The organism is Gordonia malaquae (genome assembly GCF_037148075.1).
Classification (GTDB): domain Bacteria; phylum Actinomycetota; class Actinomycetes; order Mycobacteriales; family Mycobacteriaceae; genus Gordonia; species Gordonia malaquae.
This window is the reverse complement of the sequence record NZ_JBBCUB010000001.1, coordinates 731612-788094: the sequence shown is the minus strand read 5'-3', so window position 1 is coordinate 788094 and position 56483 is coordinate 731612. Positions and strand designations below refer to the sequence as shown.

57 protein-coding genes and 1 riboswitch (2 of these 58 running past the window's edge) are annotated in these 56483 nt (G+C 66.8%); of the genes, 30 read left to right on the top strand and 27 right to left on the bottom strand.

The annotated features are described in order from the left end of the window. On the bottom strand, positions 1 to 1730 hold the 5' portion of the coding sequence (gene typA / locus WFK36_RS03905; RefSeq protein WP_008378256.1) for a translational GTPase TypA. 178 nt of this gene lie to the left of the window's left edge; only the first 1730 of its 1908 coding nucleotides appear in the window; it begins with the start codon at positions 1728 to 1730; its stop codon lies beyond the left edge, outside the window. Between the two features lie 150 nt (positions 1731 to 1880). Between typA and WFK36_RS03900 the strand changes: the two genes are divergently transcribed. Then, the gene (locus WFK36_RS03900; protein ID WP_008378259.1) at positions 1881 to 2057 is read left to right on the top strand and encodes a hypothetical protein; all 177 of its coding nucleotides are present in this window, start codon (positions 1881 to 1883) and stop codon (positions 2055 to 2057) included. Positions 2058 to 2062: 5 nt separating this feature from the next. On the opposite strand, the gene WFK36_RS03895 is transcribed toward WFK36_RS03900, so the two are convergent. From WFK36_RS03895 to WFK36_RS03880, 4 genes are read right to left on the bottom strand one after another with little or no spacing between them, the layout of a single operon-like run. Continuing rightward, a complete protein-coding gene (locus WFK36_RS03895; RefSeq protein ID WP_336789849.1) occupies positions 2063 to 2473 on the bottom strand; it encodes a (deoxy)nucleoside triphosphate pyrophosphohydrolase in 411 nt (136 codons plus the stop codon). Beyond that, positions 2470 to 3492: an ABC transporter ATP-binding protein gene (locus tag WFK36_RS03890; protein ID WP_336789847.1), complete on the bottom strand. Its 1023-nt coding sequence runs from the start codon at positions 3490 to 3492 to the stop codon at positions 2470 to 2472. Before WFK36_RS03890 ends, WFK36_RS03895 begins: the two co-directional genes overlap by 4 nt. After that, entirely contained in the window at positions 3476 to 5158 is a 1683-nt protein-coding gene (locus WFK36_RS03885; RefSeq protein ID WP_336789845.1) for an ABC transporter permease, read from the bottom strand. The genes WFK36_RS03890 and WFK36_RS03885 overlap by 17 nt, the downstream gene beginning before the upstream one ends. Further along, the gene (locus tag WFK36_RS03880; RefSeq protein WP_336789843.1) at positions 5134 to 6258 is read right to left on the bottom strand and encodes a thiamine ABC transporter substrate-binding protein; all 1125 of its coding nucleotides are present in this window, start codon (positions 6256 to 6258) and stop codon (positions 5134 to 5136) included. The genes WFK36_RS03885 and WFK36_RS03880 overlap by 25 nt, the downstream gene beginning before the upstream one ends. A 138-nt stretch (positions 6259 to 6396) precedes the next feature. Here WFK36_RS03880 and WFK36_RS03875 point away from each other — a divergent pair, with 138 nt between their 5' ends. The 5 genes from WFK36_RS03875 (at position 6397) to galK (ending at position 11958) form a co-directional block, all read left to right on the top strand. Next, positions 6397 to 7257: an Rv1157c family protein gene (locus tag WFK36_RS03875; RefSeq protein ID WP_008378267.1), complete on the top strand. Its 861-nt coding sequence runs from the start codon at positions 6397 to 6399 to the stop codon at positions 7255 to 7257. A gap of 246 nt (positions 7258 to 7503) precedes the next feature. Next, the gene (locus WFK36_RS03870) at positions 7504 to 8487 is read left to right on the top strand and encodes a hypothetical protein (RefSeq protein WP_336789840.1); all 984 of its coding nucleotides are present in this window, start codon (positions 7504 to 7506) and stop codon (positions 8485 to 8487) included. Between the two features lie 59 nt (positions 8488 to 8546). Then, positions 8547 to 9755, top strand: coding sequence for an alpha/beta hydrolase (locus tag WFK36_RS03865; protein ID WP_336789838.1), 1209 nt, complete (start codon positions 8547 to 8549; stop codon positions 9753 to 9755). A gap of 11 nt (positions 9756 to 9766) precedes the next feature. Beyond that, positions 9767 to 10861 (top strand): galactose-1-phosphate uridylyltransferase, encoded by a 1095-nt coding sequence (gene galT, locus WFK36_RS03860; protein WP_336789836.1) that lies wholly within the window; start codon positions 9767 to 9769, stop codon positions 10859 to 10861. Beyond that, entirely contained in the window at positions 10858 to 11958 is a 1101-nt protein-coding gene (gene galK / locus WFK36_RS03855) for a galactokinase (RefSeq protein WP_336789834.1), read from the top strand. Before galT ends, galK begins: the two co-directional genes overlap by 4 nt. Here galK and WFK36_RS03850 read toward each other — a convergent pair. Further along, entirely contained in the window at positions 11945 to 12469 is a 525-nt protein-coding gene (locus WFK36_RS03850) for a hypothetical protein (protein ID WP_336789832.1), read from the bottom strand. The genes galK and WFK36_RS03850 overlap by 14 nt on opposite strands. 31 nt (positions 12470 to 12500) lie before the next feature. Between WFK36_RS03850 and WFK36_RS03845 the strand changes: the two genes are divergently transcribed. The 3 genes from WFK36_RS03845 to WFK36_RS03835 all read left to right on the top strand — a co-directional run bounded on the left by WFK36_RS03845 (position 12501) and on the right by WFK36_RS03835 (position 15795). Continuing rightward, on the top strand, positions 12501 to 13064 hold the full coding sequence (locus tag WFK36_RS03845; RefSeq protein WP_336789830.1) for an HhH-GPD-type base excision DNA repair protein: 564 nt from the start codon (positions 12501 to 12503) through the stop codon (positions 13062 to 13064). A 36-nt stretch (positions 13065 to 13100) separates the two neighbouring features. Continuing rightward, the gene (locus tag WFK36_RS03840) at positions 13101 to 13979 is read left to right on the top strand and encodes a hypothetical protein (RefSeq protein WP_336789828.1); all 879 of its coding nucleotides are present in this window, start codon (positions 13101 to 13103) and stop codon (positions 13977 to 13979) included. A gap of 307 nt (positions 13980 to 14286) precedes the next feature. Beyond that, positions 14287 to 15795, top strand: a complete 1509-nt coding sequence (locus WFK36_RS03835; protein WP_336789826.1) for an HNH endonuclease signature motif containing protein — start codon at positions 14287 to 14289, stop codon at positions 15793 to 15795. 167 nt (positions 15796 to 15962) lie between these two features. Here WFK36_RS03835 and WFK36_RS03830 read toward each other — a convergent pair whose 3' ends face one another. Next, positions 15963 to 17336 carry an NAD-dependent succinate-semialdehyde dehydrogenase gene (locus WFK36_RS03830; protein WP_336789824.1) on the bottom strand — a complete coding sequence of 458 codons (1374 nt, stop codon included), beginning with the start codon at positions 17334 to 17336 and terminating at the stop codon, positions 15963 to 15965. Between the two features lie 20 nt (positions 17337 to 17356). Next, positions 17357 to 18643, bottom strand: coding sequence for a condensation domain-containing protein (locus WFK36_RS03825; protein WP_336789822.1), 1287 nt, complete (start codon positions 18641 to 18643; stop codon positions 17357 to 17359). Positions 18644 to 18714: 71 nt separating this feature from the next. Here WFK36_RS03825 and WFK36_RS03820 point away from each other — a divergent pair, with 71 nt between their 5' ends. Then, positions 18715 to 21090 carry an acetyl-CoA acetyltransferase gene (locus WFK36_RS03820; protein WP_336789820.1) on the top strand — a complete coding sequence of 792 codons (2376 nt, stop codon included), beginning with the start codon at positions 18715 to 18717 and terminating at the stop codon, positions 21088 to 21090. Between the two features lie 11 nt (positions 21091 to 21101). On the opposite strand, the gene WFK36_RS03815 is transcribed toward WFK36_RS03820, so the two are convergent. Further along, positions 21102 to 21830: a hypothetical protein gene (locus tag WFK36_RS03815; RefSeq protein WP_336789818.1), complete on the bottom strand. Its 729-nt coding sequence runs from the start codon at positions 21828 to 21830 to the stop codon at positions 21102 to 21104. A gap of 91 nt (positions 21831 to 21921) precedes the next feature. Between WFK36_RS03815 and WFK36_RS03810 the strand changes: the two genes are divergently transcribed. The 7 genes from WFK36_RS03810 (at position 21922) to WFK36_RS03780 (ending at position 27895) form a co-directional block, all read left to right on the top strand. Further along, positions 21922 to 22533 carry a TetR/AcrR family transcriptional regulator gene (locus tag WFK36_RS03810; protein ID WP_336789816.1) on the top strand — a complete coding sequence of 204 codons (612 nt, stop codon included), beginning with the start codon at positions 21922 to 21924 and terminating at the stop codon, positions 22531 to 22533. A gap of 23 nt (positions 22534 to 22556) precedes the next feature. After that, positions 22557 to 23321: a hypothetical protein gene (locus WFK36_RS03805; protein ID WP_336789814.1), complete on the top strand. Its 765-nt coding sequence runs from the start codon at positions 22557 to 22559 to the stop codon at positions 23319 to 23321. A gap of 84 nt (positions 23322 to 23405) precedes the next feature. Next, positions 23406 to 24929 carry a CoA-acylating methylmalonate-semialdehyde dehydrogenase gene (locus WFK36_RS03800; RefSeq protein ID WP_336789812.1) on the top strand — a complete coding sequence of 508 codons (1524 nt, stop codon included), beginning with the start codon at positions 23406 to 23408 and terminating at the stop codon, positions 24927 to 24929. A 9-nt stretch (positions 24930 to 24938) separates the two neighbouring features. Then, positions 24939 to 26111 carry an acyl-CoA dehydrogenase family protein gene (locus WFK36_RS03795; protein ID WP_336789810.1) on the top strand — a complete coding sequence of 391 codons (1173 nt, stop codon included), beginning with the start codon at positions 24939 to 24941 and terminating at the stop codon, positions 26109 to 26111. Between the two features lie 29 nt (positions 26112 to 26140). Next, positions 26141 to 27007, top strand: a complete 867-nt coding sequence (mmsB, locus tag WFK36_RS03790) for a 3-hydroxyisobutyrate dehydrogenase (protein WP_336789808.1) — start codon at positions 26141 to 26143, stop codon at positions 27005 to 27007. Positions 27008 to 27044: 37 nt separating this feature from the next. After that, positions 27045 to 27539, top strand: coding sequence for a MarR family winged helix-turn-helix transcriptional regulator (locus WFK36_RS03785; RefSeq protein ID WP_336789806.1), 495 nt, complete (start codon positions 27045 to 27047; stop codon positions 27537 to 27539). Positions 27540 to 27685: 146 nt separating this feature from the next. Further along, positions 27686 to 27895, top strand: coding sequence for a CsbD family protein (locus tag WFK36_RS03780; RefSeq protein ID WP_336789804.1), 210 nt, complete (start codon positions 27686 to 27688; stop codon positions 27893 to 27895). A 53-nt stretch (positions 27896 to 27948) separates the two neighbouring features. Here WFK36_RS03780 and WFK36_RS03775 read toward each other — a convergent pair whose 3' ends face one another. Beyond that, positions 27949 to 28263 (bottom strand): DMT family transporter, encoded by a 315-nt coding sequence (locus WFK36_RS03775; protein WP_008378289.1) that lies wholly within the window; start codon positions 28261 to 28263, stop codon positions 27949 to 27951. 17 nt (positions 28264 to 28280) lie between these two features. Beyond that, positions 28281 to 28345, bottom strand: a riboswitch (guanidine-III (ykkC-III) riboswitch). 105 nt (positions 28346 to 28450) lie between these two features. On the opposite strand from WFK36_RS03775, the gene WFK36_RS03770 reads away from it, so the two are divergent. Further along, a complete protein-coding gene (locus WFK36_RS03770) occupies positions 28451 to 28819 on the top strand; it encodes a DoxX family protein (protein ID WP_336789802.1) in 369 nt (122 codons plus the stop codon). Here the strand turns inward: WFK36_RS03770 and WFK36_RS03765 are convergent. Both WFK36_RS03765 and WFK36_RS03760 read right to left on the bottom strand, forming a co-directional pair. Next, on the bottom strand, positions 28816 to 29466 hold the full coding sequence (locus WFK36_RS03765; RefSeq protein WP_336789800.1) for a response regulator transcription factor: 651 nt from the start codon (positions 29464 to 29466) through the stop codon (positions 28816 to 28818). The two genes, WFK36_RS03770 and WFK36_RS03765, sit on opposite strands and share 4 nt — an antisense overlap. Continuing rightward, positions 29463 to 30578, bottom strand: coding sequence for a sensor histidine kinase (locus WFK36_RS03760; RefSeq protein ID WP_336789798.1), 1116 nt, complete (start codon positions 30576 to 30578; stop codon positions 29463 to 29465). Before WFK36_RS03760 ends, WFK36_RS03765 begins: the two co-directional genes overlap by 4 nt. A 110-nt stretch (positions 30579 to 30688) precedes the next feature. Between WFK36_RS03760 and WFK36_RS03755 the strand changes: the two genes are divergently transcribed. Beyond that, positions 30689 to 31228 (top strand): hypothetical protein, encoded by a 540-nt coding sequence (locus WFK36_RS03755; protein WP_223291398.1) that lies wholly within the window; start codon positions 30689 to 30691, stop codon positions 31226 to 31228. Here the strand turns inward: WFK36_RS03755 and WFK36_RS03750 are convergent. Then, positions 31216 to 32199, bottom strand: a complete 984-nt coding sequence (locus WFK36_RS03750) for a TauD/TfdA dioxygenase family protein (protein WP_336789796.1) — start codon at positions 32197 to 32199, stop codon at positions 31216 to 31218. The two genes, WFK36_RS03755 and WFK36_RS03750, sit on opposite strands and share 13 nt — an antisense overlap. A 136-nt stretch (positions 32200 to 32335) precedes the next feature. Continuing rightward, a complete protein-coding gene (locus WFK36_RS03745) occupies positions 32336 to 34687 on the bottom strand; it encodes an arylsulfatase (protein ID WP_336789794.1) in 2352 nt (783 codons plus the stop codon). 195 nt (positions 34688 to 34882) lie between these two features. Here WFK36_RS03745 and WFK36_RS03740 point away from each other — a divergent pair, with 195 nt between their 5' ends. Genes WFK36_RS03740 through WFK36_RS03725 form a run of 4 tightly spaced genes read left to right on the top strand, consistent with a single transcriptional unit; the run spans position 34883 to position 39980 of the window. Further along, positions 34883 to 36478 carry an ABC transporter substrate-binding protein gene (locus WFK36_RS03740; RefSeq protein WP_336789792.1) on the top strand — a complete coding sequence of 532 codons (1596 nt, stop codon included), beginning with the start codon at positions 34883 to 34885 and terminating at the stop codon, positions 36476 to 36478. Between the two features lies 1 nt (position 36479). Beyond that, complete coding sequence (locus WFK36_RS03735; protein ID WP_336789790.1) at positions 36480 to 37439, top strand: ABC transporter permease; 960 nt, start codon at positions 36480 to 36482, stop codon at positions 37437 to 37439. Continuing rightward, positions 37436 to 38347, top strand: coding sequence for an ABC transporter permease (locus tag WFK36_RS03730; protein ID WP_336789789.1), 912 nt, complete (start codon positions 37436 to 37438; stop codon positions 38345 to 38347). The genes WFK36_RS03735 and WFK36_RS03730 overlap by 4 nt, the downstream gene beginning before the upstream one ends. Before the next feature lie 4 nt (positions 38348 to 38351). Continuing rightward, on the top strand, positions 38352 to 39980 hold the full coding sequence (locus tag WFK36_RS03725; RefSeq protein WP_336789787.1) for an ABC transporter ATP-binding protein: 1629 nt from the start codon (positions 38352 to 38354) through the stop codon (positions 39978 to 39980). Here WFK36_RS03725 and WFK36_RS03720 read toward each other — a convergent pair. Both WFK36_RS03720 and WFK36_RS03715 read right to left on the bottom strand, forming a co-directional pair. Beyond that, positions 39977 to 40414 (bottom strand): acetyltransferase, encoded by a 438-nt coding sequence (locus WFK36_RS03720; protein WP_336789785.1) that lies wholly within the window; start codon positions 40412 to 40414, stop codon positions 39977 to 39979. The genes WFK36_RS03725 and WFK36_RS03720 overlap by 4 nt on opposite strands. Beyond that, the gene (locus WFK36_RS03715) at positions 40411 to 40866 is read right to left on the bottom strand and encodes a peroxiredoxin (protein ID WP_336789783.1); all 456 of its coding nucleotides are present in this window, start codon (positions 40864 to 40866) and stop codon (positions 40411 to 40413) included. The genes WFK36_RS03720 and WFK36_RS03715 overlap by 4 nt, the downstream gene beginning before the upstream one ends. Positions 40867 to 40941: 75 nt before the next feature. Between WFK36_RS03715 and WFK36_RS03710 the strand changes: the two genes are divergently transcribed. After that, on the top strand, positions 40942 to 41748 hold the full coding sequence (locus WFK36_RS03710) for a DUF559 domain-containing protein (protein WP_336789781.1): 807 nt from the start codon (positions 40942 to 40944) through the stop codon (positions 41746 to 41748). A 20-nt stretch (positions 41749 to 41768) separates the two neighbouring features. Here WFK36_RS03710 and WFK36_RS03705 read toward each other — a convergent pair whose 3' ends face one another. Continuing rightward, positions 41769 to 42404, bottom strand: coding sequence for a response regulator transcription factor (locus WFK36_RS03705; protein ID WP_336790947.1), 636 nt, complete (start codon positions 42402 to 42404; stop codon positions 41769 to 41771). A gap of 35 nt (positions 42405 to 42439) precedes the next feature. Then, the gene (locus WFK36_RS03700; protein ID WP_040519147.1) at positions 42440 to 43597 is read right to left on the bottom strand and encodes a sensor histidine kinase; all 1158 of its coding nucleotides are present in this window, start codon (positions 43595 to 43597) and stop codon (positions 42440 to 42442) included. A 133-nt stretch (positions 43598 to 43730) separates the two neighbouring features. Between WFK36_RS03700 and WFK36_RS03695 the strand changes: the two genes are divergently transcribed. After that, the gene (locus tag WFK36_RS03695; RefSeq protein WP_008375629.1) at positions 43731 to 44642 is read left to right on the top strand and encodes an ABC transporter ATP-binding protein; all 912 of its coding nucleotides are present in this window, start codon (positions 43731 to 43733) and stop codon (positions 44640 to 44642) included. Further along, positions 44642 to 45433, top strand: coding sequence for an ABC transporter permease (locus tag WFK36_RS03690; protein ID WP_008375631.1), 792 nt, complete (start codon positions 44642 to 44644; stop codon positions 45431 to 45433). Before WFK36_RS03695 ends, WFK36_RS03690 begins: the two co-directional genes overlap by 1 nt. Before the next feature lie 89 nt (positions 45434 to 45522). Here WFK36_RS03690 and WFK36_RS03685 read toward each other — a convergent pair whose 3' ends face one another. The 3 genes from WFK36_RS03685 to WFK36_RS03675 all read right to left on the bottom strand — a co-directional run bounded on the left by WFK36_RS03685 (position 45523) and on the right by WFK36_RS03675 (position 49512). Continuing rightward, complete coding sequence (locus WFK36_RS03685; protein ID WP_336789776.1) at positions 45523 to 46986, bottom strand: flavin-containing monooxygenase; 1464 nt, start codon at positions 46984 to 46986, stop codon at positions 45523 to 45525. 100 nt (positions 46987 to 47086) lie between these two features. Next, on the bottom strand, positions 47087 to 48091 hold the full coding sequence (locus WFK36_RS03680) for an AraC family transcriptional regulator (protein WP_336789774.1): 1005 nt from the start codon (positions 48089 to 48091) through the stop codon (positions 47087 to 47089). A 5-nt stretch (positions 48092 to 48096) separates the two neighbouring features. Next, positions 48097 to 49512, bottom strand: a complete 1416-nt coding sequence (locus WFK36_RS03675) for an amino acid permease (protein ID WP_336789772.1) — start codon at positions 49510 to 49512, stop codon at positions 48097 to 48099. 143 nt (positions 49513 to 49655) lie between these two features. Between WFK36_RS03675 and WFK36_RS03670 the strand changes: the two genes are divergently transcribed. Next, positions 49656 to 49856, top strand: coding sequence for a DUF7489 domain-containing protein (locus WFK36_RS03670; protein ID WP_336789770.1), 201 nt, complete (start codon positions 49656 to 49658; stop codon positions 49854 to 49856). A 22-nt stretch (positions 49857 to 49878) separates the two neighbouring features. Further along, on the top strand, positions 49879 to 50673 hold the full coding sequence (locus WFK36_RS03665) for a hypothetical protein (RefSeq protein WP_336789768.1): 795 nt from the start codon (positions 49879 to 49881) through the stop codon (positions 50671 to 50673). Between the two features lie 4 nt (positions 50674 to 50677). Here the strand turns inward: WFK36_RS03665 and WFK36_RS03660 are convergent, their stop codons facing one another. Together WFK36_RS03660 and WFK36_RS03655 are read right to left on the bottom strand one after the other, a co-directional pair. Further along, the gene (locus tag WFK36_RS03660; RefSeq protein ID WP_336789766.1) at positions 50678 to 51250 is read right to left on the bottom strand and encodes a P-loop NTPase family protein; all 573 of its coding nucleotides are present in this window, start codon (positions 51248 to 51250) and stop codon (positions 50678 to 50680) included. Between the two features lie 22 nt (positions 51251 to 51272). Beyond that, on the bottom strand, positions 51273 to 53018 hold the full coding sequence (locus WFK36_RS03655; RefSeq protein WP_336789764.1) for a GNAT family N-acetyltransferase: 1746 nt from the start codon (positions 53016 to 53018) through the stop codon (positions 51273 to 51275). Positions 53019 to 53067: 49 nt separating this feature from the next. Between WFK36_RS03655 and WFK36_RS03650 the strand changes: the two genes are divergently transcribed. Beyond that, positions 53068 to 53841 carry an alpha/beta fold hydrolase gene (locus WFK36_RS03650; RefSeq protein WP_336789762.1) on the top strand — a complete coding sequence of 258 codons (774 nt, stop codon included), beginning with the start codon at positions 53068 to 53070 and terminating at the stop codon, positions 53839 to 53841. Here WFK36_RS03650 and WFK36_RS03645 read toward each other — a convergent pair. Both WFK36_RS03645 and WFK36_RS03640 read right to left on the bottom strand, forming a co-directional pair. Next, positions 53838 to 54251 carry a hypothetical protein gene (locus WFK36_RS03645; RefSeq protein WP_336789760.1) on the bottom strand — a complete coding sequence of 138 codons (414 nt, stop codon included), beginning with the start codon at positions 54249 to 54251 and terminating at the stop codon, positions 53838 to 53840. The genes WFK36_RS03650 and WFK36_RS03645 overlap by 4 nt on opposite strands. Positions 54252 to 54326: 75 nt before the next feature. After that, complete coding sequence (locus WFK36_RS03640; protein WP_336789758.1) at positions 54327 to 54689, bottom strand: zinc ribbon domain-containing protein YjdM; 363 nt, start codon at positions 54687 to 54689, stop codon at positions 54327 to 54329. Between the two features lie 78 nt (positions 54690 to 54767). On the opposite strand from WFK36_RS03640, the gene WFK36_RS03635 reads away from it, so the two are divergent. Further along, positions 54768 to 55400, top strand: coding sequence for a DUF2461 domain-containing protein (locus WFK36_RS03635; RefSeq protein ID WP_336789756.1), 633 nt, complete (start codon positions 54768 to 54770; stop codon positions 55398 to 55400). 7 nt (positions 55401 to 55407) lie between these two features. On the opposite strand, the gene WFK36_RS03630 is transcribed toward WFK36_RS03635, so the two are convergent. Next, positions 55408 to 55944, bottom strand: coding sequence for a putative immunity protein (locus WFK36_RS03630; protein ID WP_336789754.1), 537 nt, complete (start codon positions 55942 to 55944; stop codon positions 55408 to 55410). A gap of 2 nt (positions 55945 to 55946) precedes the next feature. After that, positions 55947 to 56483: the 3' portion of a glycoside hydrolase family 43 protein gene (locus WFK36_RS03625; RefSeq protein ID WP_336789752.1), read on the bottom strand. The gene runs 423 nt beyond the window's last position; only the last 537 of its 960 coding nucleotides appear in the window; its start codon lies beyond the right edge, outside the window; its stop codon occupies positions 55947 to 55949.

Genomic DNA, 56483 nt, shown 5'->3' with positions numbered 1-56483 from the left:
ACATCGGCCGACGACTGACGCATGTTGGTGAGCTTCTTCTCACGCGTGACATTGATGTCGAGGTCTTCCTGGCGGGGGTTGATGCCCACCACGTGGCCCTCGTAGCTGTCGTCGCCCGGGTTCACGAAGAACGTGCCGCGGTCGGCGAGCTGGATCATGGCGAACGGGGTGACGCTGCCCGCACGGTCGGACACCAGAGAACCGGTGTGGCGTGCACGGATCTCACCCGCCCACGGGCCGTACTCGGCGAACACCGCGTTGGCGATGCCGGTGCCGCGCGTCTCGGTCATGAAGTCGGTGCGGAAACCGATGAGGCCACGCGAAGGCACCTCGAACTCCATGCGGACCCAGCCGCTGCCGTGGTTGTTCATCTGATCCATGCGGCCCTTGCGCGCGGCGAGGAGCTGCGTCACGGCGCCGAGGTACTCCTCGGGGACGTCGACGGTCAGGTTCTCGAACGGCTCGTAGGTCTTGCCGTCGACCTTGCGCGTGACGACCTGCGGCTTGCCGACGGTCAGCTCGAAGCCCTCGCGGCGCATCTGCTCGACGAGGATGGCGAGTGCGAGCTCACCACGACCCTGAACCTCCCACGCGTCGGGACGGCCGATGTCCTCGACCTTGAGGGACACGTTGCCGATGAGTTCGCTGTCGAGGCGGTCCTTCACCATGCGGGCGGTCAGCTTGTGGCCCTTGACGCGGCCGGCGAGCGGCGATGTGTTGGTGCCGATGATGACCGAGATGGCCGGCTGGTCGACGGTGATGCGCGGCAGTGCGACCGGGTTCTCCGGATCGGCGAGGGTGTCGCCGATCATGATCTCGGACATGCCCGCGACGGCCACGATGTCGCCTGCGACGGCGACGTCCGCGGGCGCGCGGTCGACGCCGAGGGTCACCAGCAGCTCGGTGATCTTGGCCTTCTCGATGACCTGTTCGCCGTCGACCTCACGGCACCACGACACCTGCTGTCCCTTGCGGAGGGTGCCGTTGTGGATGCGGACCAGACCGAGGCGGCCGAGGAACGGCGATGCGTCGAGGTTGGTGACGTGCGCCTGCAGCGGAGCGTCGACGTTGCCCTTGGGCGCGGGAATGCTGTTGATGAGGACGTCGAACAGCGGGTCGAGGTTCTCGCCGTCGGGCACGGAGCCGTCGGCTGGCTGCTCGGTGCTTGCGACGCCTGCACGGCCGGACGCGAACAGGACCGGCAGTTCGAGTGCGAGCTCGGCTGCTTCGGCGGCCTCGTCGTCGAGGTCCGACGCGAGGTCCAGGAGCAGATCCTGCGCCTCGGTGACGATCTCGCCGATGCGAGCGTCGGGACGGTCGGTCTTGTTGACCACGAGGATCACCGGCAGCGACGCCGCGAGCGCCTTGCGGAGCACGAAGCGGGTCTGCGGCAGCGGGCCTTCGGACGAGTCGACGAGCAGGACCACACCGTCGACCATCGACAGTGCACGCTCCACCTCGCCACCGAAGTCGGCGTGGCCGGGTGTGTCGATGACGTTGATGACGTACTCGGTGCCGTCGGGCTGGCGGCGGTGCACGGCGGTGTTCTTCGCGAGAATGGTGATGCCCTTCTCACGTTCGAGGTCGCCGGAGTCCATGACGCGGTCGACGAGTTCGGCGCGCTCGCCGAACACACCTGACTGACGCAGCATCGCGTCGACCAGAGTGGTCTTACCGTGGTCGACGTGCGCCACGATCGCGACGTTGCGGAAGTTGGGGACTGCGCTCACTAAGGTCTCTTTCATCACGTTGACGCCCACGCGCCGTCAGGCGCGCGTGCGCCGGGGCGTGGTTTGAACTTTGTAAGGGTAGCGGCAGTGCCCGGGTCTGCGCGATTTCCACGATGCAGTTTTATGGTTAGCCTGCGCTAAACTGAGGTCATGGGTAAGAAGGATCCCACCCGGATCGCAGACATGAAACCGAAGAAGAAGTGCTGTCGGAAATCGACGCGCTGCCTTCGGTGCCCGGTGGTGATCCACCGCATGGGCAAGCTCGACTGCCACAAGATGTCGAAGAAGCAGGCCACCAAAGCGCTGAAGAAGGCCCGCGCGGCCTGACGCGCTCAGCGCGGTTCAACCCGCAGGTCAGCGACTAGTTCCGGAATCCACGCACGATCGTTCGGCACCACCGAGCCTGCATCGTCGAGCGCGATCAGGTCATCGGCGTCCACCCACCGAAGCGCTCGATGCTCCACTGGCCGAGGCTCTCCGGAGACGATCCGGGCACGGATCGCGACGAGTTCGAGTCCTTCACGCGGCCGGACCACTTCGCTCAGCGGCTCCCCCACGGAGACGTCGACGTTTAATTCCTCACACAACTCTCGGACGAGTGCGTCGGAATGCGTTTCGCCCGACTCGACCTTTCCGCCGGGCAGCTCCCACAAGCCGGCGAGCTCCGGCGGATACGCTCGCTGGGCGATCAGCAGCCTGCCGTTCGCGAACAGCGCGCCCGCCACCACGAGGACCGTGCTCACAGTCCGATCACGCCGATCCGCTCGGCCATCGGCGTCATCGCCACCCGCTGCCCGACGTCGACCCGGTGGTGCGCAACGGCTTCGACGCTCGACCCGTCGGGAAGGCGGACCCACACGTGCCACGAACCGACCATCGGACGCACCCGGACCACCTCTGCTTTCGACACGGCATCGGGTGCGACGACGACGGAGTCGGGCCGCAGAGTCACCCGACAGGGGCCTTGCGCCAGATCCGCGAGATCACCGTCGAGAGCCACGTCCCCCACCGGGGTCTGCAGCCTCGCATCGCTCACCGTTCCGTCGACGACTGCGGCGGCGCCGAGGAAACGTGCGACCCACTCGTCTGCGGGCCGACGCCAGAGTCGTTGCGGCGGCGCGGTGTCGACGATCACGCCGTCGTTCATCACCGAGACCTCATCGGCCATGAGCGCGGCCTCACCGTGATCGTGTGTGACGACGACTGTCGGCGTGCCGGACGTCTTGACGATCTCGGAGATCGCGACGGCGAGATCGTCTCGTAGGCGTCGGTCGAGAGCCGCGAGCGGTTCGTCGAGCAACATGAGCCGCGGACGCGGCGCGAGCGCCCTGGCGAGCGCGACGCGCTGTGCCTGCCCACCGGACAGTTCGGTCACCCGGCGGTTCGCCGTGCCCGGCAGTTGGACGAGATCAAGCAGTTCACCGACTCTCGCGGCGGCCTCGTCGCGCCCGATGCCGCGGCGAGAGAGTCCGTAGGCGATGTTCTGCCCCACTGTCCGCCCCGGGAACAATTGACCGTCCTGGAACACCACGCCGAAGTCCCTGCGGTGCACAGGAGTCCGGGCGAGGTCCACTCCGTCGAACGCGACGATGCCGCCTGCCACCGGCTCGAGTCCGGCTATCGCCCGCAGGAGGGTCGACTTCCCACATCCCGACGGCCCGAGCAGTGCTGTGACCAGGGCATTGCCGCCGACCACCCAGTCGACGCCGTGGACCACCTCTCGGTCGCCGTACTGGACAGACACATCATGCAGTGTCAGCACGTGCACTCCCCTTCTTCTTCGGCGCGTTTCTTCCGGGAACTCGTGTCTCGGGCGCGGACGACACCGTTTCGACGACGGCGACCACCGCTGCACTGACAGCGACGAGCACCACCGAAGCGGCCATCGCCGCCGCGAAGTTGTCGGCGCCCGGCCTGCCCATCAGTGAGCCGATCAGCACCGGCAGTGTTGTCGTGTCGGCGCGTGCGAGGAACGTCGTCGCACCGAACTCGCCTACCGCCATCACGAAGGCGAATCCGGCGGCCGCGGCGAGCGACCGCGCGGTGAGTCGCAGGTCGACGGTGACGAACACACGAAGTGGCCCGGCGCCGAGAACTGCCGCCGCGTCCCGCAAACGGTCAGGCACCTGTTCCAGCGCGGGAACCATCACCCCGACCACGACCGGGATCGCGATGAGGGCCTGCACACACGGCACCACCAGCGGCGATGCGGCGATCTCGTACGGCACCGTCGCGAGCGCGAGGACATAGCCGAACCCGAGGGTCACCGCGCTGACACCGAGCGGCAGCACCGAGAGCCCTCCCGCGAGTTTGGCGACGACGCCGCCGGTCCGGGTCAGCGCCGTCGCCGTCAGCAGTCCGACGACCACCGCGATCGCCGCTGCGAGCAGTCCGCTGCTGACCGAATAGCCGAGCGACGAATACGCGGACGGCCCGTAGGTGGTGTCGGCGAGCGCCCGGTAACCAGCGAGACCCCAGTGGCCGCCCGGGCGGAGGGATCGGATCACGAGGGTCACGATCGGCAGGATCAGCCAGAGTCCGATCCACGCGAGCACCGCCGCGACCGCGATCCTCTTCGCACCACGCGGCGGACGCAGGTGAGCGCCCGCGCCGGTCGGCGGAACCCGGGTGGAGCCGACGACCCGCGCGACGCCGAGTGCGGCGAGCACCAGGACGATCTGCAGCATCGACAGAGCGACGGCGTCCGGCAGCTTCGCGTACCCGATCCCCTGCAGGTAGATCTCGGTCTCCAGGGTGGACGCGTCACCGCCTCCCAGGATCTGGATCACACCGAAGCTCGTCGAACAGAACAGGAGCACAAGCGCGAACGCCGACGCGATCGCAGGCAGCAGCCTCGGAATCACGACGTCGAGAAATGCCCGAGCCGCGGACGCCCCGAGTGTCCTCGCCGCGGCGACCTCGCGCGGATCGATTCGCCGCCACGCGGCCGAGACCACGCGGACCACGACAGCGACGTTGAGGAAGGTGTGGGCGACGATGATCGCCGTCCATCCCTGACCGATGTCGAGGAAGGCGAGCGGGCCGTCGAACAGCGCTCGGAACGCCACCCCGACGACCACCGTCGGCAGCACGAACGGGACGGTCACCACTGCGCGCAGCAGACCTGATCCCGCGAGCCGCACGGTCGACAGGAGCCAGACGATCGGCGCGGCGACGATCAACGCCGCCAACGCCGAGCCCGCAGCTTGGCCGACGGTGACCGCCAACAGACGCCAGGCATGTGTGCGATCCCAGAGTTCGGGGAGCGTGGCGCCGTCACTGTCGTCGAACGCCCTGGCCACCAGGACGCCGAGCGGCCACAGGAAGACCGCGGTCGCGAAGACCAGCGGAACGAGCGAGATCAGTCCAAGCGCGATCCCGTTGCGGGTGGAGCGGACTGGGGTCAGGGCTTCACGGTGGCGCGCCACTGGGTGAGCCACTCCTCGCGGTTCTTGTTGATCCAATCCGGGTCCATGCGGACCGTCCAACCGGGAGCAGGCGCGCGCTGACGCCAGTCGGCGGGCATCGGAGTGTTCTTCTGGACCGGGTAGACGTACATCGCCGTGGGGAGCGCAGCCTGCACGCCGGGGCTCAGCATGAAGTCGACGAGCTTGCGTGCGCCCGCCGAGTTCCGAGCGCCCTTGAGGATGCCGACGTACTCGATCTGCGCGAAACAACTGTCGAGGATCGCGCTGGTACCGGGCGTGGCCGCCGGGCTCGACGCGTACGACACGACGATCGGCTTGGGGCCGTGCCCTTCACCCGCGCTGAACAGTTGGTTGTAGGCCTGCTCCCAACCGGACACCACCTGGACGCCGTTGCCGGACAGTCCACGCCAGTAGTCGAACGCCTTCGACTTGAATCGGCCGATCGTCGACAACAGGAAGCCCATGCCGGGCGACGACGTTGCCGGGTCCATCACGACGGTCAGGTCGCGATAGGCGGGCTGGGTCAGATCGTCGATGCTCGTCGGCGCTTCCACGCCCTTGTTCTCGAACCACGCATCGTCGACGTTGAGGCACACGTCGCCGCGGTCGACGGCGGTGAGTTGATCTTCGTGGCCCGCCACCGCGAACTCCGCGGCGCCCTTCGCTGCCAGCGGGGAGGTGTACGGCTCGAGGGCGCCGGCCTCGATCGGCCGCGCGGCGAACGTGTTGTCGATGCCGAACACCGCGTCGGCCTTGGGCGAACCCGGCGTCAACGACACGACCGACGACAGCTGACCGGCGTCGCCGGACTTCTGGATGTTCAATTTCAGGCCGGTCTCGCGCTGGAAGTCGTCGACGAGGTTCTGCGGAAGCGCAAACGAGTCATGGGTGAGAAGATTGACCTCGGAAGCGCTGTCGGACGACGTCGCACATGCCGCGGTTCCGGCGGCGGTGGCGGCGACGAGACCGACGGCGATCACTCGACGCAGTGAGGTGGCACGAATCTTCACGACAGTCTCCTGAAATAGGTCGACGCGGTCGGCGGGCTCGCGCCCGTCGTTCTGCGTGAATCTAACCAGGTGGCCGAGTCGCGCGCGCATGGAGGAACGCCTGTCGTTGTGAACGCACCACTCCCTGATTTCACACTGGTAACAATTGTCACACCAGTCTCAGTAGTTTCACGAAGATCGGGTTAGACTCTCGTCACTGTCCGAGCCGTCTATCGATAGGACCCCGTCGTGCGATTTGCGCGCACCAGCCGCACCGCCACCGTCGTCGCAGCTCTCGCTGTGACCGGCGCGCTCGTCTCCCCCGCACTCGCTCAAGCCGAACCCGCCGCCCCGGCGCCGTCGACCGAGCAGACAATTCCCGTACCCGAGACCGCACCGGACGTCGATCCCGCCGTTCTGAGTTCGCTCGGCGCGTTCGCTCCCGCCCTGATCGGCTCGATCGCGACTCGCGACGACGACGGCCAGGTGAACAACGACCTCCTCGAGCAGGCCCGCGCACTCGCCGACAACCCCGCGTTGCCCGCACAGGCGACGGCCACGTGGCGTCAGCTGATCGACTTCCTCGGCGAGCCCGGCAAGGCGAAGGCCGTCGCAGCGGGCGCGGTCCCGGCCGCCGAGCACGACGTCGCGAAGAAGAAGAGCGACTCGCCGAACATCCCGACCGGCCCGAAGAAGCCCCGCATCCAGCAGTTCCTCTACCCGACCATCGGCCTCGGCTGCATGGCAGGCGGCGGCAACTCGGTCGGCATGGCGCTTGTCACCGCAGGACCGCAGCAGGCCCCGGCACCGGGACCGAAACGCGGCCAGGCCGGCTTCGTCTACACGAGCCTCGGCACCGGCCCGGCGAAGTCCTCGCCCCGCCGCCTCTATGTGACGTGGCTGAACCTCGAGAACGGCCGGAGCGGACGTACCGCACTCAAGCCGAACCCGAAGATCAACGCCACGAAGGGTCCGGGCACGTTCACCGGGATCGCCAACACCGGCCGCGGCCGCATCGTCTCGACGATCTACGGCGACGTGACGACCACCCAGAAGGGTCGCACCATCTCCTGCACCATCGCGCCAACGATCGGCACCGCGATCATCTGACGCGAGCAGCGCGACGAAACACCCTCCGGCAGCGCCGGAGGGTGTTTTTTCATCCTCGGTCGGTGATTCGCGCCACTCGGCCCGGCCCGAATGTCGCGCTGACGTCACAACTCGGACTCGCTCCTTGAAATTCGACCCCTCGACACACCACCATTAACTTCAACACCATTCGCCACACCTGTCACACGAGCCTCGTGGGCGGGGCGACAGACCGTGGTGAATTCGTCAGTTCGTGGAGGAGACGACGTGAGTGCAGTCGTGAAGAGTTCGATCCGAGTCGGCATCGTCGGCGCCGCAGCAGCCGTGGCCGTCTCGATGGCCGGCATCGCAGCCGCCGAACCGGCAGCCCCTCCGGCAACCACCCCTCCTGCAACCACATCGCCCGCAGCCCCGGCGGGCGAGGCGCCCAGCCTGTCCGGCATTCCCGGCGACGCCGAACTCGCAGACCTGCTGCGCACTCTAAAGTCCTCGGGCGGCAGCGAGCAGGCGATCGCCGCGCTCTCGTCGATCCTCGGCTCGTCCGGGCAGCTCGACCCGAGCACACTGCTGTCGACCTTCGGCATCAACCCGGGTGCACTCGACTCGATCCTCCCGTCGGCGACCACGCCGCCCACGGCGCCCGCAGCACCGACCGCGCCCGCGGAGCCGAATCAGGTGGACGCACCGGTCCGCCCGACCGACGTCGACGCCCTCGCGACTCTGCAGAAGCTGACCGGCACACAGATGTTGACTCCGGCGATCGCACCGTTCTGCGCGGCCCCGACAGACGACAACCCGCTCGGCCTCGTCACCGCTCCGACCGTCGCCATTCCCGGCCCGTGGCCGCTCGGCGACTCGACTGTCATCGGAAGCCTGGTCAAGGGGATCGGCGGCGACCAACTCCTCAAGCTCCTCGATCCGGCCGCGACCGCACCTCTGCAGGAGATCAAGGACGGCCAGACCGCGTACGCGCTCGTCCCGCCGACTGCGCCCGGATCGACGAACCTGAACGTCGCGTGGTTCAACACGTCCACCATGAAGGGCGGCCTCGAACCCCTCAAGCCGCTCGCCGATGACAAGACCGCGGGTCCGCTGCTCAAGGCGCTCGCGGCGACACCCGGATTCAACGGCGTCCGCCTGGCTCGAGCCTCCACCGGCGAGGGCTCCGTCCTGTCCGCGGTGTTCGGCACCACGACCACAGCAGGCCGCACCTGTTACTTCCTGCCCGCGCTGGGCGTCGTCAAGAACTGACACCCGCGTTCACCGCACCGCCACAATCGAATTCACGCTTGAAGACTGAGGTACCTCCCATGAATGCGCAGCCCCGCCGCATCGACCCCGTGCTCGCCGCTCCAGCCGAACGGACGGGCCGACGCTCCCGGACCGCTGTCCGAGTCGGCGCAGCGGTCGTCGCTGTCGGCGTCGTGGTCGGCGGCGTGACGGCCACCCGAGCCATCGCCACCCCGGAGGACACCACGCCTGCCGCACCGGGCGGACAGACCGCAGGCAGCGTGTTCGCCAACCGAGCCGTGCCGGACGCCGACCTGCCTGCCGCCGCGGCCGTCGGCCAGCAGTTCAGCTACTGGACCCTCGGGGCCGACGAGCGAACTCACCTCACCACGGCGACCGTCCTCCAGCCCAAGGGCGCCGCGCCCGCGGGCGGCTGGCCGGTCGTCGTCTACGCGCATCGCCCAGATGGCCTGTCGCTCGGATGCGCCCCGTCCAAGCGCCGCGCGGCGCGGGACACCGCTGCCGTCTCCGGGCTGCTGCGGAGCGACTACGCCGTGGTGATCCCCGACTACACGACCGTCGGCGTCACCGGATCCCCGCAGTACGTCGACTTCGGTGCGTCCGCGCACACTGTCGTCGACGCGGTCAAGGCGCTCACCGACATCGAACCGAGTGTGTCGCCTCGCTGGGCAGCAGTAGGCGACGCACTCGGTGCGGGCACCGCCGTTGAACTCGCCCGCAGTGCCACCACCTGGCAGAAGGGGTCGATGGACTTCCGCGGCGCGGCAGCCACCGCCCTGCCCGTCGGCTACGACGACGTGCTCGCGGGCCTGAGCCCGGCGTCGAGCCCCGTGTCGCCGGACACCGTCGCCGACGTCGTGTACGCACTCGCCTCGCTCGACGCCGACGACGTGACCGATCTGCTGACTCCCCGCGGTAAGGAGCTCGTCACCAAAGCGCGCACGATGTGCGCGCCGGCCCTCACCAAGGCGATCGGATCGACCAACCTGTCCGCGCTGGTGACCGCCCCGTTGGCGGCCAATTCAGCGCTCGACACCGCGCTGCGCGAAGGTCTGCAGCTCCGCACGCGCGGGTTCAGCAGGCCGATCCTCCTCAGCCAGAAGCTGGTCGACGACGAGACCGCGGTTCCCGCCAATCTGCGGTACTTGACGACGGCACAGTTGTCGAGCAACAAGGTGGTCGCCAAGACGTACCTCACCGGAAGCTCGACCGATGCGTCACGTCAAGAACAGGCCACGGTTGCTGCATTCCTCAAGAACCTGTTCTAACGTTCCTCAGCGTGCCGACGCTTCGAGACCTTCCTGAACCTGTTCGTGGCCGACTGGCAGACGGACGCGAGATCCTGTTGTTCGGCGACAGTCACGAGTGTGTTCTCGGGACCGATCGGCGTGATCTGCCGCAGCGGCCGGACGGGCCGGTCAGTGTCGTCCGATACGATCCCGCCACCGGCGACCAGGTGATCATCGCTCCCTCGCGGCAGGAGCGGACGTATCATCCGCCGCGGCAGATGTGCCCGCTGTGCCCCGATCCGGAAGGGCTGTCGTCGGAGATCCCCGGCGACGGCTACCGGGTCGCCGTGTTCGAGAACCGTTTCCCCTCGTTGACTGGCCAGACGAGCGCGCTGGTCAACGACGACCCGCTTCGTTCCGAAGTCGCAGGTGCGGGCCGCTGCGAAGTCGTCTGTTTCACAAGCGATCACGACGGGTCGTTCGCCGCACTCTCCGACGACGACGCCCGGCTCGTCCTCGACGTGTGGGCGCACCGAACCACCGAGTTGTTCGCGCGCGACGACGTCGCCGAAGTCCACTGCTTCGAGAACCGCGGGGCCGAGATCGGCGTGACGTTGCCGCACCCGCACGGCCAGATCTATGCGTATCCGTTCCGTACTCGTCGCACCGACACGATGCTGCGCAGGGCGACCGAGCACCGGGAGATCCACGGCGTCGAGTTGAGCCGCGCGATACTCGATCGTGAGGTCCACGACGACGAGAGGGTGCTCGTACGCACCGAGCACACCACCGCTTTTGTGCCGTTCGCCGCTCGCTGGCCTGCAGAAGTCCACGTCTACCCGAACCGACACGTCTGCCACCTCGGCGAACTGACGGACGCCGAGACCGACGACCTCGCCGCCGTCTATCTCTCGGTGCTGCGCGCGTATGACGCGCTCTACGGTTCGCCGCTCCCGTATGTCGCGTCATGGCATCAGTATCGGTCGGAGGCCCCCGAGGGGCGACTGCACGCCGAGATGTTCTCGATCCGCCGGACCGCCGACAAGTTGAAGTACCTCGCCGGATCGGAATCGGCCCGCGACGCGTTCATCACCGACAGGACTCCGGAGTCCGTGGCCGCCGACCTCCGGGCGGCGATGAGATGAGCGGCGTTCGCGCCTACGCTCCCGGGCGCGTGAATCTGATCGGCGAACACACCGACTACAACGGCGGTTTCGCGCTGCCGATAGCCCTCGACCGGGGCACCCACGTCGACTTCGATCCGGACCCGACCGCCTCGTCATTGAAGGTCAAGACGATGTCCGACGCGGTCGACGCCGGCTCGGAGGTCACGATCAGCCTCGACACGGTCCCGGGCGACGTCGGCGGCTGGGGTGCGTACGTCGCCGGATGTGTGTGGGCACTGCGATGCAGAGGGGTCGATGTGCCCGGTGGCGCGATGGTGGTGACGTCGGCCGTCCCGGTCGGGGCGGGCCTGTCGTCGTCTGCGGCGCTGGAGTGTGCGGTGGTCCTCGCCTTGTCCGCGGCGGCCGGCGGACCTGATCTGGACCGGAGGACGGTGGCCGCCGTCGCGCACGACGCGGAGAACCGCTACGTCGGAGCCGACACCGGACTGCTGGACCAGCTGAGCATCCTGCACGGTGCCGTCGACACCGCGATGCTCATCGACTTCCGGTCGATGCAGGTGACGCCGGTGCCGATCGAACTCGGTGACGCAACGGTGATGGTCGTCGACTCGCACAGTCCGCACAGCCACGCAGCGGGCGAGTACGGCGCCAGACGACGATCATGTGAGGCCGCAGCCGCCGCACTCGGTGTCCCCGAGCTGCGCAGTGCGGCCGGTGACGACTGGCGTCGTGTGGACGATCCGGTGGACCGTCGACGAGCGCGACATGTCTTGACCGAGAACAGCCGAGTCCTGGACACGGCGGCGGCGCTCACTGCAGGCGATCTGCATTGCGTCGGGCGTCTGATGGTCGAATCCCACGCGTCGATGCGGGACGACTTCGAGATCACCACCTCCGCCATCGACGAGATCGTGCGCACGGCCCTTGGTGCGGGTGCGCATGGAGCGCGAATGACGGGTGGCGGTTTCGGCGGCTCAGTTGTTGTGCTCGCATCGGCCGAGGCCGCCGCGCAGATCGAGGCCGATCTGCCGGAACAGGTGGAACGCTCGGGTCACCCTCGCCCGACGGTCGCTCGGGTCCGCGCGGGCGCGGGCGCGAACATCACCACGCGTTGATCGTCGTTCCGCACCTGCTGTACTGCGGGTTCACCATCGGGTTCCACGCCATCGCACCGATCTTCTGACGAATCGTCAGCTTCACCGGGCCCGTGCCGGGATGGACGACGGCCTGCCACGTCACCCGGTGGGCCCGAGTGGGCGTGACGACAACGCCGCGGCGACCTGTGCGGAGGTTGTGCCAGCTGACGCGCGTGGAGATCGTGTACTCGGTGATGTTGAGCCAGGGGTCGCCCGTGATCGGTTGATTGGCCCGCAGTTCGATGGCCGGTCCGGGCAGCCCGTCAGACGGGAACCTGATGCCGGTGTAGATGTCGACGGGCAGTCGGATCCGCGGCTTCGGCCACGGATTCGCGCTGTCGCAGCGGATGGTCTTCACATAGTGAGGCTCTGCCGACGGCGCCGCGTTCGCCTGCGACGGTCCGACGATCGACGCCGACGTTCCCGCCGCAACGAGCAGCGATGCCGCAATTCCTACAATCCGTGACCGAGTCCCCACCAGTGTCCGCATGGCGACAGTGTGCCAGCACTACCATGGCCGTATGGCGAGAATTCAGATTGCTCAGGACCCGGTCGCCGACGAGCTGCTCTCGACGGACCCGTTTGCACTGCTCGCGGGGATGTTGCTCGACCAGCAGTTTCCGATGGAGCGTGCCTTCGCCGGACCCGCCAAGATCAAGGACCGGTTCGGAACGCTCGACCCGGCGGCGATCGCTGTCGCCGAACCCGAGTCGTTCGCCGATCTGTGCGCCACTCCCCCGGCGATTCACCGCTACGGCCGATCGATGGCCGGAAGAATTCAGGAGCTGGCACGCGTCGTCGTCGACGAGTACAACGGCGACACCGAGTCGATCTGGACGACGGCGCGCAGCGGTGAGGAGTTGTTCGGACGGATCCGGGCTCTTCCCGGATTCGGCGAGCAGAAGGCCAAGATCTTCACCGCATTGCTCGCGAAGCAACTCGATGTGAAACCCGCCGGCTGGACCAAGGTGACCGGCGACTACGGCCGCAAAGGTTTCCGTTCGGTGGCCGACGTGGTCGACGCCGACTCCTTGATCAAGGTCCGCGAGTTCAAGAAAGCCGCCAAGGCGGCCGCAAAGAAGTAGTAGGGCGTACGTGGTACCGCCGGGTACACTTCGCGCATGAGCAAGGCACCCATCGATGCGCGCGAGGTCATCAGCCTGCCGTTCCGCGTCGGATTCGCCACCGCAAGCATCGTGCTCGGCACGGCCGAGTCGATCATCAACGTCGCCCGTATCACGGCCGGCAGCATCGAGACAGAGGTCAACGACGTCCTGGGCGTCCACACATCCGCCGACATCGCTTCCGTCCGAGCACCGCTGACGATCCTCGCGCAGGTCGCCGACCTGCTGAGCCCCGACCGACCATTCGGCCGCATCCTCGCGACGGGTGGCCCACTCGACCGGCTGATCCAGCCGAACGGCGTCATCGATCGACTGACCGCACCTAACGGACTGCTTGAGAAGCTGACCGAGAAGGGCGGCATCCTCGACCAGATGACCGATGAGAAGGGCATCCTGATGCGGCTCGCCGCGAAGGACGGTCCCCTCGATCGGCTGACCCGTGACGGCGGCGTCGTCGATCAGTTCACCGAGAACGAGGGCATCCTCGAACGCCTCACATCCGAGGGCGGGATCGTCGACAAGCTCACTGCACCTGACGGCATCCTCGAGAAGCTGTCTCGCCAGGACGGCCTGCTCGACCGCGCCGCCAGCGACGAAGGACTGCTCGACCAGCTCCTCGGCGAGGGCGGTGCCATCGACCGGCTCATCGAGCCCGGCGGACCGCTCGACAAGTTCACCGAACTGGCGGAGACTCTCGCGTCACTGCCCCCGAACCTCGCGGCGATGCAGGAGACCGTCGATCATCTCAACGAGGTCGTCGAGCTGCTCAACGCCTCGGTCGCGCCGATCGGCGGCATGGTCGAAAGACTCCCCAAGCGGCTCACCCGGGGCCCCGCAGGCAACGGCCGCAACGGTTACGAGCCTCCCGCACTCTGATCAGACCCGCATAGATTCACCCCCTCGGCCGCACCGGTTCTCCGGTGCGGTCGCCGCATTTCCCCGCCCACTGCTCGTTGCAGCCTGGGCAACACCCACCGTTCAACGAAGCCCTGCGAACCCCCTGCCCGTTGAGCGCCTTTCGTCTCGCAGGCTCGCTCAAGACCCGCGAAGCGAGTCGAAGCGTCCGCGCAGACCGCACTGATGATCGAACTCACGAACTAATCTATTGTGCTATACAACACACCGGGCTATAGTGGAGATAACAAACAACACAGACATCACCACCGCAAAGGAGGCGAACACCATGACCAGCACCTTTGATCTCCCTGATTCGCCTCTAGAGCTCGCCCGCCTGCAGGACGCGGTGGCGGTGAAGCTGTCATCGGTGTCGCTGACCCCGATGACCGACGACGACGTGCTGCACATGTCCGAAGTGTTCGAGCGTTCCAATCGCCGGTCCGACGGCATCGGCGCCCGCCTGTACGCGGAGGTCTCCACCCGCGGGGCCTACCGCAAAGCTGGCGTCCAGACTCCGGGCAAGTACCTCACCGCCGCCCTGCGCCTGGGCCTCGGTGCCAGCAAGCGCCGCGTCGCCGCAGCGTTGGCGATCAGCCCGATGTACAACTACTCGGGCGACCAACTCGACCCGGCACTGCCGGCCACCGCGGCAGCGGTCGCCGATGGTGATTTGTCGGTCGATCATCTCACCGAGATCGCCGCCGTCATCGAGGAGATTCCCGCCGCGATTCCTGCCGAAGACAAGGCGAGTGCCGAAGCCGAGCTCGCCGAGTTGTCTCGGCAGTTGACGCCGGAGGGCACCCGCGAAGTCGGTCGCCGGATACTGGCCCACCTCGATCCCGACGGGTCGTTGACCGATGACGCTGACCGCGCCCGGACCCGCGGATTTGCGATCCAGCCGCAGGACAAGCGGCTGATGTCCAAGATCCGGGCGCAACTGTCGCCGTCGCTTCGAGCAAAACTCGAAGCAATTCTCACCCTCTGGGCAGAGCCGGGGATGAACAATCCGGACGACCCGGAGTCCCCGCGCGGCGCGGCCTACGGTGCCGACGCCGAGGCCCTTTCCGCGGCTCGTGAGCGCGATACGCGGTCGCAGTCCCAGCGCAACCACGATGCGCTCGAGGCGATGCTCGACCACCTGCTCGCCAACGGCGCGCTCGGTGACTCCGTCGCCCTGCCCGCCCACCTTGTGGTCACCGCTTCGCTGGAGGATCTCGAGAACCAGGCAGGTGTCGCGGTCACCGCCACCGGCACCCGCCTGCCGGTCACCGATCTGGTCGACATCGCCGCCGACGCCACCCCGTGGCTCGAAGTGTTCGAAGGCCAGTCCTCACAGATCCTGCACTTCGGGCGCGGCCGCCGCCTCGCCTCGCTGGCCCAGAGGCTGGCACTGTTCGGTCGGGACCGCGGATGCACCGCGCCCGGCTGCACCACCCCGTGGTCACGGACCCAAGCGCACCACATGCCTGACTGGCAAGACGGTGGACCCACCGATATCGATCATTTGGGTGGGGCCTGCGGGGGACATAACCGCAGTGTTTCCACCAAGCCCGGCGGGTGGGAGACCACCATTCTCACTTCCGGCCCGTTCAAGGGCCGGGTCGGATGGCGACCCTCCGGCTCGACCGAGCCGTGGAAGGTCAACCACTCGCTCCAGCCGGAAAAGCTGCTCCCGGCCATCCGGGCCACCAAGTCCGGGTCGGCGGTCGAGAAATGGTTGTCGTGCCGGATCCCGGCACCACCACCGGGACCGCCGGCCCCACCCGGGGTCGACGTGGTGCGCAACCCCGCCTGAGCTGCTCAGGCGGGGACACCGCCATGCCTTGGTGCACGTTAGATCGTCACTTGCCTTTCGACTCGCAAGCTCGCTCAAGGAGCAGGGGTCGGCTCGCTCAAGGAGCAGGGACAATTCCACTCAAGGAGCAGGGAAGTTCTGCGAGAGTCGAAAGGCAGAGACAAGACCTATTTGGCGACGCGACGGAGCTTCACATTGGCGAACTCGCCGAGACCCCACTGGCCGAGCTCGCGACCGTAACCGGACTGCTTCACGCCACCGAACGGGAGGCCCGGCAGCGACGTTCCGTGCTCGTTGACCATCGCGTTGCCGACATCCAGGCGCTCGGCGATGTCCTTGCCACGCTCGACATCCGACGTCCAGACCGAGCCGGTGAGGCCGTACTCGACGTCGTTGGCCAGCGCCACCGCCTCGTCGTCGTCCGACACCGAGTACACGACAGCGACCGGACCGAAGATCTCCTCGCTGTACAGATTCATGTCGGAGGTGACACCGGTGATCACGCCGGGCGACATGAAAGCACCCGGACGATCGAGCGCCGCACCGCCGGTGTGCAGAGTCGCACCCTGGCTCACCGCTTCCTCCACCTGACGGACGACCTCGTCGCGGGCGGCGACGGACGACAGCGGCCCGATGAATGTCGACGCTTCCGAGGGATCACCCACCGCCAGCGCATTCACACCATCGACGAGACCGGCGACAAAATCGTCGTACAGGTCGTCCTTGACGATGAAGCGCTTCGGCGAGTTGCACGCCTGGCCCGCGTTCATCATCCGCATGCCCGCTGCCTTCGCACCCGCAGCACGTGCATCGTCACTGTCGAGGACGATGAACGCGTCCGACCCGCCGAGTTCGAGCACCGACTTCTTCAGGTTGCTCGCCGCGATCTGGGCGACGGCGGCGCCTGCACGACTGCTGCCCGTCAGCGAGACGCCCTGGATACGGCGGTCGGCGATCATCGTCGCCGCCTGCTCGTTGGTGGCGTAAACGTTGATGTACGCGTCAACCGGCGTGCCCGCAGCATGCGCGATCTCCTCCATCAGCGCAGACGACTCTGCACAGATCGGCGCGTGCTTGAGCACGATGACGTTGCCCAGCAACAGGTTCGGGGCGACAAAACGCGCCACCTGGTAATACGGGAAGTTCCACGGCATGATGCCGAGGATCGATCCGACGGGGACACTCGTCACCGACGACTCCGCGGCGCCCTGCGGGTCGAGTTGCTTCGTCTCGAGGAGCGCAGGGCCGTTCTCGGCGTACCAGTCGTAGATCATGGCGGTCAGGGCGAGTTCGCCACCAGCCTGAGGCAGCGGCTTGCCCATCTCCTTCGAGATCACGGCGCCGAGTTCGGCCGCACGGTCTCGGTATGTCTGGGCAGTAGCTCGCAGGACTGCCACACGCTCGTCGATCGATGTGGTGCGCCACGACTGGTAGGCGGCAGCGGAGCGTTCGAGGATCGGATCGATCTGGTCGTCCGAGAGCGTCTCGAACTCCTTCTCGACGATGCCGGTGGACGGGTTCGCGGTCACATAAGACGTCATGTGCCCGACCATACGCCGACTTATGGCCCATCGGTCGGGATCTGGGTGAGCTCTGCGAAGACGCTGGCCAACGACGCGATGTAGTCGTCAACTCCATCAGCGATCCGGCCGCCGGCATTGACCGACAGCGTGACCGTGTCACCGATCCGGTGCACGCCGTGAGTAAGACTGTGAGCGCTCGACAAGTAGGGGAATCCCGCGGTGAATCGGACAGCGCCGCCGCCAAGCGTCAAGTCGGCAGCGCCCCTGTGCACCGGCGAGACCACTGTCCATCCGGCGACCGAGGCAGGTGGCGGAGCGCCCGAACCGAGTCGCGCCGCAGTCGCAACAAGGACTGCCGGCGAGGATTCTGCAGCCCGGCGAGATGCCGCGCGTTGGGCAGACGACACCCGAGCGCGAGCAGCCGCGATTTCGTCGGCGATCAGCGACGCCCGAAGCCCCCGGTCACGGACATCTGCATGGAGACCGACGCCGACCGTCTGGAAGCAGTTCCGCGCCGCCGAATCCCGATCGTCGTCGAATGCGACCGTCAGCTCCACCGACGCGTCGCGGACGGGCGCGTTGAGGAAGCTCGGAAGCACCTCCGCCAATCCAACGAGCACGCCGACCGTCGACGATCGTCCGGCCACCCGCAGAGACGCGGCATCGACAGTGAGGGTACGAAGCTCGCGCGGTCCTTCCGGACTGACATTCGCCCGTGTCGGCGCGACGTTCGCGCGACCGCCGTCGGGTTCTTCGGCGGCCCACGCCGCGAGGCCGAGGGCTGTCGCACGCAACAGATTCGGCCCGATCAGCAGGCCAGACCTCAGTGCCGCCAAACGAGTGTCGTCGATCGCCACACGTTTGTCCCGCAGGAACGGTGCGGGCTCGCGGCTGAACAGTGCGCGGGCGATCGCCGAGACACGTCGGCCGTCGCCCACCGCATGCGATATCTGGAGCACGGCAACACGTCCCAGTCCATCGACCCGTGGAACCCCGGCGACTGCGTCGAACACGTGCACCCGCCACAGCGCAGACGATTCGCGCAGTGGACGGAGCGCGGTGACGGCGGCCAGGCACGCAGGCCAATCGTCACCGGGTCTTACGACGATCGCGTCGTCTCGGATCGGTGCGGGCGCCCAGCGCGGGAAGTCGAGGTCACCGGGCACCGTGCGGACGGCCAGGTGCAGGTCGGCTATGGCCGCAGCACGGCGACGCAGCTCCTGCACGACGTCCGGCACTCCACCGCGGTCGAAGGCGAAGAGCAGGAACTGGTCGTTCACTGTGCCTCGTCCCAACCAGTACATCGCGGCGTCTGTGGGCGCCATGGAGAACATCGATATCCCTTCCACCACTACCTGAATGCCATCAGCCAATGGCAACGTGGGAACGTAGCGTCATGGCAATCACGACCGCCGGCGACATCGATCCGGCCACTCCCGTCATCGTAGGCGTCGGTCAGGCGTCCGAACGCCTCGGCGACGCCGACTACCGTGGGCTCGGCGAAGCGGATCTCGCGGCCGACGCCGCCCGCGCCGCGTTCGCCGACACCGGTGTCGACCCGGCGCAGGTCGCGGCACTGATCGACGTCGCGGCCGCTGTGCGGTCGTTCGAGAAGTCGAGTCCGGCGTCGTCGTCTCCACTGGGCCGGCCGAACAACATGCCGCGTGCTGTCGCGGCGCGCATCGGAATGGCCCCTCGCCGGGCCGTCGAAGAGGTCACCGGCGGCCAGAGCCCGCAGCACCTGGTCACCGAGTTCGCCACGGAGATCAGCGCCGGCCGCACCGATGCCGTCCTGCTGTTCGGGGCCGAGGTGATGTCGACGGTCCGTGCCGCCCTCAAGCAGGATGAGCGTCCCGACTTCACGGAGGATCTCGAGGGGCAACTGGAGGACCGCGGATACCAGATCGCAGGCCTCACCTCGATCGACGAGGTGAAGCACGGCGTGGTGATCCCGATCGCGCAGTACTCACTGCTGGAGAACGCGCGCCGCCACCGGCTTGGTCTGTCGCAGTCGGAGTACGCCTCCGACATGGGCGCGTTGTTCGCGCCGATGACTCACGTCGCCGAGTCGAATCCCCATTCGGCGAGCACACACGTGCATTCGGCCGACGATCTCGCCGTCCCGACAGAGGAGAATCGGCGCGTCTCCGTCCCGTACACGCGCCGACTCGTCTCACGCGACCAGGTCAATCAGGCTGCCGCCGTGGTTCTCATGTCGGCGGGAGCGGCGACGAAAGCAGGCATCGATCCGTCACGGTGGGTGTTCCTGCACGGGTACTCCGACCTGCGCGAACCGCCGCTGCTCGAACGCCCCGACCTGTCCCGGTCCCCCGCTGCGGCGGCCGCGCTCGATGCAGCGTTGAAGATGGCGGGCATCGGCATCAACGACGTCAGCTCGCTGGACTTGTACAGCTGCTTCCCCATCGCCGTCTCGAACGCCGCCGACGCACTCGGCCTGGCAGCCGACGATCCTCGCGGCCTGACGGTCACCGGCGGTCTCCCCTACTTCGGCGGTCCGGGCAACAACTACTCGATGCACGCGATCGTCGAGATAGTCGACCGATCCCGACGCGCACCCGGTTCGTTCGGACTCGTCGCCGCGAACGGTGGTGTGATGAGCAAGTACTCGGTCGGCGTGTACTCGACGACGCCGCGCGCTCTCGCGCCGTCCACCTCTGACGCCGTGCAGGCGGAGCTCGACGTGGCGCCGCGAGTGGAGATCAGTCGATACGCCGACGGGCGCGCGACGATCGAGACGTTCACCGTCCTCAATCCCGACCGTGACGACCGTGCGGGGACCGTGATCGGACGCCTGTACGACGGAACGCGGTTCATCGCCACCGCCGACGGCGACGCGCTGCTCGACCTGTTGACCGGACCGGGCGATCCGATCGGGCAGACCGTGTACGCGCGGTCGTCGGCCTCCCGGAACGTCGTGACGGCCACCCGCTCTGAATTGGACGAACGCCATCCCCGGCCCGCGGTCGGCTTCGCCGACGAGTACCAGGACCTGATCGTCCGGCGGGACGGGCACGTCCTCGAAGTGGTGATCAATCGTCCGAACTCCCGCAACGCGATCAGTCCGGCGACCAACGCCGAACTCGACGCCGTCTTCGACGCCTACTTCGCCGACCCCGACCTCTGGGTCGCGATCCTCACCGGCGCAGGTGACAAGGCGTTCTCCTCGGGCAACGACCTCGCTGCGAGTGCGGGCGGAAGCGGCTTGTCGATGCCGGAGAACGGGTTCGCGGGCCTCACGGCGCGCACTCGCCTGCCCAAGCCGATCATCGCGGCGGTCAACGGTTTCGCCCTCGGTGGAGGCCTGGAGATCGCCCTGGCCTGTCACGTTATCGTCGCCGACGAGAAGGCGACTTTTGGACTTCCCGAGGTGAAGGTCGGGCTGGTCGCGGCTGCCGGCGGGCTCGTTCGCCTCCCGCGCGTCGTCCCGCCCGCGCTTGCGCGCGACATGATCCTGACCGGTCGTCGAATCGACGCGCCGGAAGCGCTCGCTCACGGCCTGGTCTCCCGTGTCGCTCCCCACGGCGAGGTGCTCGACCTCGCACGGACCGTCGCACAGGAGATCCTCGCAGCGTCGCCGGTCGCGGTCCGCTCGTCGATCAGCACGATGGCGCGGGCCGACGCCGAACCCGAGACCGTGACCGCAGTCCGACAGAGCCTCGACGTCTTGAACACCGTCCTGGTCAGCGAGGACACCCGTGAGGGCATCATGGCGTTTGTGCAGAAGCGTCCGCCGAACTGGTCCGGCAGGTAGCGGGGAGGCTTTCAGCCGGCGAAAGCGGCCTCGAACCAGTTGGAGAACTCGCAGGCGAGATGCCATCGATGTCCGGAGATCACAGTCTGCAGCATCGGGAGCGGGAACTCGACCAGCAGTCGCGCGTGGACGCCGTCGGCGGTGTCGCGGAACTGGTGCCGGACGCCGCCGATCGGGCGGCCCGTTGAACTGATCGCGACGCCGTCGAGCCGCACCGGGAACTGCGGGTCGATCGGCGTGACCAGACTGGACACGTCGTCGTAGTCGATGTCGAAGAGAGCCGCGAACGGGCTGCCCCCGTTCGTCTCGAGAACCTGCTGTCGGCCTCCTGCCATGCGAAGCACGAAATGGTCCGGGCAGGAGCGTTCCATCGCGTCCTGGTTCGAGGAGAACGTGATCTCGGTGAACCAGTCGGCGAACTCTTGCGCGGTCCCTCCAGGCACGTGGAGTTCGGTGACGCAGATGCGTCGACGCCGGCTGAGTGATGCCTGCGCACGTCCCACAATGTCGGCGATCCGCGCATCACGCTCGAGTCGACGGAGCATCTCATCGTCACCGAGGGCCCGCTTGATCTGCAGCCACTCCTCGCGACGTTCGCTGACCGGCATCGGGTCCGGCGCCGGAACCCCGAGCTTCTTCGCCGCGGCGTCGATTCGCTTGTCCTCCCAGGCGAGGACATCGGCGCGAGACACCTGCCGACCATTGATCGTCGCCGTGATGTCGAGTTCAGGCAGGGCCATCTCGTTCCTAACGCTAGGTGAACTATCGTTAAGTGACGCTAGGCGCGTCATTTCACGGCGTCAACCCCCCGATCCGGCAAGAATGGAAGTCGTGCCCGACACCAAACCGCCCCTCCGACGCACCGGCGGGCGTTCCGCGCGTGTGCAGGAGGCCGTCGAAACCGCCGCACTGAAACTCTTGCTGAGCGGTGGACGCATCGGGTTGACGATGCGCGCCGTCGCACAGGAGGCCGGAGTCGCCGAGACCACCGTGTACCGACGGTGGCCGTCAACCGACCACCTGGTCGCTGCCGCGCTGCTGAGGCTGGCCGATGCCGACAACCCGATACCCGACACCGGCTCACTCGAAGGCGATCTGAGCGAGTTGCTCACACAGATCGTTGATCTCTTGAGTCGGCCGGAGGTGATTCGAGTGGTGCGGAGCGCGGCCGCACTCGACGGCGCCACCACTGTCGACGAGGCCCGCTCGACATTCTTCAGCAACCGATTCGCGGCGTCGTCGGTGATCGTGGAACGGGCCGTCGACCGCCGAGAACTGCCGTCGACCGCCGACCCGTATCGAGTCATCGAAGCCCTCGTCGCCCCCGCCTACATGCGCGCACTTCTCGGCAACAGGACGTTCGACGACCGGTTCATCGCCGACTCGGTGGCGTACACGCTCGCCGGAGCGGGAGCATTCGACACGGAACAGCCCCGGCCGTAGGTTCGTCCGACAAGGATGGGTCCATGCACTGGTTCAACTGGTGGTGGAGTCACGAAGTGGTCCACGGCGGTAAGGGGCCGCTGCTGCTCGCCCTGATCGCGTTCGTGGTGACGTTCCTGGTCACCCGGATCATCACTCGGCTCATCCGGGCCGGCATCGGCCCGTTCGGGAACATCAACATCGACGGCGTCCATCTGCACCACTCCACACCCGGAGTAGTCATGGTGATCGGCGGCGGTCTCACCGCGGTGGGCGCCCCGACGCTGTCCGTCTGGGCATACCTCGCCGCGTTCGCCGTCGGGAGCGGCTCGGCCCTCGTCCTCGACGAGTTCGCGATGATCTTCCGCCTGCGAGATGTGTATTGGAGCGAAGAAGGCCAGATGTCGATCGGCGCGGCGACGCTGGCCGCCGCGTGTCTGTGCCTCGCAGTCGTCGGCCTGTCTCCCGCCAGCGTGCCGGGGCTGTCCGGGGCGGTTCTGTGGATCCGGTACGCGCTGATGGTGTTTCTCGCGCTCAACCTGACAGCAGTCGCGGTTGTCGCATTGAAGGGCAAGTACCCGACGGCCGTGGTCGGCGTGTTCGTGGCGCCGGTCGCATGGATCGCCGCGATTCGGCTCGCCCGGCCCACGTCACTCTGGGCCCGCGTCCGCTACGACGAGCACCGGAGAGGCTTGGCCCGCCGCCGCCTGGACCGATTCGACCGCAGGTGGGGGCCGATTCAGCGGTGGTGGGCCGACCTGATCGGCGGCAGGCCGACACGACTCGACCATCCCCCGGAAGAAAACTAGGACGTCCAACCTATTGCATTACTTGGACATCCAAGTTTATGGTGATCGTGACCACCTGGAGAGTTGTACGAGAGGCTGTTTCACATGGGCGATCTGCGCACCATCGACCACTACATCGACGGCGCACGCGTCGCAGGCACCGGCGCGACCGCCGACGTCTACGACCCCAGCACCGGCGCCGTGCAGGCGCAGGTCCCACTCGCGTCGACCGCCGACGTCGACGCCGCCGTCGCGTCGGCCGCAGTCGCGCAGCGCGAATGGGCGTCGTGGAACCCGCAGCGTCGAGCCCGCGTCATGATGCGTTTCGTCGATCTGGTCAACCAGAACATCGACGAGCTGGCCGAGCTCCTGTCGTCCGAGCACGGCAAGACGATCGCCGATGCCAAGGGCGACGTGCAGCGCGGCATCGAGGTGATCGAGTTCTCGATCGGCATCCCCCATTTGCTCAAGGGCGAGTACACCGAGGGTGCGGGCACGGGGATCGACGTCTACTCGATGCGTCAGCCGCTCGGCGTCGTCGCAGGCATCACTCCGTTCAACTTCCCCGCGATGATCCCGCTCTGGAAGGCCGGCCCCGCGTTGGCGTGCGGCAATGCGTTTGTCCTGAAGCCGTCCGAACGCGACCCGTCGGTTCCGGTGCGGCTCGCCGAACTGTTCTCCGAGGCCGGACTCCCCGACGGGGTGTTCCAGGTGGTGCACGGCGACAAGACCGCCGTCGACGCGCTGCTGAACAATCCGACGGTCAAGGCCGTCGGCTTCGTCGGCAGCTCCGACATCGCGCAGTACATCTACTCGACGTGCGCCGCGAACGGCAAGCGCAGCCAGGCGTTCGGCGGCGCCAAGAACCACATGATCATCCTTCCGGACGCCGACCTCGACCAGGCCGTCGACGCCCTCATCGGCGCGGGCTACGGCTCGGCGGGCGAGCGGTGCATGGCGATCTCGGTGGCGGTTCCGGTCGGCGAGGAGACGGCGGAGGCGTTGCGCGCCAAGCTCGTCGAGCGCATCGCGGCCCTGCGCGTGGGCCACAGCCACGACCCGGCCGCCGATTACGGTCCGCTTGTCAGTGCTGCCGCACTTGAGCGCGTGAAGAACTACATCGGCAAGGGCGTCGAGGAAGGCGCGGAGCTCGTCGTCGACGGTCGGACCCGCGGCAGTGACGACGCCCAGTTCAACGGCGTCGACATCTCCGGCGGCTACTACCTCGGTCCCACCCTCTTCGACCGCGTCACCAAGGACATGTCGATCTGGACGGATGAGATCTTCGGTCCCGTCCTCACGATCGTCCGGGCTGCGGACTACGAAGAGGCGCTCGCCCTGCCGACCGAGCACGAGTACGGCAACGGCGTCGCGATCTTCACCCGTGACGGCGACGCCGCCCGTGACTTCACCTCGCGTGTGGAGGTCGGCATGGTCGGCGTCAACGTGCCGATCCCGGTTCCCGTCGCGTATCACACTTTCGGCGGCTGGAAGCGTTCCGGTTTCGGCGACCTGAATCAGCACGGACCTGCGTCGATCATGTTCTACACGAAGACCAAGACGGTCACGTCACGGTGGCCGTCGGGCATCAAGGACGGCGCCGAGTTCTCCATCCCGACGATGAACTGAGGCTCGGGCATGCCCTACCCGGTTCTGAACGACGACGACCGGATCGTCGTCGAGACGGCGCGCGACTTCGCGCGCAAGCGCCTCGCACCGCACTCCCTGGAGTGGGACGCGACCAAGCACTTCCCCGTCGAGGAGATGGTGGAGGCCGCGTCGCTCGGCATGGCCGCGATCTACACCCGAGAAGATGTGGGTGGATCCGGACTGCGTCGTATCGACGGTGTTCGGATCTTCGAGGAGCTCGCCAAGGCCGATCCGGTGACGGCGGCGTTCCTGTCGATCCACAACATGTGCACGTGGATGGTCGACACCTACGGCACCGACGAACAGCGCAAACGCTTCGTCCCGAAGATGGCGTCGATGGAGTTCATGGCGAGCTACTGCCTCACCGAGCCGGGCGCGGGCTCGGACGCCGCCGCCTTGTCGACGTCGGCCAGACGGGACGGTGACGAGTGGGTGCTGCGCGGGTCCAAGCAGTTCATCTCCGGTGGCGGAGTGTCGGACGTGTACGTGGTCATGGCCCGCACCGGCGATGCGGGAGCCCGCGGCATCTCGACGTTTGTCGTCGAGCGCGATACGCCCGGGCTGTCGTTCGGACCTGCGGAGGCCAAGATGGGCTGGCACAACCAGCCGACCGCGCAGGTGGTCTTCGACGACGTCCGAGTCCAGGCGGACGCCATGCTCGGCGGCGCCGACGGAGAGGGAACCGGCTTCTCTATCGCCATGAACGGGCTCAACGGCGGACGGTTGAACATCGCCGCCTGCTCGCTCGGCGGCGCACAGGCTGCGTACGACGCCGCCCTGAAGTACGTAGCCGATCGGCACGCATTCGGAGCGCCTCTGATCGACGAACCGACGATTCGCGCGACTATCGCGGAGATGGCGATGAACCTCGAGGCATCACGGCTGATGCTGTGGCGTGCGGCAGAGGCCGTCGACTCGGGAGACCCCGACAAGGTGGAACTGTGTGCGATGGCCAAGCGGTTCGTCACCGAGCACTGCTTCACGATCGCCGACCAGGCCCTGCAATTGCACGGCGGGTACGGCTACCTGCATGAGACGGGTGTGGAGAAGATCGTCCGCGATCTGCGAGTGAACCGCATCCTGGAAGGCACCAACGAGATCATGCGGATGGTCATCGGCCGCGCCGAAGCCGCCCGCGTCACGAAGGAGAAGACCCGATGAACGGGACGAGTGAAACGAGAGGGCAATCGATGCGCGTCGCATTCCTTGGACTCGGCAACATGGGCGGACCGATGGCCGCGAACCTCATCGCCGCAGGTCACACTGTCGTCGGGTTCGACCTGTCGGATGTTGCGCTCGCCCACGCGGCCGAGCACGGCGTCCAACCCGTCGACTCGGCACGGGCGGCCGTCGACGGCGCGGACGCTGTCATCACGATGCTGCCGAGCGGCGCGATCGTGAAAGCCGTGTACAGAGACGTCCTCCCCGTCGCCGCCGAGGGCAGTGTCTTCATCGACTCGTCGACGATCTCCGTCGAGGATGCGCGCCACGTGAATGAGCAGGCACTGGCCGCGGGCATGCGCCAGGTGGACGCACCCGTGTCGGGCGGCGTGAAGGGCGCCACCGCGGGCACCCTGGCGTTCATGGTCGGCGGAGACGACCCGTCCGTGGCCGCAGCAGACCCCGTGCTCGAGCCGATGGCCGGAAAGGTCGTGCCGTGCGGCGGCTCCGGAAACGGCCAGGCTGCCAAGTTGTGCAACAACATGATCCTGGCGGTCCAGCAGATCGCCGTCGGTGAGGCGTTTGTGCTGGCAGAGAAGTTGGGCCTGGCCGATCAGGCGTTGTACGACGTCGTGACGGGTGCGACGGGCAACTGCTGGGCGTTGCACACGAACTGTCCCGTCCCGGGTCCGGTGCCCACGGCGCCGTCGGAGAACGAGTACAAGCCGGGGTTCGCAACTGCGCTCATGAACAAGGATCTCGGCCTTGCGATGGACGCCGTCGCAGCGACGGGATCAACGGCGCCGCTCGGCTCGCATGCGGCAGGACTGTACGCGGCGTATGCCGCCGAGCACGGACATCTCGACTTCAGTGCGATAATCGACACCTTGCGTTGACCGAGACTCGGTGAGCGCCCAGACCCGAGGAGGGCCCGTGCGAGACGACCGTGATCCGATCGCGCGGGCTCGCCGCAATTGGGAGGACGCCGGCTGGGGTGGTGAGATCGCCGATGGCATGGAGGCGGTCACGTCCGTCATGCGTGCGCATCAGATCATGCTGGCGCGCGTCGAGCAGGAGTTGAAGCCGTTCGGTCTGACGTTCGCACGGTTCGAACTGCTGCGTCTCCTCGCGTTCACTCGCCTCGGCGAACTCCCCATCTCCAAGGCGTCAGACCGTCTCCAAGTGCACGTCTCGTCGACGACGAGTGCGATCGCGCGCCTCGTCGACGCCGGGCTCGTCGAACGCCGACCGCACCCGACAGACGGCCGGACGACCCTCGTCGCGATCACCGAGGCGGGCCGCGACCGTGTGGAACTCGCCACTACAGCCCTGAACACTGTGTTCGCCGACATAGGCATGCCCTCCGACGAATCACGTGCTCTGGTGAGCGCCATTCGGTCCCTTCGTGCAGCTCACGGCGATTTCTGACGCGGTCCGCACTGCGGCGTGCCCGATGAACTCACAACGAGTCTGACCACTGCGAGACCCGGCGCTCTTCGGTAGCGTCGGTGGTGTCGTCCAATCGGACGGCCACCCGGAAGGGTTGAGCGCTCGATCGAAGGGAGATTCACACCATGGGACTCGCAGACGACGCACAGAACAAGGCCGACGATCTGAAGGGCCGCGCCAAGGAGGCGACCGGCGCCGCGATCGGCGACGACGACCTGAAGGCCGAAGGTCAGGCAGACCAGGGGCTCGCCGCGGTTCGTGAGAAGGCCACCGAAGTGGCCGACAAGGTGAAGGACGGCATCGACTCGGTGAAGGACAAGCTCACCGGACGCTGAGCAGACGCGAACAGCGGGCGGCCGAATTCGATTCGGCCGCCCGCTGTTCTATGTCAGGACGCGAGCTTGAGGCCCACGACTCCGCCGACGATCGCAATGATGCACATGATCCGGACCATGCTGACGGCTTCGTCCCCGGAGACCATCGCGTAGACGACGGTGACGGTGGCCCCGATGCCGACCCAGACCGCATAGGCCGTGCCGATCGGCAGATCGCGCATCGCGATCGCCAGCCCGGCCATGCTCGCGACCAGTGCCACACCGAAGACGACTGATGGATAGAGGCGGCTGAAACCCTCCGACTTTCCGAGGGCGGTCGCCCATACGGCTTCGAGCAGCCCGGACACGACAAGAATGATCCACGACATGAGATGCACCTTTCGAACAAACACCGTCTTGTCGCAGGCCGGGTACGGTGAGCTCGTCCGGGGGCCGAGTTCCGGCCACTCCCCTGACCATACCTAGCCTCGACGTGCAGGCCAATGCCGTTTGTGGTGCGATCAGTCACCACCGGAGACCATTGCCGCGTGACACCGTTCGTCCTACGGTCAGAACATGAACGCACCGACTGACCTGCTCCGCGATCCGCGCCTGTACCAACTCGCCGCCGTCGGCCAGGCCGCCGACGCAGTAGCGTGCATCGGCCCCATCCCCTACATCACCCGATGCCTGGACAGCGTCGAGTATCCACAGACGAATCGTTGGATCTTTCCCGTTGTGAAGGGCGCGTCGGCGGTCGGACTGGCGTCCGTGACACGTTCGCCCGCCCTCGCTCGTCTGACGGCGATCATGCTGACGATCTACTTCACCCTCGCCGTCGGCTCCCACGTGCGCGTCCGCGACTTCGGACTCAACGCCACCGCCGCGACATCGTTCCTGCTGTTCTACGGTGCACTCGCCGCGACGGGACCGGTGGACCGCTAGACGAGCCCGGCCGCAGCGGCGATCACCGCGGCCTGTACGCGTGACGGCGCGTCCAGCTTCATCAGGACCCGCGAGACGTGCGTCTTCACCGTCGACTCCCCGATGCCCAGTCGACGTGCGATCTGCGCGTTCGACAATCCTGCACCCACCCCGCCGAGCACATCGCGCTCACGGTCAGTCAGCGCCGAGAGGTCGGGAACCGCGGGTGCGGGCCGAGTGCGCATGGCGTCGACGACAGCCCTGGTGACTCCCGCGTCGAGGACGGCGTCGCCCTCGGCCACCCGCAGCGTCCCATCGACGAGTTCGGCCCCGGACGCGGTCTTCAACAGGAACCCCGAAGCGCCTGCAGACAACGCGCCGACGACGTACTCGTCGAGACCGAACGTCGTCAGCACCAATACGCGCGCATCGGTCGCGGAGGTGACCGCGGCCGTTGCCGCCAGACCATCGACACCGGGCATCCGCACGTCCATCAGCACGACGTCGGGGCGCAGTTCTACCGCAAGGCGGATTGCGGCGGTGCCGTCGGCCGCCTCCCCGACCACAGTGATCCGCCCGGAGGCTTCGAGCACCATCCGCAGTCCTTCACGCACGGCGGCGTGATCGTCGGCCAGCACCACCCGGACCCTGCTCGTCACACTGCTCATCGGGGAAGCTCCGCCGTCACGATCCACTCCTGTCCGACAGGTCCGGCGTCGAGGTGTCCCCCGATGCTCTCTGCCCTGATCTGCATGTTCGCCAACCCCCGGCCCCTCGTCGAAGGCGCTTCGGCGGCCCAGTCGTTCCGGACGATCACACGAACAGCGCGGGCGCCGCTGGACAGTTCGACGGTGACCGGGCGCCCGGGTGCGTGCTTGGTCGCGTTCGCGAGGGCCTCCCCCACGATCCGGGTGACGACGGCTTCCAAACGACGAGGCATTCCGGTCACGTCACCGTTCACGGAGACCGTCGAGCCGACAGCGTCCGCGGCGTCGATCAGCGGATCGAGCGATGACCAGCGGACCGTTGTGATCTCGTCACCATCGGTGGCGAGCAGATCGATCATCGCCCTCAGCTCGCCGAGTGCCGCGAGCGAGTTCCCGCGGATCGATTCGACGACGGGCCCCGGTTCGGCGGCGTCACGCGCCGCTTCGGACAGGATCGCGATCGCGGACACGTGCCCGGCGACGGTGTCGTGGAGTTCACGAGAGAGCCGCCGACGTTCGTCGGCGAGTGCTGCGGCCCGTTCTGCCTGCGCCTGTGCGACCGCCGCCGACTTCTCCGCGTCGGCCGCCCGCCGGGTCGCGACAACCGACAGCCCGTAGCCGATCGGCGACAGCAGAAGTGCAACACCGATCAGGCCGGTCAGCACGCCTGCACGAGCACCTCCGGCGATCGCCCCGGCGACTGCACCGGCGACGGTTGCGACCACTCCGAGCACGATCACCACGCGTCGAAGGCGATCCGACCCGCGGACCACACCGATGTACATCACGTCCGATAGCGCGATCCACAACGGAAGCGACGGGCCCGCATACGCGTCGAATGCCAGCAGAAGCCCCATCGCGCCGAGAGCGAGTGCAGGCCTGCGCTGGGCGGACAGCTGGACGAGAAACGCCGCCGACAGGATGCCGAGCTTTCCGTACCAGGGATACCGATCGACATCGGTGAAGAACACGAACGATCCGGACGCCCACATCAGCAGGCCGACAGCAAGGGTGCCGGCGGCCATCACGTTCGCCCCGTTCAGCATGCTGTCTCGGTGGAATCGGATCGTCATCGTCTCCAACTACAGCACACCGGACGCCTGCGCGGGTCCCCCTAAAGTACGACCCCGCCGACGTCGATCGGCGGATGCGCCGCATGGTGGACGCGGGGCACGGTGAATCCATGAACCCCGTATTGATCACCATCGCCGCCTGCGAGATCGGCTTCTGGGCGTTTGTCGTCGGAGGACTCGCCCTCCGCTATCTGGCTCGACTCACGCGTGCATCGACGATCGTCCTCGCCTGTGTTCCGCTGATCGACCTGGTTCTGCTGATCGCGGTGACTGTCGATCTGGCCAGGGGCGGCGACGTCGAGTTCGCCCATCGACTCGCACCGATCTACCTCGGCGGCACGCTGATGTTCGGGCATCGGATGATCGCGTGGGCCGATGTGCGTTTTGCGCACCGATTCGCCGACGGGCCCGCACCGGTGCCGATCCCGTCGACCGGTCCGGTGCGAGCCCGTCATGAGTGGTCCGACTTCGGGCGATGGCTGGGCGCCGTCGCCATCGCCGCGGTGATCACCGCAGCCCTCGGTTACACCGTCGCGGATTCCACTCAGCGTGAGGCCATGTTCGGGAGTTTCGGGATGCTCGGCACGATCACCGTCATCTGGTTGCTCACCGGCCCTGTCTGGTATTCGTTCAAAGATCAGGCGGCGTAGACGTCCAGCCGCCGAGGCTCGTCGATGCTCGAGTAGTGCGACGCGTCGCCGGAGATGATTCGGCTCGACTCCCCGTCGACGCTCACCGGCACATCACCGGCAAGTGTGATGCGGTGCAGCCTGCGCTCCTGCCCACCGAAGTCGGCGATTCCATAGTGCTGCGTCGCCCGGTTGTCCCAGATGGCGACATCGCCGAGGCTCCAGTTCCATCGGAAGGTGTTCTCCAGGCGGGTGATCCGGTTCTGGAACACCTGGTAGAGCGCCGCGAACTCACCGGGCTTCAGCTGGTGGAACTCTTTGACGAAGTGTCCGAGCAGCAGACTCCGCTCACCCGTCTCCGGGTGGACCCGGACCACGGGGTGCAGCGTCTGGTACTCCGAGCTCGTGAACTCCTTGTAGTGCTCGGTCCGGCGCGCGGTCTCCTGGTCGCCGCCACCGTGCTCGGACGTGACGTAGTCGTAGAGGTTGGAGTGCTTCGCCCACAGAGTGTCTGCGAACGCGCGCAACGACGCCGGCAACTGGTCGTAGGCGGCGACGGTGGACGCCCAGGTGGTGGCCCCTCCCCACGCTGGGAGTGTGACGGCCCGCAGGATCGACGCCTTCGGGATCCGGTCGACGAACGACACGTCGGTGTGCCAGCTGTTGGCAGCGCCTTCGATCGTCAGCAGCTGGCTGCCCCGCGAGGTGACGGTCGGGTGCGGGAGTGTCGGCTCTCCAAGACGCTGTGCGAATGCGTACTGCCCGTCGTCGTCGAGGTGCTCTTGTCCGCTGAACACGACCACCTTGTTGACGGCGAGCGCGAGTCGAATCGCCTCTGCCTGATCGTCACTGATCTCGCCGCCCAGACGCACCCCGCTGATTCGGGCGCCGATGTACTCTCCGAGCTTGTCCACCCTGATTCCGGCATCGGCGTAAATGCTTTCCGCCGCAGCAGCACGGTCGGCGTGATTCTCAATGGAAGTGATTGTCATGGCTGAATTCCTTTCACCCTTGAAGGCGAGTGTGAAATGTGGGGGGAATTGATGATCGACGCGAATGCGTGACACTCATGAAATCGAATCGGCGCGATGAGCACCACACATCGAATCATCGTGATTGCAAGTCGGTTCAATCGGCGACATCGGCCGCCTGCTGATCGATGGTGCGCCGAATCGGCTCCGGGACGCGGACCCGCCCGGGCCGGTATGTGACGGAGACGAGCGACTCCGGAGCTCGGAACACACCGCGTCTGGCCCGCAGATCGCTGTCGACCGCGCCTCGCGCGTCGAGGCCCACTGAGATGCCTGTCCATGGCGCCATCCCCACCAACTGCACCGCCCGCGGGAGATCGGCGACCCGCGATTCGGCGCCGTCGACTGTCACGTCGACAGTGAAATCCCACCGGACGTCGTCGGACGCCCGAGCTCTGAGGGTCACGGCCTCCGGCCGCTCCGGCAACGGTCCGGACACCCGGTGCACCCGCCCGTAGGCGTTGTAGACGAAGCTCAGCACTCCGTTCTCGACGACGACCAGGTAGCCGCCCTGGACGTCTCCGTGCGCGACGAGGACACCCTCGTCCGACGGCTCCCAGTCGCGGAGTTCCACGACGACCTCGAAGTCGCGGTACGCGATCAGCCTGCTCGACCGGTACCGTTCCAGCGTCGGCGTGCCCCGGAGGAGCCGGACGTCGGATGCAAAACGCTCAGCTTCGGCGGGGCGGCGTCTCACCTGGTCACCGACGGTGTCGAACAGGGGGAACACCGTGTTGCGCCATGCGGCCTCGTCCCATGCGGCGGCCAGCTCTGCGACGACATCCGGATGATCGGCGGCGACGTCGACGGTCTCGGCGGGATCGGTCCGCACGTCGTACAGCTCCCATTGAGGACGGTCGACGTCGGCCGGATCGCCGTCGTGCAACGACAGCAGCTTCCAGCCGTCGCGGTAGAAGCCCCGGTGTCCGCCGAACTCCGCGTACTGCTCGGTCCGCGGCGACGCCGCGTCGGGTTCGCGCAGGAACTCGGCGACGCTCACACCGTCACGTTCGATCGCGTCGACGCCGTGTCTGGTCCGCGGCGTGTCGACACCGGCGAGCTCGAGCAGGGTCGGCGCGAGGTCGGTGACGTAGGCGAACTGGCGTCGTACCCCGTTGTCGTCGGCCACTCTCGTCAGACCGCCCGGCCAGGACAGGACGAACGGAACCCGGACGCCGCCGGCGAACGTCTGGCCCTTGTAGAACCGGAACGGAGTGTTGGACGCCTGTCCCCAGCCGCGCGGGTAATGCACTCCGAGTTCGGGTGAACCGATGAGCGACTCGTCGTGTGGCACGTCGCGCTCCCAGTCCGGCGGAACCGGACCGTGGACGAACTGGCTGAAGTAGGAGCGGGTCCCCTCCGCCCCGCCTTCGGCCGTGCCGCCGTTGTCGGAGGTGAAGACGATGATCGTGTCGTCGAGTTCGCCGAGGTCGTCGAGGAGGTCGACGATCCGCCCGACACTCTGATCAACACTGTCGACGAGAGCTGCGTACACCTCCTGGTAGCGCTGGTAGCGGTTCTTCTCCTCGTCCGACAGGTCGTCCCACGGCGGTGCGTCGTACCCGGGTTCGGTGTTCCGCTCCCGGATCGGAGTCCCCGGGTCGAAGAGCCCGTCGGCCACCTGCTTCGCGAATCGCCTGCGCCGGACCTCGTCCCAGCCGTCGGCATACCGGCCTCGATGCCGGTCGAGGTCTGCGGGCTTCACCTGATGAGGACCGTGCATCGCGATGTGCGCGAAATACAGGAAGAACGGCTTGTCCGCGTCGTGCGCACGCAGAGCTTTGACCTGCCCGATCGCTCGATCAGTCAGATCATCGGTGACGTAGTAGCCCTCCGGGTACTCGTCGACGTCCACCACCGAGTTGTCGGCGATCAGCTGGTTCGGGTGGAAGAACGAGTTCAGTCCTTCCAGCGATCCGTAGTAACTGTCGAAACCTCGCTGCAGAGGCCACGACTTCCGGGATCGCCCCGGACTCATGTCGGCATCGCGGACGAGGTGCCATTTGCCGACGGCGAACGTCGCGTACCCCGACTCGCGGAGAATCTCCGGCAGCGTCAAGACGTCGTCGGCCAACTCGAGGCGCAGTCCCGGAAACCCCGGGTCGGAGTTGGCAACGCTGCCGTACCCCGCGCGGTGTGGATTGACGCCGGTCAACAAGGCTGCTCTGGCAGGCGAGCAGACCGGAGTCGTGTGGTAATTGCTCAGCCGGTAACCGGTCGCGGCGATCCGGTCGATGTTGGGTGTCGGGATCTCGGCGCCGAACGGACCGATGTCGGAGTAGCCGAGATCGTCGATGAGCACCACGACGATGTTGGGCCGTCGGCGGCCGTCCGTGTCGGCGGGCCACCACGGCGTCGACGCGGACGTGGTCCGCCCCACCGTTCCACCGAAATCGTCGTATCCGCGGGCGTAGTCGGGAATTCCACTCGTCACTTCGTGGCCTTTCATGCAGTGTCCGAACGTGTCGTCGGCGCCGCAGGCACCGATTCGAGCACCATTCCCGACATCCCGGCGCACCGTCAAAACTTTGAATCGTCGTGATTGGAAGTGATCCTTTCGACGACGCTCTGCTGAATCATTCATTGCCAACCGCACCCACCGGCAGCGGTGCGAGAAGAATTCGACGAGAAAGCAGAAATTGACATGTTCCGACATCGGTTCGCCCGCATATTGTGGGCACTGCTCCTAGCCCTGATCGCAGTGGTCGGGCTCAGCAGTTGCCGTAGTGCAGTCGATGCGCAGCAAGGTCCGGCAACAGGCTCCGGACCAGTGGTGCGCGGCGGTGAACTCCGTGTCGGGGTGCTCGGCGACCTGTCCCCCGCCAAGTTCCTTCAGATCGGCACCGGCGGCCTCAACGGGCACATCGTCGCCAACGTGTACGACACCCTCGTCACCCTTGACCACGCCTCGCCCACCCCGCGGCCCTCCCTGGCGACCGGATGGGCCCTGGCACCTGACGGACTGTCCCTCTCATTGGACCTCCGCCGAGGCGTCACGTTCCACGACGGCCGCGAGTTCACCTCGTCCGATGTGCAGCAGTCGCTCCTCGCCTACCTCGCCGGTCCGTGGAAGCCGCAGTTCAAGCGGACCGCGGCCGCGATCACCCGGTACGACGTCACCGATCCCCACCGAGTGGTCCTGTCGTTCGCACATCCGGTCGGCAACATCTTCGACCTCCTCGATTCGGCGCCGATCATCGACGCCAAGACACTCGACGGGTTGAAAGCCGGCCGGACGTTCAACGGGACCGGCCCCTTCGAGTTCGCGTCCTGGACCCCCAACGCCCGAGTGACCCTGGTCCGGAACAACAACTACTGGGGCGGATCGCCCGCTCTCGACAAGATCACCTTCGTGGAAGGCAACGACCCGAAGTCGCTGTACACGCGGCTTCGGACCGGGCAGCTCGACGTCGTCGACCCCGTCGGCCTCACGTCACACGATCAGAAACTCGCCACCAGCAGGTACGGGTTCCGCGACATCGAATTCACCGGCGCGGAGAGCCAGGTGTACGTCGGCGTCAACGTCGCGAATCCTGCGCTGGCCGACCGCCGCGTCCGCCAGGCGATCGCGTCCGCGGTCGACCGGGAACGGATCATGACCGACGTGTATCAGGGCGCCGGCTATCCGGTGAACCTGCCGTGGCCCAAGACGTCGCCCGCGTACGACGCGTCCGCGAATCACACGTTCACCCGCGACGTCTCGAAGGCGAAGGCGATCCTCGCCGACCTGCCGCCGGTGCCACCCATCGACTTGGACTATTCGTCCCAGGGCGGCACCTCTCGCATCGTCGCAGAGATCGTGCAGAGCAACCTCAAGGACATCGGGATCACGGTCGATCTCGTGCCGAACGACCCGACAGTGCACTCGTCGAAGCTCATCGGTGGAGAGTTCTCCGGGCTGTGGATCCTCGAGCACGCGTTCGCCCAGTTCACACCGTCGACGCTCGCCGTGTCGGCGTACCCGTTCAATGCGGCGAAGAACGCCTCGAACTTCGTCGACGCCGACTATGCGGCGGCGGCCGACGCCGCGTGGAAGACTGCCGACCCGTCGTCGCCCGAGGCGATCGCCGCGTATCGCCGACTCGACGCGGTGTGGCTCAGGGAGCTGTTCCTCGTTGAGATCGGCGTGGTCATTCAGCACGCGACCGCATCACCGAACGTCAGAGATGTGGGCTGGGACCGTCGAGTCCAGTTCCATTTCGCAGGCACGAGTCTCACCAATCCCGATCGGAGGTCATGACATGACCGGCTACCTTCTCCGGCGGATCCCGACAGCTGTTGTGGTTCTGTTCGCTGCGTCGCTGCTCATCTTCGCCGTGCTTCGGCTCATCCCGGGCGGCCCCGAAGCGGCGCTCGCGGGCTCGGACGCGACCCCGGACGACCTCGCGGCGATCCGTCACGACCTCGGCCTCGATCGGGGCTTCTTCGTCCAGTATGCAGCGTGGATCGGATCCGTCCTCACCCTCGACTTCGGAACGAGTTACCAAGTGGGCGGCAGCATCGGCGACCTGGTCTCGTTCGGTCTGACCAACACGCTGGTACTGACGTCTGCGGCGGCGGTGTTCGCGGTCGCCCTCGGGATCGCCCTCAGTCTGGCTGCGACGATACGACCGTCCGCCTGGTTGAACACGCTGCTGACCGGTGTCAACGCAGTCGCCATCGCACTCCCCACTTTTGTCGTCGGAATCGTGCTGATCTTCCTGTTCGGTGTCCGTTGGCGACTGCTTCCGGCCGGCGGCACGCCGCCGAACGGCCTCACCGATGATCTGTGGATCACCGCGCAGTACTTGGCACTGCCCGCGTTCACTCTCGGGCTTCCCGCCGGAGCGATGCTCGCCAGATTCCTCACCGAGGCATTGCAGACCGAGCTCACGCAGCCGTATGCGGTCACCGCGATCGCGACCGGCGCGTCACGCCGCGACGTGGTGCTCAAACACGCGCTGCGCAATGCACTCCCGTCGACGATCACCGCGTTCGGTCTCATCGTCGGTGCGCTCCTGGGCGGTGCCGTGCTCGTCGAATCCATCTTCGGCTGGCCCGGACTGGGCCTGCTGACCGAGGAGGGCATCTCAGCCCGCGACTATCCGCTCGTCCAAGTCCTGGTGCTGCTGTCGGTGACGGTTTTTGTCCTGATTCAGCTCGCCGCCGACATCGTCCACGCATGGCTCGACCCCCGTATCCGATTGGCAGGTACCGCATGACCACCACCGTTCCGATTGTCGACGGCTCCGCCGTCGACCTCGACCCCGGTCTCATCCCGGAGACTCCGACCGACCGCGACTCGCGGCCGACACGACTGCCGCTGTGGCGCAGCCTCGTCCACGGGTCTGGCCTCGTCGGCACGGTCCTCGTGCTCGCTGTGGTTCTCGCGGGCCTTCTCGGACCGCTGTTCGTCTCCTACGCTCCCGACCAGCAGATCGACGGCGCCTATCTCCTGTCACCGAGTGCAGAGCACTGGTTCGGCACTGACGACGTCAACCGCGACGTCGCCTCGCGGATCCTGTCCGGAATCCGCGTCGACCTTCTGATCATCGTGATCGCCGTCCCGATCGGCGCCGCGATCGGCACTCTCATCGGGCTGCTCGGGGTGTCGTTCCGGCGGGCCGACGGTGTGGTTCAGCGGGTGTTCGACGTCATCCTCGCATTCCCCGCACTGATCCTCGGAATCGCGCTCGTCGCGATCCTCGAGCCCGGCGCAGTGACTGTGGGCATCGTCATCGCCATCGCCGAGATCCCCGTCTTCGGCCGACTGGTCCGCACATCTGTCCTGCGTATCCGAGAGCAGCCGTACGTCGAAGCGGCGCGGGTCAGTGGTGCAGGCACGGGCCGGATCCTGTTCCGTCACGTGCTGCCGAACTCCGTCGAAGCGCTCGGAGTGCAGTTCGCGCTGTCACTGTCGCTCGGTGTGTTCATCGGCGGCGCACTCAGTTACCTCGGCATCGGCGTCGTCCCGCCGACACCGTCGCTCGGCGGCCTGCTCGCCTCGGGCAACGGCTACCTGGAGACCAACCCCTGGATCTCGATCGGTCCGCTGATCGTCGTGTCCGCCCTGGTCCTGGGCCTCTACTTGATCGCGCAGTCGATCTCTTCCGACCGAAGGAGTCTGTAAGACCATGACACGCGTACTCGACGTCACCAACCTCCACGTGAGGTTCGACTATCCACGTCCCGCAGTCGCGGGCATCAGCCTCCATGTCGATGCGGGCGAGATCGTCGCCCTCGTCGGTGAGTCCGGCTCCGGCAAGACGATGACAGCACGAGCAGCCATCGGACTGCTCCCCGAGAACGCCGTCTCCACCGGTTCGGTGAAGGTCGACGGAATCGAAGTCCTCGACCTGGACGAACGTGGATGGACCGCTGTCCGCGGCAGCCGCGTCGCCATGGTGTTTCAAGAACCGCAGACCGCGCTCAATCCGGTCCAGACGGTCGGTTGGCAGCTCCGACAGGCGTTGACCCGGCATGGGTCGCTCTCCCGCTCGGAAGCCAGGAGACGAGCGGTCGAACTGCTGGAACTCGTCGAGATCCCGGACCCGCAGACACGAGTCGGCTACTACCCGCATCAGCTGTCCGGAGGTCAGAAGCAGCGCGTGGTCATCGCCCTCGCGCTGGCGGGCGACCCGGCTCTGCTCCTCGCCGACGAACCGACCACCGCCCTCGACGTGTCCGTGCAACGGGACATCCTCGACCTGCTCGTCAGACTGAGGGACCGCACGGGTGCGGGCATCCTGCTGATCACGCACAATCTCGGGGTGGTCGCCGAGATCGCCGACCGCGTGGTCGTGGTCCAGCTCGGCGAGACCATCGAGACCGCCGACGTCCACTCCCTGTTCGCGGCGCCCCGCGAGCCGTACACCCGGCAGTTGCTGGCATCGGTGCCCCGCCTGCACCCGGGATCGGTGGAGGAGGTCGACCCGCAGCCGACGGAGGTCGACGCCCCGGTGCTCGAGATCAACGCCGTCACCGTCCGTCATCCGGGCCGCTTCGGGACGGCGCCGCACACCGCACTGTCCGAGGTGACACTCGACGTCGCGCCCGGCGAGGTGCTCGGTGTGGTCGGCGAATCCGGTTCAGGCAAAACGACACTCGGACGCGCGATCGGTGGGCTGCTGCCCATCGCCGAGGGGCGGATCTTCATCGACGGCGAGGATGTCTCGACACTCTCCGGCGCGGCGCTGCGTGCGGTTCGTCGTCGGATCGCGTTCGTCCCGCAGGACCCGACAGCATCGTTGAACCCGCGGTTCACCGTGGCCGAATCGATCCGCGAGCCGCTGGACATCGGGCGGATCGGTGACCGTTCGTCACGTGCTCGACGCGTCGCCGAACTGTTGGACGCGGTGCAACTGCCGACATCGTTCGCCACCCGACTGCCCCATGAGCTGTCCGGAGGCCAGCGGCAACGCGTGGCGTTGGCCCGTGCGCTGTCGGCGAATCCCGAACTCTTGATCGCCGACGAACCGACGAGCGCGCTCGACGTGTCCGTGCAGGCTCGGGTGTTGGAGTTGTTCGCCCACCTTCAGTCCGAGTTCGGTTTCGCCGCGCTGTTCATCAGCCACGACCTCGCCGTGGTCCGGCAGGTGGCCGACCGGGTGGCCGTCCTCAAGGCTGGACGGCTCGTGGAGACTGGATGGGCCGACGAGCTGTTCAACGCGCCGGTCACCGACTACACCCGGTTGTTGGTCGACGCGGTGCCGGTTCCCGATCCCGACCGCGTACGTGCCGGGCGTCCGGTTGTTCCCGCTTAGGGGGTGAGTTCGAGCGTGAGCAGTGGGTACGGGCGTCCGTCCCCGTCGAGGTCCGAGCGACCCGTCTGGGTGAAACCGCGGGCGAGGTAGAACCCGACGGCCTGCGGGTTCTGTTCGTTGACGTCGACTTCGGTGGCGCCGAGCCTGACGACCGCGTCGTTGAGCAGCACTGTCCCCACTCCCGTCCCACGGACGTCGTCGTGCACGAACAGCATTTCGAGTCGCCCTTCGGCGACACCCGAGAAACCGACGATCCGATCTGCGTCGTCGGCGACGGTCAGCGTCACGTTCGGGAGATAGTCGCCGGGCAGCGCGCGTTCGATCTCGGCGAAATGCTCCGCGGCGAGGAAGTCGTGCGTTGCGGCGACGGCGCTGCGCCAGACGTCGACGATCGCCGGGTACTCCTCTGGTCCGGCTGGCTCGCGGAGGATCACCCGAGTGCTTTGAGGGCGCGGTCGGCGTGGACGCTCATGTTGACCTCGGACGCGATGACGTCGGCGATCACTCCGTCTCGCCCAATGGCGAACGTGGTGCGCTTGGTCGGCATGCCGACCGCACTGAACAGGCCGCTCCGGCGGACTCCGTAGGCGTCGGCGACCGAGCCGCCGACGTCGGCGAGGAGTGGATAGTCGAGCCCGTGCTTGGCCGTCCAGTCGCTCTGCTTGGCGACGTCGTCGCGGCTGATCCCGATGCGCTGCACCCCGGCTGCTGAGAACTCGGCTGCGAGATCGCGGAAGTGACAGGCCTCCTTGGTGCAGCCCGGCGTGAACGCAGCAGGGTAGAAGAAGAGGGCAACGGGTCCCTCGGCCAGGAGTTCCGACAGCCGCCGGACGTCGCCGTTCTGGTCGGGCAGAGCGAAGTCGGGTGCGATGTCACCGGGTTTCATGGTTCCAGCCTAGCGAGTTCAGGCGTATCGGCGTGCCGAGGGAACCGCGCATCGGGTCGCTGCGTCTGACCTTGTATGAGGGATTCAGGTGTCTACCCTGCGGCTGCGCTGTTGGCACTCGGATTCGACCGCGAGGCGATCCGTCGAGCCGTTCTGTCCGGCGACCTGGCACAGCTGCGGTGGGGATGGTTCGCCGCAGCGAATCACGATGCCCGCACGGCGTCCGCGGTGCGAGACGGCGGCGTGTTGACCTGTGTCGACGCGCTCAGGTTCCACGAGCTCTGGACTCCTCCGGGCCACAACGGGCCGCATCTGCGTCGCAGCCGCAACTTGAGCGGAAAGAATCGCGCGTGCCGTCCGCCGACTGGATGTGTTCGGTCCGCTCGCGAAGCCGTCGACCCGCTGCCGGTCTCCCTGCTCTATGCCGTCGGATGCCTCCCGCTGGACGAATGGGTCGCCGTCTGCGACTCCTACCTGAACTCGACCGGAACCGAGAGCATCGTGCGGGTCCGCCTCCGATCTGCGGGCTTCGACGTTGTGGTCCAGCCGCCAGTCGAGGGTGTGGGGCACGCAGACCTCCGCGTCGGTCGGCTGCTGATCGAATGCGACAGCGTCCTGCACCACGCGAGCCGAGCCGACTACGAACGCGATCATCACCGCGATCGCAGAGCAGTAGTCGACGGCTGGCTCGTCCTCCGGCTCACCTACGACGACATCCTCTACGACTGGGACGGTGTCCTCGCCGACATCCTGTCGATCACCAGGCCGGACCGGCACCGCGCTCGCACGCCGCAGGCGATCGAGATGGTTCGAAAGTCAGTACTGCAATCGCAACTCGAGGGCAATATTCCCTCGGTGTTCGATCTCAGTACTGACTTTTGAGTGCCCGCCAGAATCGAGGTTCAGGCCAGTCCTGCGTCGTGCAGGAGAATCGCCACTTGGACGCGGTTGGACGCACCGAGCTTGGCGAAGATGTGAGAGATGTGGGCTTTGACTGTCGGGACGCTCATGTACAGCTCAGCGCCGATCTCGGCGTTGGACGCGCCCTTCGCGAGGCAGATCGCGACGTCGCGCTCGCGCTCGGTGAGTTCCCCGATCGCTTTCTCGGCACGGCCTGCCTTGTCGTCCCCGCGTCCGTCGACGACTTGTTTGATCAAGGCGGCTGTCACCGACGGGCTCAGTGCGGGCTGCCCCGACAGGACGTTGTTGATCGCCGTGACGATGTCCCGAGGCGGCGTGTCCTTCAGCAAGAACCCGTCGGCGCCGACGGCCAGCGCCCGCACGACGTAGTCGTCTGCGTCGAACGTGGTCAGGACGATCACGGCGGGCGGGTCGAGCAACTTCTTGAATTCCGATGTCGCCGCGATCCCGTCCAGAACGGGCATCCGCAAGTCCATGAGGACCAGATCAACCGGGTCGGCCGAGTACAACTCCAGCGCTTCACGTCCGTCACCCGCTTCGGCGACGATCTCGAGAGCCGATCCGCCGAGCATCAGCCGCAGACCCGACCGGACGAGCGGATCGTCGTCGACGAGCATGATTCGGCTGGCGACCTCGGCTGTCTCGGCAGTACTCACCCCTGCCACGGTAGCCACACCCTCAGTTCGAATGCTCGGTCGGCCGTCCGTGTCGACTGCTTTCCGCCGTGCAAGGCGACACGCTCGGCCAGACCGACGAGCCCGAAGCCCGACTCCGGCACGGCAACGGCCGCCAGCGACAGCGGGTTCACCACCCGCAGGTCGATGCCGTCGCCGACGCCTCCCGAGATCGCGATGCGGACTCGGCTCGCAGGCGCGTGTTTGCGCGCGTTGGTCAGCGCCTCCTGCACACAGCGGTAGAGCGTTCGTCCGAGTGCCGGCGGCAGATCAACCAGGTCGGCGTCGCAGTCGACGTCGATTCGCATACCCGACCGGCGGTTCTCCTCGATCAGTTCCTGCACGTCGAGGACGGTGGCCTGAGGCGGCTCAGGGTCTGCGTCGCCAGGGCCGTCGCGGAGGACACCCAGCACCTCGCGCAACTCCGTGAGCGCGAGGTGCGACATCTCCTGGATGGTCTGCGCCGTCTCTCGAACCTGCTCGGGCGACAAGTCGTCGCGGAACGCGAGGGCTCCGGCGTGCATGCTCACCGTGGATATCCGGTGCGCGAGGACGTCGTGCATCTCGCGCGCGATCCTGGCGCGCTCCCCCACCTGGGCCTCACGCACTCTCGAGTGCTGCTCGGCCTCGGCCAGCGTCGCACGCAGCCGCAGGCTCGCAAGCAGTTCGCGCCGCGAACCGACGTACATGCCCCACGCGATGACCAGACCGATCGCCACACTGATGAACCCGATGTCGACGAGGGTGGTCGGTGGCTCGCCGGGTGTCTTCAGGAGGTACTCCGAGGCGGCGGCGCTCCCGACTGTCAATACGAGCTGAGGGACGATCTCCCGCCACCTGCGGCGGGTGGCAAGCGACACGAGCGCAAGAGCGGCCGGACCCGCTGCCGTCGACGACACGATCCCCGCCAGGTTGGTGAAGGTCGCGACCGCGACGGGATGTGTGCGCCGCGCGGCGAAAGTCGCGGCGAAGGCCATCGCACCGATCAGGATGTCTGCAGCGAACGCCCACCGGCGGTTCTCCCAGAGGTACTCCATGCGCGGCGCCCACGTCACTCCCGAGATGATCAAGACCAGGAGCACACGCCACGTGTGACTCCACCAGTTCAACGTCGGCTGATAGTCCTCTGGGCGCACGACTGCCAGGCTATCCCCGCCCATCGACCTCGCGCGCCGTCCGGCGGTCGAGAAGCGTCTCATACTTTCGGATGAGACGACTCGATCCCGTAGATGGATGTGGTCGCGTCTCGGACCGACAAGTATTGAAGCCATGATCGAAGTGAAGAACCTCTCGAAGCGCTACGGCGATTTCGTCGCCGTCGACGATGTGTCGTTCACCTGCAAGCCGGGTCGTGTCACCGGATTCCTCGGACCGAACGGCGCGGGCAAGTCGACGACGATGCGCATCATCACCGGCCTCACACCCGCAGGCGCCGGAACCGCCACCATCAACGGTGTCGCCTACCACGACATCCCGAACCCGTCGACGCACGTCGGCGTCCTGCTCGACGCGTCGGCGCAGCACGCCGGACGCACCGGAGCGGAGATCCTCCGACTCTCGGCCATGACCATCGGCGCACCGCTGTCGCGTGTCGACGAAGCGCTCGCCATGGTGAGCCTCACTCAGGAGGAGGCGAGCCGCCGCGTCCGCAACTACTCGCTCGGCATGCGTCAGCGCCTCGGCATCGCGAACGCACTGATCGGCGACCCGCAGGTCCTCATCCTCGACGAGCCCGCCAACGGGCTCGACCCGGCAGGCATCCACTGGATGCGCACCCTGCTCCGCGAGTACGCGGACCGCGGCGGCGCCGTACTCCTGTCGTCGCACCTGCTGCACGAGATCGAGATCATCGCCGACGACCTGGTTGTCATCGGCCACGGCCGCATCGTCGCGCAGGGCACCAAGGAGGAACTGCTCGCGGGCACCGGCGCCGTGGTCCGCGGCGCGGACCGCAATCACCTCGGCACTGCTCTCCAGGCCTCGGGTGTCGCGTTCCACGACCGCCAGGACGGCGGTTTCGCCGTCGAGCAGACGCCCGAGGTGGTCGGCAAGATCGCCCTCGACGCCGGCGTCCACCTCGTTGAACTGCGCGGCGGCGACGGTGCCCGCCTGGAAGAGATGTTCCTCCAGCTCACCCAGCAGACCCAGCGCGAACAGCCCAGCACACAGGGAGTCCAGTGATGTCCGTTGCCGCAGCCCCCGCCCCCGTCACCGGCGGCTCGGGGATCCCCCTGTCCCGTCTCGTCAAGGTTGAGCTCCGCAAGCTCGTCGACACCCGTGCCAGCTTCTGGCTGTCGATCTCGATCGCGGTGATCGCGGCGATCATCGCCGTGGTCGTGCTCATCGTCGGAAGCAGTCACCCGGAAGACGTGACGTTCGACAACCTCTTCAACCTCATGACGGCGCCCATGGCATTTCTGCTGCCCGTCATGGCGATCCTCCTGGTGACGAGCGAGTGGAGCCAGCGCAACGCGCTGACGACGTTCACGATGGAGCCTCGGCGCGAACGGATCGTCGCCGCGAAGTTCGTCGCCGTGATGCTCGCGGCCGTCGCCGCTGTTGTAGTAGCGCTTGTGCTCGGTGCAGTCGCCAACCTGATCGGCGGGCTCATCTACGGCGATCCCGCCGGATCGTGGGAGATCACCGGAGTCTCGCTGTTCGCAGGAATCCTCGGAATGCTGATCGGCGTACTCATGGGCTTCGCGTTCGCGGCGCTCTTCCTGAACACGCCTGCAGCGATCGTCGTCTACTTCATCGTTCCGACGGTCCTTCAGATCATCGGCGGAGTGATCCCGTGGTTCCGTGAGAATCTGCTTGACTGGATCGACGTCAACACCGCTCAGATGCCTCTGCTTGAGGGCGACTGGCCGACCGGTTCGGAGTGGATGCACATCGTCGTCGCATGCATCATCTGGATCGTCCTGCCCCTGGCTTTCGGTGTGAACCGAATCATGCGTTCAGAGATCAAGTGACTGTGGGGGTCATCTGATCTGGAAACACTGAACGCCCGCAGACGAGCGGCGCACCCTGATCTCCCGGGGTGCGCCGCTCGTCTGTCTTGTCAGTGTGCGACGTCGTAGCGGTCGACGTCGAACGCCTTCGTGGCCTTCCGATACGCGAAGGTGAACCCGGGCCAGTTCTGGGTGTTCTTGCCGTCGGCCGTCGTGTACCAGCCGTGACAGCCGTCAGCCCACACCGACTTGGCCAGGCGATTCTGCAGAGTGTCGTTGAACTGGGACTGGACGTCGCGGCGGACGCTCATCGAACGCGCTCCGCTGCGGGCAAGGGCGTCGACAGCCCCCGTGACGTATGAGAACTGCGACTCGAGCATGTAGACGATCGAATTGTGCGACAGGTTCGTGTTGGGCCCGTACAGCATGAAGAAGTTCGGGAAGCCGCTCACGCTGAGGCCGAGGTATGCGTGCGCACCGTCGCGCCACTCGTCGTTGAGGTCGACGCCGCCCGAACCGGTGATCGTCATCGGCGCGAGGAACTCGGTGGCCGCGAATCCCGTGCCGAGGATGATCGCGTCCACCTCGTGCAGTTCTCCGTCGGCGGTGACAACCCCGTTCGGGTCGATCCGCTCGATGGATTCGGTGACGACGTCGACGTTCGGCCTGGTCAGCGCCGGGTAGTAGTCGTTCGACATGAGGATCCGCTTGCAGCCCATCGGATCGGTCGGGGTCAGTTTGGCTCTCAGGTCCGGGTCGACGACCTGGCGGTTCATCATTCGTTCGTACCGCTTCTCGTACGGCTTGATCAGTCGGTTGAAGCCCATGAACGCCAACGCCCGGGGCTCGAGTGTCGCGTACGTCGCCCACCTGGACGCCCGCAACAATCCGGGAACAGTGCGGAACGCGTGCACTGCACCGCGCGCGTACGGATAGTCGGGCTTGGGCAGGACGTGCGGCGCACTGCGCTGAAACAGCTCGACCTCGGCAGCCTTCGCGGCGACGTGCGGAACGAACTGGACGGCAGACGCGCCGGTGCCGATGACTGCGACCCGCTTGCCGTTCAGGTCGTAGTCGTGGTCCCACGTCGCCGAGTGGAACATCTCGCCTGCGAAGTCATCGAGGCCGTCGATCCGCGGATAGGCCGGGCGACTGAGTTGGCCGGTCGCCGCGATCAGGACGTCGGCCCGATGCCGTCGGCCACCGGAGAGTTCGAGAACCCACTGCCCGGCGTCGTCGTCGAAGGCAGCCGACAGGACTTCGGTGTTGAATCGGATGTGTCGACGAACGTCGAGCCGGTCGGCGCAGTCCTCGAGGTACGCGAGGATCTCCTGCTGGCCCGCGAATCGCCTCGACCAGTCGGGTTTCATCGCGAACGAGAACGAGTACAGATGCGAGGGGACGTCGCATTCGGCGCCGGGGTACTCGTTCTCGCGCCACACGCCGCCGACGCCGTCGGCCTTCTCGAAGATCACGATGTCGTCGTGCCCGTCGGCTTTGAGGGTCGCGGCCATGCCGATGCCGCCGAATCCGGTGCCGATGATCGCGATCGACGGTGACGTTCCGTGTGCCACGTGCCTTACCTCCCGATGTGGTGTGTGCACCATCACGCTATAGCGGACCACGGGCCGGGCAGGAGGTGCCCGACGGCACCATTGTTACTCGTTTCGGCAATCAGGTCCGCGACCGGCGGAACTCGGCAGGTCCCGCGCCGGTCCACCGGCGGAACGCCTGCGAGAAGCTCGACACCTCGACGTAGCCGAGCCTCTGTGCGGTCTCCCCCACCGTCAGTTGCCCCGACAGCAGCATCTCCTCGGCCAATCGGTGCCGCATCTCCTGCAACAGGTTGCGGTACGACGTCCCCTCGGCGGCGAGTCGATGCCGTAGCGTCCGCGGGCTGATCGCAAGTGTGCGTGCTGCGGCGTCCGCCGTCGGCGGATGTGCGGGATCGTCCGACAGAATGTCGAGCACTCGTCCGGCCAGCCCCGACCGCGCGGCCCTCGACCTCAGGATCTCTCGGCACTGCCCCTGAGCGAGCGCCGCGGCGTGGGTGTCCGCACGTGGAAGCGGTTCGTCGAGGTGCGCGTTCGCCATCGAGATCGCGGTCTCGCGAGCACCGAAGTCCGGCAGCGCACCGAACGCCGCCCGGTACGCAGTGTTGTCGGCCGGTTCGTCGAATCCGATCCGGACGGCGGGCTCGGGTCCGCCGGTGAGATCTCGGTGAATCGCACAGACTGCGGCCGCGTCACGTTCGATCACGAACCGCCGCAACCGTTCGGGGACGTCGGGTGCGGTGAGAAGCAGTTCCACACCGTCGGACGTCTCAACCTGCGTGATGCGGGAGAACACGAACGTCAGGTCGAGGAACCGGAGTCCCACGTCGATCGCACTGCGCAACGTGGGGCTGCTGAGCAGGGCGAACCCGAACATTCCATACGTCGTCAGCTGATAACGCATGCCCGCTGTGACGCCCAGTCCGGTCGGATCGTCGACCGCGTCGACGAGATTCGTGATCACGGCGAGTTCCTGCCGGGGCGACACCTCGGCATCCGGTCGACCGAGCTCGGCAGCATCCAGCCCAGTGCCCGCCAAGCACGCGCTCGGCTCGACGCCGGAGGCCTCCGCAAGCCCGAGGAGCAGGACGACGCCCGCCGCCGACCTCGGAATACTCCAGTCCACGTCGGTCAGTTCAGCGTCTTGTCGACCGCGTCGTGCGCCGTTCCGGTGCGCGACCAGACGGCGTATCCGATGCCGACGAGCGAGAACCACACCGCGCCGACCAGGAGCGCGATGCGCCCGTCCTCGTCGAAGAACAGCAGCACCACGACGAGTGCCAGGAACACCAGCGTCCCCCACGTCGAGTACGGGGCGAAGGGAACCTTGTAATCCGATTCCGGGAGCAGGCCGGCAGCGACCTTTCGGCGGAACATCATCTGGCAGATGATGATCGTCGCCCACACCACGATGATGCCGACGGTCGACACCGCGGTGATGTAGGCGAACGCGTGCTCCGGGTCGATCACGTTCACGACCACACCGAGTGCCATGACAACAGCGCTCAGGACGATCCCGGCCAGGGGGACCTGCCGGCTCGACAGCTTCTGTAGTCCGGTCGGGGCATCGCCGCGCTGAGCCAACGATCGGACCATTCGACCAGTCGAGTAGATGCCCGAGTTGCACGACGACAACGCTGCGGTCAGGAGGATGAAGTTGACGATGCCGGCCGCGCCGGGGATCCCGATGTACTGGAAGACGGCGACGAACGGGCTCTCACCGGCGTGGAAGTCTTTCCAGCTCCGAACCGACAGGATCACGATCAGCGAGCCGACGTAGAAGATGCCGATGCGGAAGGGAACCGAGTTGATCGCTTTGCGCAGCGTGACGCGGGGATTCTCGGCTTCGCCCGCGGTGACGCCGACGAGTTCAACACCGACATACGCGAACATGACGATCTGCAGACTGAGCAGCGCGTTGGTGAATCCGGTCGCGAAGAACCCGCCACTGTTCCAGAGATTGGTGACCGACGGCCCGACATCGGGTCCGAGACCTGCGATGGGCAGGAGCACTCCGATGCCGATGATGATCATGCCGAGGATGGCCGTCACCTTGATCGCGGAGAACCAGAACTCGGCACGACCGAACAGTCCGACGGAGATCAGGTTGGCTCCGAACAGCACGATCAACGCGACAAGCGCCGTCACCCAGACTGGAATCGCAGGCCACCAGTAGTTGACGTATTTGCCCGCGACGGTGATCTCGGCCATGCACGTGGTGGTCCAGACCGCCCAGTAGGTCCATCCCTGGCTGAAGCCGGCGAAGCGTCCGAGGAACTCGTCCGCGTATTCGCTGATGCCGCCCGACACGGGTCTGTAGATGATCAATTCGCCGAGCGCTCGCATCACGATGAAGACCGCCAGACCCGCGACGGCGTACGCGAGGATCAGCGCGGGACCAGCCTTCTCGATGGCGCCACCCGCCCCGTAGAACAGGCCGGTACCGATCGCGCCGCCGATGGCGATCATCTGGACGGTGCGAGAGGTCAGTCCCCGCTGATAGCCCTCGTCGACGGTGGAGTCGTCGTGCTTGGTGGTCGTGGTCATCGATGTCCTTCCGCGCAGGCTCAGCGTGCAGCGCGAGTGAATCTACTCGCAGACGATGTTGCGCCCGTCACTCCCCATGCCGAGCGACCGTTTCGTCTAGCCTCGGCTGTAGTTGTAGTCCAGACATATGACAGGGGTGTTTCATGTCGGCAGAAGCATGGCGAGGAACGGTGGTGGCCAAACGACGAGCACTGCTCGACGGTTCGTCGCTGTACCGGAGGCTGACCGTCGACCTCGACGGTGGGGGACGCCTCAAAGTGCGAGTTCCGCGAGAATTGTGGGACTCCCTCGAAGTGGGCGATGTGGTGGTCAAGTCCGCAGGTCACGACCCGGTCAAAGGCTGACCCCGGAGCTAGAGTGTCAGGTGTGTCGGGGGAAGTGATCGTCTATGCGTCCATATCCACGTGGGAGTACGGCTGCTGCGGCGACGTTCCTCAGCCCGGGGCCCACATCGACGGCACCCTCGAAGCCTTCCCCGCTCGCAATGGCGACAGGTTCGCGCCTACGAGTCAGTTCACGTGGAATCGTGAACTCGAACTTGTGCAGTTCGCCGGGTGGTCCGCGAGGTGGAATCCGTCCGACGGCGACCCGACTGCGCAGCCGATCGACGTGTACCTATCGTGGCACCCATTCTCCGAACTCCTGACGCCCACGGTCACCGGGACCGTCGTCACGGCTCACGAGATTCGTAATGCACCGGACGGTACGGGCGGCTACACGTATACGCAGGTCGATACGCTTCCTCGGTTTCCCGACATGCACGGCACCACGCCGGAGTCTGTCATCGGAGTCATGGTCGGATTCGTCCCCGACTCGTTCAGCGAGCCGACTGCTGACGACTTGGCGCTTGCGCACGCCGATGCCGAACGGGGGACGAGGACGGTTCAACTCACAGGTCCGGCCGCAGCGTTCGGCGCCACCGTTCCACACGCATACTCCCGCCTGACGATCGACCTCGACGCTGCTGATTTGGAACGAACCGGCGCGGGGAGCCGAGCGTCCGGTGTCGTCAGCGGAGACACTGGCCAGGTCAGCCGGGTCCTGACGGACGACAGGAGTGACTCGTACCGGGGCTTCAGGCCCGCACCGGAAGGCACATCAACCGATGGTCTCGACGAGACGCTCTATGTCGTCCTCACCATCGACTCGGAGCACTTCTGACCGTTCACAACTGCTCACCTCGGGCTTGATCCTCGAATTCGGATCGGCCGACAGACTGGACGAACGCGTCGACGTCGCGGCGGGTGCGCAGGCGGTGGAAGTCGAGGTGCGCGTGCGCCGGATCAGACATCGCCGCCGCATAACGCATACGAGTGCGCGAGTGCGAGTCCCACGCCCACCGGACGATCGACTCATCGCCGCGCCAGAAGGCCAGGCCGCCCCACCCTTCGCGATTTCCGTTCCACAGCTCGTGCCGCGTCGCCGCCCTCCACACGGTCCGGCTGACCGACTGCCACATGACCCGCCATCGAGGCGGGTCGATCCACACGACGGTGTCGGCATGTTCCCACACGAGGCGTCCGACGACACTCTGGTAGTTCCCGTCGACCACCCAGGCGTCCGGGGCGATCGCCCGTCGCACGTCGTCCTGGAAGACTTCTGGGTCGGCCGGGGTCCACTCCGGTCCCCAGAACACCGCGTCCAACTCGATGTAGGGAACTTCCAGGGCCTTGGCGAGCCGACGCGCGGCGGTCGACTTCCCGGACCCCGATCCTCCGACGACCGACACTCTTCTCACCAGAGAACCGTATCGATACCGGTCACCACTCGAGCTTGAGGCCGACGTGGTCGGATCGGAAGCCCGCCCGCGCGTAAAAGGCCCGCGCCCGGTCGCGCGCCTCGTCGGTGGCCACCTGCACGAGGCGGGCACCGTGGGCGCTTCCATGTGCTCGAGCCCAGTCGAGCATCGCCGAACCGAGACCTTTGGACCGCTCGGCCTGAGCAACCCTCAGCCCCTCGATCTGCAGCCGAGTGGTCCCTCCTCGGGACAGTCCGGGAATCACCGTGAGCTGCATCGTCGCGACGATGCGCTCGTCGTCTCGCACCACCGCCAGGTAGTGGGCACTGTCGCGGGCGACGACGTCGAACGCCGCCTCGTACTGCTCGACCTCGGCGTCTTCCCGGGTCCGACCGATCTCGTCGTCGGCGAGCAACGCGACGATGGCGGGGACGTCGGCGCGGACGGCTCGCTGAACGCGGAACGTCCTGTCCCCGAGGCGCAGCACGTCTCCAGCAGAGGAGTGAGCGCTGTCTCGCAGACGCGCGACGAGCGCGTCGAGCCAGCCGCCGACACCGGCCCTGGCCTCGTCTGTGTCGGGGTATCGGCAACGCAGGTGGAGACCGGAGTCGTCGAGGATGAACCAGAGCATCACCCCGTCGGTCGCGATCACGGCGCCCACGTACTGGGCGTCGATGCTCGTCGAGTCGACCCGCACGGGAAGCCGACGCAGATCGAGCCAGGAGATCGCGAACATGCCGGGGGCCTCCGGCATGTCCCCACCCCACGGTTCGAGGACGTCTTTCAACGGCCACGACCCGAGTCGGACGGCTTCACGGACCGCTGCCGCCGCGGCAGAGGGCCCCGGGTCGTCCGACGAGATCACGGAGTTGGTGATGAACCAGCCGACCGACTCATGCCACGAGGAGTCGTAGCGGCTGTGCACCGGAAACACCGCGCGCAGCGGCGAGCCCGCGAGTTCCTGCGTCACCGCGGTCATCGCCGACACGGCGAGCGACAGTGTCGACACTCCATCGTCGCGTGCCTGCGCCGAGAACGCGGCGCTCTCGTCGACGTCGAACACGTCGCGGACTTCCACCCGCTCGGAGTGCATGACCGGCGAACCGAGCGGCAACGGGAAGCGCGGCATCGTCCCACCGCTGTCGGACAGGATCTGCGCCCAACGCTCACGAACGTCGTCCGGTGCTGTCGGACGGTCCATCAATGCGCGCGTGTGGTCGACGAACGCCGGTGCGACGTCGTGTGAATGTCCGCCGAGTGACGCCAACAGGTCACGGACGATCACCAGCATCGACCACATGTCGACGTGCGAGTGGTCTGCGGCGACGACAACAGTCGGTCCGGTCGCCGTCTCGAGGACACACATCCGGTGTGACGGGCGGGAGTAGGGCGTGCAGTATTGGTCGAACACCGCTCGGAGCACCTCATTGACTGCTTGGCCCGCACCTATCCGATGCTCAACCCAGTCTCCGGCCCCGACCTCGACCTCATGCAGGTGCGGCCCGTCGGCTCCCGGAACGAACACCGACCGCAACGTGCCGTGACGTGCGATCACGTCGAGCCACGCTGCCGCGAGGTCATCTCGAGGCACACGGCTCGACAGGCGGAACGACAATGCCATCCACGAGCCGGGGCGTTCGCCCGCGCCGACGTGCCGGCGCTGATCGAACGAGACCGGCAACTCGGGTCCGGGGTCGGACACGGCGACGTCGTAGCCGAACAGCCGCCCGAACGGTAGCCGGAGGTGCCCGATGTTCGTGAGCCTCATGGCGCTACGCTACCCATCATCTCCATGCCCGCAACTCGAGGAGGACTCCATGCCGACATTCCAGGTTCCGGGCGCAGACCTCGACGTTTCGTTCAGTGATGAGCACGGCAGACCCGTCGTCCAACTGCACGGCCTCACGTCGAGCAGGGCACGAGACCGGAGCCTCGGCTTGGATCTGGGGCGGGGGCTGAGCGGTACGCGACTCCTGCGGTACGACGCTCGCGCTCACGGGCGGTCCACCGGGCGAGCGGTCCCCGACGACTACCGCTGGCCTGCACTGGCATCGGACCTGCTGCGCCTGCTCGACAAGTGGTTCCCGGGAGAGTGCGTGCACGGAGTCGGCCCGTCGATGGGCACGGGAACACTGCTCCACGCCGCCGCCATCGATCCCGAGAGGTTCTCCGGTCTGACGTTGATGATTCCGCCGACAGCATGGGACACCCGGTCGGCGATCGCCGACGACTACCGCGCGGCGGCCGACCGTATCGAAGCCGACGGAATCGACGCGTTCATCGTGGCCGGACGCGCGGTCCCCCAGCCGCCTGCTCTGGTCGGGGTCGACGAGACCGTTCCCGACGTCCGCGCCGACCTGCTCCCGGCGGTGTTCCGCGGCGCCGCGCTGAGCGACCTGCCCGCGCCGGAGAGCATCGCGGAGATCTCGGTCCCGACGTCGATTCTCGCGTGGATCGACGATCCGGGACACCCCCTGTCGACGGCACACGCACTCGCCGACCTGCTTCCGTCAGCGACGTTGAGCGTTGCGCACACACCGACGGACCTGGCTCAGTGGCCCGTCCGACTGCACGACCAGGTGACTGCCTAAGCAGCGATCGTGGCGTACCCCGGGGTCATGACGCCGCCCGCGGAGCCAAGGGTCAGGACGACCTGCCCACGGCCGGTCACGAGACGGACCTGCGGAACGTGACCGTTGAGTCCTCCGGAGAGCCTCGCCGACCCCGTCCGACCTGTCGACAGGTTGATCCACGACACGGACGCCCTCGGGATGCACCCCCAGCGGTCGCGTCTTGTCCCGGTGACGGTGACGACTCCGGCGCTGTCCCGGACCAGCCCACAACGGATCGGCGGAACGTCCAAGCTGCCGTTCGGATTGCCGAACGGCGCGGGTTGGATCTGGAAAGGCATGACCGGTGCCGCCTGCGCCGGTGCGGGCGCCAGTGCAACGGCGCCCAGAGCAACCGCGCCGACGGTGATTCCTCGAATGATTCCGTTCACGACCGTATCCCCTCGATGTCGGTCCCGACCTCATCCCAGCCTACGACTGCTTCAGCCATGCGTCATCCGTTTGTCCTAAAGGACCTTCTTGACGACGCTCGACTTGAGCTGCATCTTCCCGAATCCGGGGACCGTCGCATCGATGTCGTGGTCGCCGACTCCGTCGGTGATCAAGCGGATGGCACGAACCTTGGTGCCGACTTTGATGACGCCGCCACCGCCGCCCTTGACCTTCATGGTCTTGACGATGGTCACCGTGTCGCCGTCGACGAGAACGTTGCCGACAGCGTCGGTGACCTCGGTCACCGTCTCCCCGTCACCGTCTGCAGTGGCATCGGCGGAGTACTCGTGGGCACACATCCCGCACACGAGAAGCGCACCCTGCTCATAGCTGAACGCTTCGCCACAAGCGGGACACGGAGGCAGTTCGTCAGACATCGTCCACTCCTTCTGTGCTGTCGACCGGCGGACATGCACCCAGGGAGACTACTGCCTTCCGGCCGATAGGCTGTCTTCATGCCGTTCACCGGATTCCCCGAAGCCGCGCTCGACTTCTACGACGACCTCGAACTCGACAACTCGAAGTCGTACTGGGACGCACATCGAGAGACCTATCGAACCGCGGTTGCGGAACCGATGGCGGCACTCACCGAGGAGCTCGCGGACGAATTCGGCGTGGCGAAGATCTTTCGCCCGAATCGGGACGTGCGCTTCTCGAAAGACAAGTCGCCGTACAAGACCCACCAAGGCGCATACGTCGCGGTGGCCCCGTCGACCGGGTACTACGTGCAGATCAGCGCGCCGGGACTGCGGGTCGGGGCAGGCTTCTACGAGGCCTCTCCGACGAGACTGACCGCCATCCGCAAGTCGATCGATCACGACCGGCACGGGCGCGAGTTGGAGAGGATCGTCGCAAAGCTGCAGAAGAGCGGATGGGAGTTCGGCGGCGACACCCTCAAAACTGCTCCGCGCGGGTGGGACAAGGACCACCCCCGAATCCAGCTGCTCCGCCACAAGACGATGAGCGTGATGCGCGACTACGGATTCGACGAAGTGATTCACACACCGGAACTCGTCGAGAAGATTCGAGTGCACTGGCGGGAGACGAAACCCCTCCTCGACTGGCTCGTCGCACACGGCGACGTGTAGCGCCCGGTCAGCGTGCGGCAACCCTCTCCTGCAGGATGCGGATCGTCGAACCCACCACACCTTGCGTGAGGAGCCCCGGACCGAGAGGACCTGACGAGTTCTCCCCGAGCGCAGGCAATGTCGCGAGCACCGCGCATTGGTCGACTGTGAGCCGGCTCAGCTGCCAGTCGATCTCCACGTCGACCCGTGCCGCGTCACCCGGTTCGGCCAGGCTCACAGCCTTGGCCGCGTAACCCGCCGCCCCAAACGCGTGTGCACCCATGTGCGCGACCGCCGACGCTTGCGCGACGGCCCGCGCGGCCGCCGCGCCCGCTGGAGTCGACGCCGTTCCGGCCACTTTGACAGCGACCATGCGGAGAGCGATCTCCTCTGCCGCGGTCCGACTCCCGGCGGCATAGGCGTGAGTCCGTCCGACGGCGTCGGTCAACGCCGCTCGTCCGGTGTCGTCACCGTCGAACAGCGGCAGCACGCGCTCGGCACAGTCTGCCGCCCACGACGCCACCAGCCGTCGGTAATCGTCGCTGAGGGTCTGGATCGACGCCACGTTTACGATGCCTCACGCATGATCCCTATGTGCCGGACGTGACCGGACAGGCCGGGCAGTTCCTTCACCGGCGACCATGTCGAGAGTCCGTCGTGGCTGTCTGAGTAGAGGTACTTCCCCGTCGTGTACGCGTCGAGGTAGAGCCGCCACCCACCGTCCGGCAGCTTCGCGACAGCGGGCCCCTCAACGAAGCTCCCCCAATTGCCAGGGGTGATGAAACGATACGGGCCTGTCAGCGACGACGCGACTGCGTGCTGCACGAATTTCTTGGTCTCGTTCTTGGTGAAGGCGTGATAGGTCGATCCGACCTTCACCACCGTGGTGTCGATGTGGTCAGCGCCGATGCCGGCCATCGGAACCGGAGGGCTCCAGAGCCGGAACGAGGAGTCGATCGCGGTCATCACGTACGGGACGAACCCGCCGCCGGTCGACAGGGACAGGATGACGCTCACGCGGCCACCCTCTACGAACCACTCCGGCGCCCACGATTTGGTCGTGAAAGGCGACAAGGACGGGACGCTCTTCAGCAGGTCTCCAGT

Excerpts from the sequence above, each read along its gene's own strand:
- WFK36_RS03900 (WP_008378259.1), top strand. The coding sequence starts at position 1,881 with ATGGGTAAGAAGGATCCCACCCGGATCGCAGACATGAAACCGAAGAAG.
- WFK36_RS03880 (WP_336789843.1), bottom strand. The coding sequence starts at position 6,258 with ATGCGCGCGCGACTCGGCCACCTGGTTAGATTCACGCAGAACGACGGG.
- WFK36_RS03865 (WP_336789838.1), top strand. The coding sequence starts at position 8,547 with ATGAATGCGCAGCCCCGCCGCATCGACCCCGTGCTCGCCGCTCCAGCC.
- galK (WP_336789834.1), top strand. The coding sequence starts at position 10,858 with ATGAGCGGCGTTCGCGCCTACGCTCCCGGGCGCGTGAATCTGATCGGC.
- WFK36_RS03850 (WP_336789832.1), bottom strand. The coding sequence starts at position 12,469 with ATGCGGACACTGGTGGGGACTCGGTCACGGATTGTAGGAATTGCGGCA.
- WFK36_RS03845 (WP_336789830.1), top strand. The coding sequence starts at position 12,501 with ATGGCGAGAATTCAGATTGCTCAGGACCCGGTCGCCGACGAGCTGCTC.
- WFK36_RS03840 (WP_336789828.1), top strand. The coding sequence starts at position 13,101 with ATGAGCAAGGCACCCATCGATGCGCGCGAGGTCATCAGCCTGCCGTTC.
- WFK36_RS03835 (WP_336789826.1), top strand. The coding sequence starts at position 14,287 with ATGACCAGCACCTTTGATCTCCCTGATTCGCCTCTAGAGCTCGCCCGC.
- WFK36_RS03830 (WP_336789824.1), bottom strand. The coding sequence starts at position 17,336 with ATGACGTCTTATGTGACCGCGAACCCGTCCACCGGCATCGTCGAGAAG.
- WFK36_RS03825 (WP_336789822.1), bottom strand. The coding sequence starts at position 18,643 with ATGGCGCCCACAGACGCCGCGATGTACTGGTTGGGACGAGGCACAGTG.
- WFK36_RS03820 (WP_336789820.1), top strand. The coding sequence starts at position 18,715 with ATGGCAATCACGACCGCCGGCGACATCGATCCGGCCACTCCCGTCATC.
- WFK36_RS03815 (WP_336789818.1), bottom strand. The coding sequence starts at position 21,830 with ATGGCCCTGCCTGAACTCGACATCACGGCGACGATCAATGGTCGGCAG.
- WFK36_RS03805 (WP_336789814.1), top strand. The coding sequence starts at position 22,557 with ATGCACTGGTTCAACTGGTGGTGGAGTCACGAAGTGGTCCACGGCGGT.
- WFK36_RS03800 (WP_336789812.1), top strand. The coding sequence starts at position 23,406 with ATGGGCGATCTGCGCACCATCGACCACTACATCGACGGCGCACGCGTC.
- WFK36_RS03795 (WP_336789810.1), top strand. The coding sequence starts at position 24,939 with ATGCCCTACCCGGTTCTGAACGACGACGACCGGATCGTCGTCGAGACG.
- mmsB (WP_336789808.1), top strand. The coding sequence starts at position 26,141 with ATGCGCGTCGCATTCCTTGGACTCGGCAACATGGGCGGACCGATGGCC.
- WFK36_RS03780 (WP_336789804.1), top strand. The coding sequence starts at position 27,686 with ATGGGACTCGCAGACGACGCACAGAACAAGGCCGACGATCTGAAGGGC.
- WFK36_RS03775 (WP_008378289.1), bottom strand. The coding sequence starts at position 28,263 with ATGTCGTGGATCATTCTTGTCGTGTCCGGGCTGCTCGAAGCCGTATGG.
- WFK36_RS03770 (WP_336789802.1), top strand. The coding sequence starts at position 28,451 with ATGAACGCACCGACTGACCTGCTCCGCGATCCGCGCCTGTACCAACTC.
- WFK36_RS03765 (WP_336789800.1), bottom strand. The coding sequence starts at position 29,466 with ATGAGCAGTGTGACGAGCAGGGTCCGGGTGGTGCTGGCCGACGATCAC.
- WFK36_RS03760 (WP_336789798.1), bottom strand. The coding sequence starts at position 30,578 with ATGACGATCCGATTCCACCGAGACAGCATGCTGAACGGGGCGAACGTG.
- WFK36_RS03755 (WP_223291398.1), top strand. The coding sequence starts at position 30,689 with ATGAACCCCGTATTGATCACCATCGCCGCCTGCGAGATCGGCTTCTGG.
- WFK36_RS03750 (WP_336789796.1), bottom strand. The coding sequence starts at position 32,199 with ATGACAATCACTTCCATTGAGAATCACGCCGACCGTGCTGCTGCGGCG.
- WFK36_RS03745 (WP_336789794.1), bottom strand. The coding sequence starts at position 34,687 with ATGAAAGGCCACGAAGTGACGAGTGGAATTCCCGACTACGCCCGCGGA.
- WFK36_RS03740 (WP_336789792.1), top strand. The coding sequence starts at position 34,883 with ATGTTCCGACATCGGTTCGCCCGCATATTGTGGGCACTGCTCCTAGCC.
- WFK36_RS03735 (WP_336789790.1), top strand. The coding sequence starts at position 36,480 with ATGACCGGCTACCTTCTCCGGCGGATCCCGACAGCTGTTGTGGTTCTG.
- WFK36_RS03730 (WP_336789789.1), top strand. The coding sequence starts at position 37,436 with ATGACCACCACCGTTCCGATTGTCGACGGCTCCGCCGTCGACCTCGAC.
- WFK36_RS03725 (WP_336789787.1), top strand. The coding sequence starts at position 38,352 with ATGACACGCGTACTCGACGTCACCAACCTCCACGTGAGGTTCGACTAT.
- WFK36_RS03715 (WP_336789783.1), bottom strand. The coding sequence starts at position 40,866 with ATGAAACCCGGTGACATCGCACCCGACTTCGCTCTGCCCGACCAGAAC.
- WFK36_RS03710 (WP_336789781.1), top strand. The coding sequence starts at position 40,942 with ATGAGGGATTCAGGTGTCTACCCTGCGGCTGCGCTGTTGGCACTCGGA.
- WFK36_RS03705 (WP_336790947.1), bottom strand. The coding sequence starts at position 42,404 with ATGCTCGTCGACGACGATCCGCTCGTCCGGTCGGGTCTGCGGCTGATG.
- WFK36_RS03695 (WP_008375629.1), top strand. The coding sequence starts at position 43,731 with ATGATCGAAGTGAAGAACCTCTCGAAGCGCTACGGCGATTTCGTCGCC.
- WFK36_RS03690 (WP_008375631.1), top strand. The coding sequence starts at position 44,642 with ATGTCCGTTGCCGCAGCCCCCGCCCCCGTCACCGGCGGCTCGGGGATC.
- WFK36_RS03675 (WP_336789772.1), bottom strand. The coding sequence starts at position 49,512 with ATGACCACGACCACCAAGCACGACGACTCCACCGTCGACGAGGGCTAT.
- WFK36_RS03670 (WP_336789770.1), top strand. The coding sequence starts at position 49,656 with ATGTCGGCAGAAGCATGGCGAGGAACGGTGGTGGCCAAACGACGAGCA.
- WFK36_RS03655 (WP_336789764.1), bottom strand. The coding sequence starts at position 53,018 with ATGAGGCTCACGAACATCGGGCACCTCCGGCTACCGTTCGGGCGGCTG.
- WFK36_RS03650 (WP_336789762.1), top strand. The coding sequence starts at position 53,068 with ATGCCGACATTCCAGGTTCCGGGCGCAGACCTCGACGTTTCGTTCAGT.
- WFK36_RS03640 (WP_336789758.1), bottom strand. The coding sequence starts at position 54,689 with ATGTCTGACGAACTGCCTCCGTGTCCCGCTTGTGGCGAAGCGTTCAGC.
- WFK36_RS03635 (WP_336789756.1), top strand. The coding sequence starts at position 54,768 with ATGCCGTTCACCGGATTCCCCGAAGCCGCGCTCGACTTCTACGACGAC.